A 57,671-nucleotide genomic window follows, 5' to 3' on the forward strand; every position below is an offset into this window, starting at 1 on the left:
AAACCCTGACGCTCGCCGACGGCAGCCAGAAACGGGTGGTTAGCGTTTACGATCTGGTGCTGGCTAACTACGGTCTCGATCGCGGTCTGGAAGACAGCAACGCCGCAGACAGCTATGACCAGATCAAAGCCTACACGCCCGCCTGGGGCGAGCAGATCACCGGCGTGCCCGCGTACCTGATTGAAAAGATCGCCCGCGAGTTCGCCGACACGGCGCACAAAACGCACGGTCGTTCGATGATCATTCTGGGTGCCGGGGTGAACCACTGGTACCACATGGACATGAACTACCGTGGGATGATCAACATGCTGGTCTTCTGCGGCTGCGTCGGACAAAGCGGCGGCGGCTGGTCGCACTATGTCGGCCAGGAGAAGCTGCGCCCGCAAACCGGCTGGCTGCCGCTGGCCTTCGCGCTGGACTGGAACCGTCCGCCGCGCCAGATGAACAGCACCTCGTTCTTCTACAACCACGCCAGCCAGTGGCGCTACGAGAAGCTCACCGCGCAGGAGTTGCTCTCCCCGCTGGCGGATGCCTCGAAATTCACCGGACACCTGATCGATTTCAACGTCCGCGCAGAGCGCATGGGCTGGCTGCCGTCGGCCCCTCAGCTTAACCTTAACCCGCTGCACGTGAAGGCGCGTGCGGATGCGGCGGGCATGACGCCGCAGGAGTATACCGTTGAGGCATTGAAAGCGGGTGATATTCGCTTCGCCTGCGAACAGCCGGACAACGGTAAAAACCACCCGCGTAACCTGTTCGTCTGGCGCTCTAACCTGCTCGGTTCGTCCGGGAAAGGCCATGAATACATGCTGAAATACCTGCTTGGCACCGAGAGCGGTATTCAGGGTGAGGATTTAGGCTCAACGGACGACGTGAAACCTGAAGAGGTGGAATGGCAAACCGCCGCCATTGAGGGCAAACTCGACCTGCTGGTGACGCTCGATTTCCGTATGTCCAGCACCTGCCTGTTCTCGGATATCGTCCTGCCCACCGCCACCTGGTATGAGAAAGACGACATGAATACCTCGGACATGCATCCGTTTATTCACCCGCTTTCCGCCGCCGTGGACCCGGCGTGGGAATCGCGCAGCGACTGGGAGATCTACAAAGGCATCGCCAAAGTCTTCTCCGAGGTCTGCGTCGGCCATCTGGGCACCGAAACCGACGTGGTGCTACAGCCGCTGCAGCATGACTCTCCGGCGGAGCTGTCGCAGCCGTTTGATGTCCAGGACTGGCGCAAAGGCGAATGCGATCTGATCCCCGGTAAAACGGCGCCGAACATCGCCGTGGTCGAACGTCATTACCCGGAAACTTACGAACGCTTCACCTCCCTCGGACCGCTGATGGACAAGCTCGGCAACGGCGGAAAAGGCATTTCGTGGAACACGCAGAATGAGGTCGATTTCCTCGGCAAGCTCAACTACGTCAAGCTCGACGGCCCGGCGAAAGGTCGTCCGCGTATTGAAACCGCCATTGACGCTTCAGAGGTGATCCTCGCCCTCGCGCCCGAAACTAACGGTCAGGTAGCGGTCAAAGCCTGGGAAGCGCTCGGCGAACTGACCGGGCGCGATCACACCCATCTGGCGCTGAATAAAGAAGACGAGAAGATCCGCTTCCACGACATTCAGGCGCAGCCGCGCAAAATCATCTCCAGCCCGACCTGGTCCGGTCTTGAGAGCGAGCACGTCTCCTACAACGCGGGCTATACCAACGTTCACGAGCTGATCCCGTGGCGCACGATTTCGGGCCGCCAGCAGTTGTATCAGGATCACCCGTGGATGCGCGCCTTTGGTGAAAGCCTGGTGGCCTACCGTCCGCCAATTGACACCCGCAGCGTCAGCCATATGCGCGAGATCCCACCCAACGGCTTCCCGGAAAAAGCGCTTAACTTCCTGACGCCGCACCAGAAATGGGGGATTCACTCCACCTACAGCGAAAACCTGCTGATGCAGACCCTGTCGCGCGGTGGTCCGATTGTCTGGATAAGCGAAACCGACGCGCGCGAGCTGGGCATTGAGGACAACGACTGGATCGAAGCCTTTAACGCCAACGGCGCCCTCACCGCCCGCGCGGTGGTCAGCCAGCGCGTGCCGCCGGGCATGACCATGATGTATCACGCTCAGGAGCGCATCCTGAACATTCCCGGCTCGGAAGTGACCGGACGGCGCGGCGGGATCCACAACTCGGTCACGCGCGTCTGCCCGAAACCGACGCACATGATCGGCGGCTACGCTCAGCTGGCGTACAGCTTTAACTACTACGGCACCGTCGGCTCTAACCGCGACGAGTTCATCATGATCCGCAAAATGAAAAACATTAACTGGCTGGACGGCGAAGGTCGGGATCAGGTACAGGAGGCGAAAAAATGAAAATACGCTCACAGGTTGGCATGGTTCTGAATCTCGATAAATGCATTGGCTGCCACACCTGCTCGGTCACCTGTAAGAACGTCTGGACCGGGCGCGAAGGGATGGAATATGCTTGGTTTAACAACGTCGAAACCAAACCGGGGATTGGTTACCCGAAAAACTGGGAAGATCAGGAGGAGTGGCAAGGCGGCTGGATCCGCGGTATTCACGGCAAGCTGACGCCGCGCCTCGGCGGTAAAATGGGCGTGCTGTCGAAGATTTTCGCCAACCCCGTGCTGCCGCAGATTGATGATTATTACGAGCCCTTCACCTTTGACTATCAGGATCTGCACCGTGCCCCGGAGGGCGATCACCTCCCTACCGCGCGCCCGCGCTCGCTGATTGACGGCAAGCGGATGGACAAAATCGTCTGGGGTCCCAACTGGGAAGAGCTGCTGGGCGGCGAGTTCGAAAAGCGCGCCCGCGACCGCAACTTCCAGAAGATCCAGAAAGAGATGTACGGCCAGTTTGAAAACACCTTCATGATGTATCTGCCGCGTCTGTGCGAACACTGTCTGAACCCCAGCTGCGTCGCCACCTGCCCGAGCGGCGCGATTTACAAGCGCGAAGAGGACGGCATTGTGCTGATTGACCAGGACAAATGCCGCGGCTGGCGTCTGTGCATCAGCGGCTGCCCGTACAAGAAAATCTACTTCAACTGGAAAAGCGGCAAGTCAGAGAAGTGCATCTTCTGCTACCCGCGCATAGAGTCCGGCCAGCCGACCGTCTGCTCGGAAACCTGCGTCGGGCGCATCCGCTACCTCGGCGTGCTGCTGTATGACGCGGACCGTATCGAGGAGGCCGCCAGCACCGAGCATGAAACCGATCTGTACGAGCGCCAGTGCGACGTGTTCCTCAACCCGAACGATCCGGCGGTGATTGAGGAAGCGCTGAAACAGGGTATTCCGCAGAACGTGATTGACGCCGCCCAGCGTTCGCCGGTCTACAAAATGGCGATGGACTGGAAGCTCGCCCTGCCGCTACACCCGGAATACCGCACCCTTCCGATGGTCTGGTACGTGCCGCCGCTGTCGCCGATCCAGTCCTACGCGGATGCGGGTGGTCTGCCGCAGAGCGACGGCGTTTTGCCGGCGGTTGAAAGCCTGCGCATTCCGGTGCAGTACCTGGCAAACATGCTCAGCGCGGGCGATACCGGCCCGGTGCTGCGCGCCCTGAAGCGCATGATGGCGATGCGCCACTACAAGCGTTCCCAGACCGTTGAAGGCGTGACCGACACCCGCGCCATCGAAGAGGTCGGCCTGACCGAAGCGCAGGTTGAAGAGATGTACCGTTATCTCGCCATCGCGAACTACGAAGACCGCTTCGTGATCCCGACCAGCCACCGCGAAATGGCACGCGACGCCTTCCCGGAGAAAAACGGCTGCGGCTTCACCTTTGGCGACGGCTGCCACGGCTCCGACACCAAATTCAACCTCTTTAACAGCAGCCGCATCGACGCAATCAACATCACCGAGGTGCGCGAACACGGGGAGGGAGAATAATGCAGATCCTCAAAATCATCGCGCTGCTGATCGAATATCCCGATGAGACCCTGTGGGAAAGCCGTGATGAAGCGTTTTCGTTGATTGAGCAGGACGCGCCCACGCTGCTGCCGTTTACCCGGCAGCATCTGAACGCCCCGCTGCTGGATAAGCAGGCCGAGTGGTGCGAGGTTTTTGAGCGCGGTCGCGCAACGTCGCTGCTGCTGTTCGAGCACGTTCACGCTGAGTCCCGCGATCGCGGTCAGGCGATGGTCGATTTGATGAGCCAGTATGAGAAAGCCGGTCTTCAGCTTGACTGCCGCGAGCTGCCGGACTATCTGCCGCTCTACCTGGAGTACCTTAGCATCGTTACCGACGACGAAGCGCGCGAAGGGTTGCAAAACGTCGCGCCTATTCTGGCGCTGATTGGTGGCCGCCTGAAACAGCGCGGCGTGGCGCATTACCAGTTGTTTGACGCCCTGCTGACGCTGGCGGAAACGCGACTTTCCAGCGACAGCGTGGCAAAACAGGTGTCCGGTGAAAAACGGGACGATACCCGTCAGGCGCTGGACGCCGTCTGGGAAGAGGAACAGGTGAAGTTTATCGAAGACAACGCCACATCGTGCGACAGTTCGCCGATGCAGCAATATCAACGACGCTTTAGCCAGGACGTCGCGCCGCAGTACGTGGACGTCAGCGCCGGAGGCCCAAAATGATCCATTACCTGAACGTGTTTTTCTATGACATTTACCCCTACATCTGCGCCACCGTGTTTTTCCTCGGCAGCTGGTTGCGCTACGACTACGGGCAGTACACCTGGCGCGCCTCGTCAAGCCAGATGCTCAGCAAGCGCGGGATGAACTGGGCTTCGAACCTGTTTCATATCGGCATTCTGGGGATCTTCTTCGGGCACCTGTTCGGCATGTTAACCCCGCACTGGATGTACGCCTGGTTTTTACCCGTCGCGGTTAAACAGCAGTTAGCCATGATTGCGGGCGGGATTTGCGGCGTATTGACGCTGATTGGCGGTTCAATGCTGCTGATCCGCCGCCTCTTCAACCAGCGGGTGCGCGCCACGTCCACCACGCCGGATATCATCATCATGAGTATCCTGCTGATCCAGTGCATTCTGGGGCTGTCGACCATTCCTTTCTCCGCTCAGTACCCTGACGGAAGCGAGATGATGAAGCTGGTCGGCTGGGCGCAGGGGATCGTGACGTTCAGGGGGGGCTCGTCGGAGATGTTGAGCGGCGTCGCGCCGATCTTCCGCGTGCATCTGGTGCTGGGGATGACGATCTTCCTTATATTCCCATTCACCCGCCTGGTGCATGTGTGGAGCGCGCCGTTTGAGTATTTCACTCGTCGGTATCAGGTGGTGAGATCGCGCCGTTGATGTTGTCGGGTGGCGGCTACGCCTTATCTGACCTACGTTCAGGTTCCTCCTGGCCCGGTAAGGCGTAGCCGCCACCGGGCTATAATCAACCTACGGTTACCAGAGAGAGAATAAATAACAGCAACAACACTGCGACGATCAGCCCGAACGCAAGCAGCACAGCATGAAAGGTCAGCGTTAGCCCTGAGAAAAGAAGTGCCCCAGAGATACCCCAACGGCTCTCCTTGCACATTCCTCCGATGAACGAAAGTCCCAGTGCCACAACAGCGAGTATAATCCCGGCGTTAAGAATAATGCTGTCGATATCAACCGTCGTTTTTTCGGTTCGGGCAGCAGGACGCTCTCCCTTTAACCCCGCAATTACCCCTTGTTTTACAGCCGAAACTTTCTCAGCAACAATAACCTCAAGCGCTGGCGGCTTTGGAGAAAACGGTCCGAATAAAAACTGAACGATTGAGAGAATGAGTGCAATTCCCCCCAAAAACATTCCCAATGAACTGAATTTATTTCGTAATACGATTTCCATATCAACATGCCTTCGAGTAATGCCGCCGCGTGGGCTGTAGGCCCGGTAAGGCGTAGCCGCCACCGGGCGATTAAGACTGAAGCATGCCGTTTTGCAGAAGAAAATTCCACCACTGAATGCCACAAACCATATGAATCAGAAACGTGCACAGCGCCACGATGGTGCCAATTGCCCACCATGATTTAATGTCGTTATACCCTGCGGCGAAAATAATGGGCCCGGCTGCGCCGCCATAGTGCGTGATACACCCGCCGTAGGAGTTGGAAAACAGAATAGCAAGCGCCAGCAGGACCGGTGCCGTTCCTGTGACCAGGCCTACGGTGGCAAACACCGGCACCATGGCCGCGACGTATGCCCCGCCGGAGGCAAAGAAATAGCGAACCAGGACGCTGAGAAACACGATAATCACGATTGTCATATTACCGGCGCTGAGAAAATCGAGGTGCGCTGACAGGAAATCTGCCAGCCAGCGGAAAAATCCCTCCTTGCTCAGGGTGGCGCTCAGACCGATGATGCCCCCGTACCACATCAGGGTATTCCAGCCACCTTTGTTTTTCTGTACGTCGCTCCAGCCGATAATATTAAACAGCAGCGCCGCCCCCATCGCGATAATGGCGACGGCGGATTCATTAAGCCCAAGGTGACGAGAGAAGATCCAGCCTAATAACGCGGCGATAAAAATCACCACCAGCCCTTTCTCTTTGATACTCATTGCCCCAAGGCTTTGCAGGCCGTTGGTCGCAATTGCCACATTATCAATATGTTTAATTTCCGGGGAGGCAACCCGGTAGCAAATATAGGGGATAATACACAGCATCAATAATCCCAACGGTGCTCCCGCCAGCATCCAGCCGATCCAGCTAATATGAATATGGAAGATATCGGAAATGAGCTGTAGCGCTAACGCGTTTCCGGCAAAGCCCGTTAAAAACATATAGCTGGTCGTTTTAGTGACCATATAGACATTGACCATTAAATAACGCCCAGCCTTGCACGGCGTCTCTTTTGGCGTCGAGCCTAATACCGTCGCGATGCTGTTAATTATAGGAAAAACCACCCCACCTGCCCGCGCGGTATTTGAGGGCGTAGCCGGTGCCAGCACCAAATCCAGCAAGGCGGTCACATACCCTAGCCTCAGCGTCGTGCTGCCAAACTTGAGGATAAACCAGTAGGCAAGCCGTTTCCCCAGACCGGTAGTAACGAACGCCGCGCTCAGCGTAAAGGCGCTAAACACCAGCCAGGTCGTGCCTGAGGCGTATCCACTCAGCACATCCATTGATTTAACCGGAGAATCCGGGAATTTTGTTACGGTAAAACAGGTTAATGCCACCGCGACCAGCATGATGACGGGTTCGGGATACGGTTTAATGACCAGCCCAACGATAGCGGAAAGATATATGCCTGCCAGTATCCACGCCTCTTTGGTTAATCCATCAGGCGGAGGAATAAATATTGATAATAATATTATTACGGCAAGTAAGATTGTTTTTAAAACATTGGATTTAAGCATATCTCACCCATGAGAAAAGGGTCCCTGAATGGCAGAGACGGCTCCAGAGAGACGCCTCTGCCGGATAAATACATTTGCTAAATAAATAATAAGAAACTACACGCTAACAACCGGGATATTATCACCTTCTGTAATTTGATATTCGGCCAGGGTGTCAAAACTGAGATAGCGATAGATATTTTCACGCGCACCATGAAGTTTATCGGTATAGCGTAAATATTCTTCCACGGTTGGCATTTTACCCAGTATGGCAGCGACGGAACTTAATTCTGCCGAGGCAAGGAACACGCTGGCATTCGTTCCCAGACGATGCGGGAAATTTCGGGTGGACGTTGATACCACGCGGCTTCCTTCACGCACCCTCGCCTGGTTCCCCATGCACAGGGAGCAGCCCGCGGGCTCGATTCTCGCCCCTGCTTTAATAAACTGATTAAAATAGCCCTCGCGGGAGAGCTGTTGGGCATCCATTTTTGTCGGCGGTGCGAGCCACAAGCGCGCCTGGTTTTCGCTGGCACCAGCCATGATTTCACCCGCAGCGCGGAAGTGACCGATGTTTGTCATGCAGGAACCAATGAACACCTCTTCAACAGGAGTGCTGGCAACCTCAGAAAGTAACCGGGCATCGTCCGGATCGTTCGGGGCACAAACCACCGGCTCGGTGATTTCATTGAGATCGATATCAATGACTGCCGCATATTCCGCGTCAGGATCGGCGCGGAGCAGCGACGGGTTAGCCAGCCACGCCTCGATTTCAGCAATGCGTCGTTCAAGCGTGGCGGCGTTCTCATACCCTTGCTTAACCATCCAGCGCAGAAGGGCCGCATTGGAGCGAAGATATTGCGCGACATTCTCTTCCGCCAGGCGCATAACGCACGCGGCGGCAGACCGTTCGGCGGAGGCGTCAGCCAGTTCAAACGCCTGCTCTGCGCTTAATGCTTCCAGGCCTTCAATTTCGAGGATCCGGCCCGAGAAAACGTTGCGCTTATTCTTTTTCTCGACCGTCAGCAGCCCCTGCTTTCTGGCGTAGAGCGGAATGGCATGCACCAGGTCGCGCAGGGTGATCCCTTTCTGCATCTCGCCCGTAAAGCGCACCAGCACCGATTCAGGCATATCCAGCGGCATGATGCCGGTTGCGGCGGCGAACGCCACCAGCCCGGAGCCGCCCGGGAAGGAGATCCCCAGCGGGAAGCGGGTATGGGAGTCGGCACCCGTGCCTACCGTATCCGGCAATAGCATGCGGTTAAGCCATGAGTGGATAATGCCGTCGCCCGGCTTAAGCGCCACCCCATTCCGGCGGGTGATAAACTGCGGCAGGGTTTCATGCAGCTGGACATCTACCGGCTTAGGGTACGCAGAGGTGTGGCAGAAAGACTGCATCACCAGGTCGGCTGAAAACGTGAGGCAGGCAAGGTCGGTCAGCTCGTCGCGCGTCATTCCGCCGGTGGTGTCCTGAGAACCGACGGTAGTGATTTTGGGCTCGCAATACTGTCCCGGGCGGATCCCCGTCACGCCGCAGGCTTTACCCACTATTTTCTGCGCCAGCGTAAAGCCGGTTGCGGATGGCGCAGGTGAAGCGGACGTGCGGAATACCGCTGAAGGCTCAAGCTTCAGTGATTCCCGCGCTTTCGCCGTCAGGCTGCGTCCGATGATCAACGGGATCCGCCCGCCGGCGCGCACTTCGCCCAGCAGCACCTCGGTTTTAAGGGTAAAGGTCGTCACCAGCCGCTGGCTTTCTGTCTCACGAATTTCGCCCTTGTACGGGTAAAGATCGATTAGCATCCCGGTCGTCAGCGCGGAGACATCCATCTCTACCGGCAGCGCGCCGGAATCTTCCAGGGTGTTGAAGAAAATGGGCGCGATTTTGCCGCCAAACACAAACCCGCCGTTACGTTTATTCGGCACGTACGGAATATCGTTCCCGATGTGCCACAGGATGGAGTTGGTGGCGGATTTACGTGAGGATCCGGTCCCCACGACGTCACCGACGTACACCAGCGGCCAGCCCAACGCTTTCAGTTCTGCCAGCTGGCGCAAAGGGCCGCGCGCGCCGGGCTCATCAGGCGCTATCCCTTCCCTGACGTTACTGAGCATGGAGAGCGCGTGCAGCGGAATATCCGGACGTGACCACGCCTCCGGTGCCGGAGACAAATCGTCAGTATTGGTCTCACCGGGAACCTTAAATACCTTCAGGGTAATTTTTTCAGGCATGGCCGGACGGCGCGTGAACCATTCGGCATTTGCCCAGGAGTGAAGCACCTCTTTTGCCCGGATGTTGCCGCTCTTCGCTTTGGCTTCCACCTGGCTGAATTTTTCAAAGATCAGGATGGTAGAAGAAAGCTGCCCGGCGGCCAGCGGTGCGAGGTTCGAATGGTCAAGAAGCTCAATCAGCGGCTGGACGTTATAGCCGCCCTGCATGGACCCCAGCAGCGTTGTGGCCGCGTCGGGAGAAAGCCCGTTTACACGGTATTCCTGCAATGCCACTTTAAATAAAAAATCGGCTTTTAGCTTAGCCGCGGGATCAACACCCGGCGGAACGCTGTGGGTTAATAAAGACAATAATTGTGGATGATGTGCGGGTGCATCATGTATTAAACGATGAATAAGTGCTTCGGTTTGTTCCGCCGTTAACGGTTTCGCCGGAATACCCGACTCAGCGCGCGCTTTCTGGTGCTGATGATAATCATCTAACATAGGTTCTCCTGTTAAAGCTAAAGTTGTTCGCAAAATTCAGTTAATCGTTCGAGCCCATACGGCCATTCGCCAAAACCGGACTCAGAATTAATATGTCCGGCCTCACCGATATCGATGAGATGGCCGCGCCAGCGCGTAGCCCAATAGTGAGCGCGCGTAAAAGGCATCAGAGGATCGTTTCGGCTGGCAAATATCATGCAGGGGACGGGTAATGGCGTTGGCTGAATGGCCTCTTCAAGTCCGAAAAAAGCAGGCTCTGCCGGTGCGACCATCACCACCCCGGCTACGTTTACCCGCCGCGTTTGCAGCAGCCGACATGACGCCAGCGCGCCAAAGCTGTGGCCGACGAGAATAGCGGGCAGCGGGCACATTGCCAGCTCGCGGGTAATGGCGGAGACCCAGTTTTCGATATCGGGCTCTAACCAGTTTTTCTGCTGGATCCGTTTCCAGAAGGGAAAACGCCGCCCCCAGCAGCTTTGCCAGTGATGTTCATCGCTGTCTCTGAGACCCGGGACCAGAATAAGGGTGTACACCTTACTGAGCTGCTGCTGGAGTTGTTCAATCATGACGTTTTCCTGTTACGCTATTCGCGATTATTCGGGTGGAAACTGCGACAATAGCCAGCCAACGGAAATAAGATCGGCGCTACCGCCGGGGCTTAAATTGCGTTTGATAAATTCCGCGTCCATTCTGAGCAGCGCGTTAACCAATTTATCCGCCGGGAGACGTCTTATTTTTAATAACCGCCTCGCATAGCGTCTGGCGTAGTTCAGACCTTTTATTCCCCCACGGGAAACCAAATTGGTATCCGGATTCGCGGCCATCAAACCCAGCAGCATCCTTAAGAGCGCCACGTCTTCAAATTCGCCCTGACCCAACGCGGCGTGCAGGTGCGGGAGACCCGCCTGGCGGACGGTCATAAAACCACTGGCCGCTTCCCCTCTCGCCCCGGTAAAGCCGTATGCCTGGAACTGCTGCTCGCCCTTCGTTCTGGCGATGCCGGTCGTTTTCAACTCCTGCTCAACGATGCCGGTACAGATAATGCGGGTCTCACGGCATAAACTGCGCTGCGTGAGCGCTTCATCCCTTTGCGTCAGACGTCCCGCCGCGGCGCACAGCAGCCCCAGCGAGAAGATCCCGCCTTTATGGGTATTCACCCCACCGGTGGCGTTAAACATCGCCTGCTCGCAGGCCAGGCCGGTCGGTCTTATGGCCCGCAGCGTTTGCGGGCCAGCAAGGCGAGCCGTCTCTCTGCCAACGTGAAAGAACGTTGAGAACCAGGGCGCAATCGCCGCGATGCTGGCCATGAACAACGCAAAATCCATGTCCCTATGCGCCCCGCTGTTTACGCGATCCACCAGACCCGGCTTCGGGGTTAAGCGAATTTCCCGATACATGGCCTCGGCAGCCAGCTCAGCGAAGGTGCGCTGAGCGTCTGACGCATTACATCTGGCAAGCGAAGTAGTCATCGGTTAACTCCTCGATTACGTGCGCGAGTTCGGCCTGCGAATGACGCCGCGCGCGCGAGCAAACGTGGGCCGGTTCATGACAGATAAAGCATCTGCGCATCGGCTGCTGGATGGCATTTCTTTTCAGCAGCCCCGTCTTCGGACAAAACACGTCGATGTCCCACAGGCGTCCCAGAGGATGGTTATCCTCCAGATGCGCCGTGACGTGTTTTACCATCCACGCGGGTGCCGACACCGACCAGAGCGCTTCGGGGCCGGTGACCGGCTGCAGGATCTGATGCCGACAGACCGTCCACTGATGGGTGCGGAATACCTCGCCGAGCGCCTGATTCGCGACGGTCATCACCCGTTTGGCCAGGTCGGTATCCTTCACCTCTCCCGGCCAGACCAGCGTGACGGATACAACCGTATGCTCCGACTGAAACAGCCACGCCTGCTGCCGACGGGCTCGCTGTTCTCTGGCGCTCAACACCTTTTCCAGAGAGACTTTCGCGTTCGAGGCTTTATCCGTCATGACGATGTCTCCTTCACCTGACGAACCACGTCAATCACGCTGCCGTCGCGGTAGCGCACCACGCCGACGATACGGTCAGTGAACTCAACAGGCTTAGGTTCACCCGAGATGAGCAGCGCCTTTTGATACAACGCGTCGATGTCGACAACGGCCAGCCCGGCGTTAATCAGGCGTTCGCGAATTTCCGGGCGCGCCGGGTTAACGGCAATACCGTGATCGGTAACCAAAACGTCAATACTTTCGCCCGGCGTCACCAGGGTGGTGACCTGCCTGACGACGGTAGGAATGCGGCTGCGGATCAGCGGGGCAACCACGATGGTGAGATTTGCCGCCGCGGCGACGTCGCAGTGTCCGCCCGACGCGCCGCGCATCACGCCGTCGGAGCCGGTCAGGACGTTGACGTTGAACTGGGTATCCACCTCTAGCGCGCTGAGGATCACCACGTCCACCCTGTCGCAGCAGGCGGCTTTTGCGGCCGGGTTCGCATACACGTTGGTGGAGATCTCCACGTGGTCGGGATTGACCGCCATGGAGGCCGCAGCCGCGCCGTCAAAGCTTTGCGTATCGAGGATCTTTTCAATTAACCCTTTCTGATGCAGATCGACAATGCTACCGGTGATCCCGCCGAGCGCGAAGCGGGCGACAATATTGTGCTTGCGCATACGGGTTTCCATAAACCGCGTGCAGGCGGTTGACGCCGCCCCTGAACCGGTCTGAATGGAAAAGCCGTTGCGGAAATAGCCGGAGTGTTCGATAACGTCAGCGGCAGAGCGGGCAATCATTAGCTCGCGTGGATTGCTGGTCACCCTGGCGGCGCCGACGCTGATTTTTGCCGGGTCGCCGACGCTCTCAATCTGCACAACATAGTCAACCTGATCCTGAACGATACTGGCTGGCAGGTTGGGGAACGGCTTCAGGGTTTCGGTGAGCAAAACCACCTTTTTGGCATACTTCGCGTCGACCATCGCATAGCCGAGCGAGCCGCACTGCGAGGTGCCGCCGTTGCCGCTGGCATTGCCGTATTCGTCGCTGCAGGAGACCGCCAGAAACGCGACATCAATGGCAATTTCGCCCTTCTGAATCAAATTCACCCGCCCGCCGTGGGAGTGGATCTGCACCGGCGCGTCCATCAGCCCGTGCGAAATCGCATCCGCCAGTTCGCCGCGCATCCCTGAGGTGTAGATTTTGCCGATCACGCCGTTGCGAATGTGATCTATAAGCGGCGTATTGCAGGACATTAATGAGCTTGACGCGAGCGTGATGCCTTTCAGGCCGCGCTGGGCCAGCTTATCCATCACGTAATTGATGACCTTATCCCCTTCACGAAAGGCGTGATGAAAAGAGACGGTCATACCGTCATGCAGATCGCAGCGGGCCAGCACATCGTCTACGCTGGCAAAGAGTTTGCGCTGAGTCTTTTGCTGGCTGTCAGCAAGATAAGGCGTCGTCGCGTTAGCGCCGCTGAAGGCGACGTACTCACGGCGAGAGCCAGGAATGTAGTGCAGGGTTTCAGTTTGGTTTTTCATTTTTCATCCTGTCGCTTGCGGTAAAGGGGATTACTGACGAATGCCGGAGGCATTTTTGCGTTCAATCACGACGCGGGCATGGTTGATGATTGGCGCATCGATCATTTTGCCGTTCAGCGAAATCACCCCCAGTCCGTTGCGCTCACCCTCCTCTGCGGCGGCAAGCACGCGCTCTGCGTAATCCACCTCTTCCTGCGTCGGCGCGTAGGCGTTATGAAGAATTTCAATTTGTCGCGGGTTAATCAGCGATTTTCCGTTGAAGCCCATCCGGCGGATGAGATCCACTTCTTTCAGGAAACCGGCCTCGTCGTTCACATCGGCGTACACCACGTCAAAGGCGTCAATACCGGCTCCGCGCGCGGCATGCAATACGGCGCACCGGGCATAGAACAGCTCCGTCCCGTCGCCCCGCTCGGTTTGCATATCCATCACGTAGTCAAAGGCGGCCAGCGCAATACCCATCAGGCGGTCGGAGGATTTCGCAATAGCGACAGCGTTAATCACGCCAACGGCAGATTCTATCGCCGCCATTAATTTCGTTGAGCCAACGGGACGTCCGCAGGTTTCTTCAATGCGGACGATTTCGCGTTCGAGCTGATGAATATCTTCCGGGGAATCGGTTTTGGGTAAACGAATGACATCGACACCCGCCCTGACGGCGGCTTCCAGATCTTTTAATCCAAAAGGCGTATTCAGCGGATTAATTCTGACAACGGTTTCAATATCGTTGTACATCGGATGTTGCAGGGCATGGAATACCAGAAGACGGGCGCTGTCTTTTTCTTTTAGCGCGACGGCATCTTCCAGATCAAACATTATGGAATCAGGTTTATAGATAAATGCCATTGAAAGCATGGCGGCACTTGAACCGGGAATAAATAACATACTGCGGCGTAACTTTTTCATTATAACGTTTCCCATGCAATGTCTTCCCGGGCCATTCCTCTGAGCAGAGCAGCCTGCACGCGGGCGCGGATCACGCAGTCCAGCGCGCCTTTATCATCAATGACGACAAGCCCCTGCTCGATGTTGAACGCGGCCAGGGTTTCATTGACCACCTCAGTAATTCGGTCGCCGAATTGCTTATACACTTCACTCTGGATGACCACATCCAGCCCGCTCTCGACGGGACTGACCTTGACCATCAGGTCGCTGGACTCCAGCGTTCCCGCCATTGCGGCTTGCACAATTTTCATATCATTTTTCCTGTGATAATGCGGTTAAACCGCTGCCGACATCGGTTCGGATAAACAGGGCTGATGCTGGACCTCTTTATTCAGAAACGCGCGCGTGGTGGCTGGCACCATGCGGCTGGCGGCAGAGAATTTGTTTTCATTTAATAAACGACGAACGGCTGAAGCCGACACCGGCACATTATTGCCATCCGTTCTTCTTTCTATTTCGTGCACGCTGATTCGCGCCACTGAAGACGTTTCGTCTTCCAGCCAGCGGTGCATCGCCCAGTTATATTCCGCAGTTAACGGGCAGAAAGGTTCGGTACCGACAAAACGATGATTAATATTCAGCGCGGGGGCGATGTAATTTCTGAACAGCATCAGGTCAATGGCGGCGTAGGCTTTATCGATGACCTGCTTATTTTTTAAGAAATAGCCCGGGAATGTGCCGCGAGAAATAATGTATGCCGACCCGGGATGCACAGTGACATTTTGCAGATGCCGCGATCCGTCTCTGACCATCGCAAACCGTTCTTTAAACGAAAAAGCGGAGACATCTTCCTGCACCACGAAAACATGCAGCCAATCGCACCGGCTGGCCGCATGCTCGATAAGATATTGATGGCCCAGGGTGAACGGATTCGCGTTCATCACAATCGCGCCAATGTTTTGCCCGGGTACGAAATGATGGCGACGCAGCTGGCTGCAGTAACGATGAATACCGACCGGGGTATTCTCCATTAACGCCGCACAGTTCTCGATCGTCACCAGCGGATAAAACCCGCATCCGCGAAATGACTTTACGTTATCCGGACAGGTAAAAAGAAAGAGCTGATGTTCGCCGTTTTGTGCCGCCAGCAGCTCGGCTTCATGAATTAACGTCAGGCTTAACGACGTGCCCCGCCATCCGGCATCCACGGCGATGCATTTCAGCGTGTTACCCGCAATGCCGGTGCAGCCGACAAGCTGACGCTCATAGCGCGCAACGATAAATAGCTCAATATCGTTATCAATGCCTAAACCGTTGCGGGCCAGGAAGCGGGCTATCTCCTCTCTGGCCTGAGCGTTACCGGCTTTAATCACCTCAAATTCTGGCGTGGTGGCGGTGTACATCGTCTCTCTCCTGAGCGTCTAGACGGTTAATTCTTGCTGCTGGGGTTGCGCTTCCACGATGGTGTTCATCAGGCGGCCAATGTTTTCAATTTCGACTTCGACGCGATCGCCATCGCGCATAAACAGAGGCGGATTACGTTTTTTCCCGACGCCGCCGGGCGAGCCGGTAATGATGACGTCCCCGGCGCTGAGGGAGGTGAACGTGCTGATATAGGCAATAAGATCCGCCACTTTGTGGATCATGCTGCCGGTGGAGTCATTCTGAACCAGCATGCCGTTCAGCCAGGTGTGAATGGTCAACGCGTGAGGATCGGGGATCTCATCCGCCGTGGTCATGTACGGGCCGAAGGCACCGGTTTGCTTCCAGTTTTTACCGGCGGTGAACCAGGCGTGCTGCCAGTCGCGGACGGAACCATCCATGTAGCAGCTGTAGCCTGCGACGTGGCTAAGTGCGTTTTCGACGTCAATTCGGGTGCCGGGTTTACCGATGATCACGGCCAGCTCGCCTTCGTAATCAAACTCGCTGGAGAGAACCGGTTTTAAAACCGGCCGCGCATGTCCGGTTTGGGAATCAGGAAAGCGGATAAACAGCGTGGGGGCATCATTCGTCTCGGCAAATTCTTTTCTTTTTTCAGCGTAATTCATCCCAACGCAGAAAATCTTTCCAGGCTCTTCGATAACGGGCAAGAATGTGATGTCTTTATGCATAATATCCGCAGGGCAGTCGCTATACTGCCTGGCGATATCAATCGCATCCCAGTGAAGGAGATCTTTCAAGGTTGCATATTGATGGCCGATTTTATTACCCAGGTCGATAAAGCCCTCCTCGGTATAAATCCCGTAGCTTTTACGGCCCTGATGAATATAGCTTGCTAATTTCATAATAATACCCGATTGATATACGTACTCATTCTGTGTTCACGCCCCGAGGCGTGAACACATTGCCATGCTATTTATTCAGCTGACTGCGCTGGAACCAGTACCTGTTTATTGCCGGATGCCAGATACGTTGCCACCACAACGCCTACGCCAAGTAATGCCAGAATAAACCCGGTCATTCCCTGCCAGCCCATTGAATGGAAGACGAAACCGTTGATAAACCCAATAACCGAACCGCCCATGTAGTAGAAGAATAAATAGAGCGCGACGGCCTGGCCTCTTGCATGCGTTGCGTTTTTACTGACCCAGCTTAAACCGATAGAGTGGCAGCCGAAGAAACAGCCGGTAAAAATCACAGCGCCGACAATAAAGGTGACGACATTTGACGTCAGCGTCAGCAGCATCCCTAAGGCCATTACCAGGAACAGCACGCGCAGGACTTTCATTGCGCCATATTTCGCCGATAAGCGACCTGCCTGCGGAGCCGTAAAGAAGCTCAGGGCGAAGCTAAAGGAGAGCAGACCCGCATTTGCCGGTGAAATATGGAACGGCTCGCCTTTCAGGAAGAAGGCCAGATAGTTATACAGTGAGGTAAACGCGCCGAAAATAATGAAGCTGATAACAAACGCCAGCGCCAGATTTTTGTTTTTGAAATGCGATGCCGCCCCTTTCACCATGCGCATCACGTTCAGACTTTGCGTAGGCGTGAAGTTCTTCGATTCTGGCAGCAGGAACTTCACCAGAATGGCAACCACAATCAGGCTGACCGCAAACCCGTAAAAGATGACATTGATGGAAACGTGATCGATCAGCTGGCTGGCTACAATACGCCCGGACATGCCGCCCATCGAGTTACCAAAGACAAAATATCCCGTTACGATGCCTGCCGCCACCGGGGCGACCTCTTCACTGATATAGGCGGTTGCCGCCGCCGCGATGCCGCTCAGCGCCAGACCAATCACCGCCCGCAGCGCCACCAGCATCGCCCAGGATTCCACCAGCGGGCAGAGCAGCGTCAGAATGCCGCCCAGCAGGAGGGAGACGATAATCAACCGCTTCCTGCCATAGCGATCGGATAACGTCCCGGTAAACAGCAGCCCAATTGCCAGCAACGCCGTTTCTGCGGATAAGATAATACTCACCTGACTGACTGGAACATTATATTCCACAGCAAGCGTCGGGAGCAGCGGCTGAATAAAAAACAACGAAGCAAGTTCCGCAAGCCCGGATAATGCCAGCGCCAGAATCACGCGAATATGCGCGCTGGCTTTTACCGGATCGGGGGCTTTCAGGGTATTGTTAGCATGCGTTAACGCCATAATAACCTCAGTATTATAGTTAAGGTACAGAATGTATTTTTGTAAGATGGATAGCTTTTTAGTTAAGACTTTACTTAATCAACTTCAGAGAGCATTTTTTCTGGCACGCAAACAACGCCTTCAAATAATTTGCGTGACGTGCGAATAACCGCAGCTCGGGTTTTTTCGATATTATTTCCGTCCCTCAGCAACGATACGGATATTTTTCCACTGGGGTGTTCAATATCAATAATGTTGGTAAAGCGTTCCTTTGGACGGTCGGCAACAATTTTAGCGGCGACGGAGCCTTCAATAAGCGTCGCGGTTGAGATACCAATCGAGCCGGTAATCGCCAGTGATTTATGGCAGGTATGCGGCATGAAATAGCGCACCTGAAGCGTTCCGCCGTTTCGCGCGCGGCTGAGAAGAACCGGTTTAGGGATCACTTTGTTGGACACGTCCCCCAAGCCCATCGCCGCGCCAGCCTGACGGCGCAGGTTCTCAAGCCTTTCCTTAAACGCCCTGTCGCCATCTAATTCTGCCGGTGACTCCCCGCCTGTTTTGCCCAGCGCCGAGGCGTCAATCAGGACCATCGGCATTGCCATATCAATACAGGTAACTTCGATACCGTCGAACACGTTTGTCACGCTGTCCGTTGGCAGCAGTTTCCCGGTCTTCGACCCCGCAGAATTCAGGAAGGTTAAGCCAATCGGTGCCGCTGTACCCGGCACACCGTCTATCTGGGTATCGCCTTCATACACGACGCGATGCTCAGGCGTTTGCACTTCAGCGTCGACCAGAGTTCCGGTGTTGAGATTGCGAATACGCACCGTCGTCACCGGGCTTTGCGCCTTCACCAGCCCTTTTTCAATGGCAAAGGGGCCCACGGCACAGAGCATATTGCCGCAGTTAGGCGTCGTATCGACGCGACGTTCGTTCACCATCACCTGGGCGAATAAATAATCTACATCCGCGTCCGGGCTGTCGGACGGACTGACGATCGCCACCTTACTGGTTTGCGGACTTCCACCGCCAATACCGTCAATTTCGAGTTCGTGGCCTGCGCCCATCAGGCTGAGTAAAACCGCGTCACGCGCTTCGGTTTCCGCAGGCAGATCGCTGGCCAGAATGACCGGGCCTTTTGAGGTACCGCCACGCATTAATACGCAAGGGATCTTTAACATGTCTTTTTCTCATTTCGCGTTTATCAGGAACGCAATAAGGTTTTCACACTCCCGTTGATAACTCTAATGTCAAAAAAAGCATGATTAATACGCTTTACGTATTAATAGCCCTTGCGTTATCGTGGTTATAGGAAAGCAATAATCAGGTGCGGATATGCAGCATGAATTACAGGGAATACAAGCGTTTGTAAAAATTGCAGAAATCGGATGCTTTACAAAAGCGTCGCAATTTTTTCATATTTCACAACCGGCTTTAACACGCAGAATTCAAAAACTCGAAGAAAGCCTGGGGACCACGCTGTTTGAACGGTCCACGCGCAGCGTCAAGCTCACGACCGTGGGAAGGGAATTTTTACCTAAGGCAAAGAATTTAATCGATTTTTATGAAAGCGCGATCTTGAGTATTAAAGAGATGGCGACGCATCAGGCAGGGGTTATTACCGTTTCCTGTATCCCTACCGCCGCGTTCTATTTTCTGCCTTCAGTGATACGAGATTATAACAATGACTACCCAAACATCCGTATCCGCATACTTGAGCACAGTGCCAGCGATTGTCTCGAAGCGGTGTTAAATGGCGACGCAGATTTCGGCATAAATATGATAAACGTCACACATCCAAATATTGATTTTGCGCCGCTGGTGAATGAACCCTTTGTTCTGGCATGCCGACGGGACAACGATCTGGCGAAAAAACCGCTGGTGACATGGGACGATCTGGCTGGCATGAAGCTGATTGGCGTAAGACGTTCCAGCGGGAACCGATCGCTTATCGATCAGGCGTTCGAGAAAATGGCCTGGAAACCGAACTGGTTTTATGAAGTGCGTCATCTGTCAACGTCACTGGGGATGGTGGAAGCGGGTCTTGGCGTGTCTGTCGTTCCCAGCCTGGCGATGCCGACCGACGAACATCATGTCCTTGTCAGCCGTCCGCTGATTGAGCCCGTCATACGGCGTACGCTGGGCCTCGTGCAGCGCCGCGAAACGACCCTGAGTCCGGCGGCGGAAAAATTCCGGGAGCTGATTCTACATCTGTGGTCAGGCGAAAAAAGCAGCCCCTGGATCGGCAAGTTTACTCAGCTATAAACCCTGGAACGGTAAAGGGGCCTGTGCCCCTTTGCGTATTATTTTCCGGCCTGAGGATGCGTATCAAAGCCCGCCATCACGGCCGTGAGCTCAGCCAGTGAAAATCCGTGTTTTACATCGTCAACGCCCAGTCCAAAGCGTTCCTGCATCAGTCGGTAAAGCGCTTCAGCGTCCGGCAAATGGATCTGCTCCTCCACATGACCATTTTGCCAGTGGGTAAAGTTGAAGTTAGTTAGCGTCAGCTTGCCGCCGTCAGGCAGATGGCGACACATCAGCAGATGATGGCGGAAATGCGACTGCGGCCAGTGCGCCGACCAGAAGTTACCCATCACGTAATCGTTGAAGTACTGGGTCGCAAGGTCAAAATGGTACATTGACTGCCAGTGCTCGTGGTGACGGAACTGCAGCACCCAGTCATTACCCTCGTTCAGCAGACGATACAGCCCGTGCGGCGTCTTTTGTTCTTCAATGGCAAGCAGACGAATCGGCGCCGTCAGCGTTTGTCCGCCAAATCCGACATCGGCGATCCAGCGCTCGCCGTTCAGCTCGACCAGCAGCAGGCGGTGCGTGCGCGGCGGCATTTGCGACGGATTAGCCAGCACAACCCGCCCCAGCACGCTGCGCACCGTAAACCCGACTTCGCGCAACACCCGCTCAAACAGGCCGTTTTGCTCAAAGCAATATCCTCCTCGACGTGCGGTGACCAGTTTATCCACCAGACACGCGTCATCCAGATGGATTTCACGCGGCAAAACAACATCGATATTCTCGAAAGGGATGGCGCAGTTATGGTGTAAATGCAGCCCCCGCAGGGTATCGATATTAACCTGTACGGGCTGCTGCCAGCCCGTGCGGGCAAAATAAGCACTCAGAAATGGGGACATGATTTGCTCCAGGATGTGATATCCCCTGTTTATAAACTATTTTCCCTTATGCATATGCGTAAAAGTGCTTTTTCGCCATACTCATCGTGTACATGAGGAGATCCTATGAGCCACTTTCGCCCTGTTGAATTACGTCACGCCAGCCGCCTTCTGAATCACGGTCCAACCGTGCTCATCACCAGCCGGGATGAGATCATCGATCGTCGCAACGTCATGGCCGCCGCATGGTCAATGCCCGTTGAGTTTGAGCCGCCGCGCATCGCGATTGTGGTTGACAAAAGCGCGTGGTCACGGGAGTTGATCGAACGCAGCGGGAAATTCGGCATTGTGATCCCCGGCGTGGCGGCAGCCAACTGGACCTGGGCGGTCGGCAGCGTCAGCGGGCGCGACGAGGATAAATTTAACTGCTACGGGATCCCGGTCGTGAACGGGCCTGAGCTTGGCCTGCCGGTGATTGAAGAGAAATGTCTGGCGTGGATGGAGTGTCGGTTATTACCCGTCACCTCCGCGGCAGAAAAATACGATACGCTGTTTGGTGAAGTGGTTTCCGCAGCAGCGGATGAACGCGCGTTTGTCTCCGGACGCTGGCAGTTTGACGGGGATAAGCTGAATACCCTGCATCATCTTGGGGCCGGTACGTTTGTGACGAGCGGGAAGATGGTGAAGGCGCTGGATTGATTTACTTAATCATATCCTGCTGAATTATAAAAAATTTCTATGGCATTTTATGTTTATCATGGCGATGTAAAACGGAGGATATTTCAGAAGTTGTTGCATAAACAATCTTTCATTAAGGAAATATCAATGTCATGGAAGAAAGATGGTGCAATATTATATGCGAAACCCTACGCCCAACCTAAGAGCACGGGTTATTGTGCTCGCTACGTAACCGAAGCGATCAGAACGGGTGGCAGATTGAAAATCCCCAATACGCATCTGGCAAAAGATATGGGTCGCACATTACGCAGGCTTCCGCCTGGTATACGATCAACCCCATGCAGGCGACGTCGCAGTTATTCAAAATATTGTTGGTCAAGATAGCGGTCACGTTTGCATATACGATGGTCAACAGTGGATCAGCGATTTTGTTCAACGCACCATGTACCCAGGGCAGGCTTACCGCAACATACAACCACATTACGAACTGTTCAGGCATGATTAATGAAAACACTCTGCTTTTTACTTTTAGCCCTTTCTCCGCTCGCGGCCGCAGAAAACGTTTATGCACCGGGCCAGGCTGCGCTTAAATTCAATCAATGGTATATCGCGCAGTTAGAACAGAACAAACCGCCCGTACTTAACCCAGATATTATGAATGATTACGTTGCCTCGGGGACAATTGCAGCAGTTAAAGAATTGTATTCAGGTGACAGTAATGAAAAAGATATGCCCGACGCGGATATGTTTATCAAAGCACAGGACTGGGATGATGACTGGAATCAGATAACCGTCTTACATTCTGATTTTGACGCCGTTTGCACAAACGTCTATATCGCGTTTGGTAAGAAGCAAGATCATGTTGTTGCGGATTGTCTCGTTGAAGAACAAGGAAAATGGAAAGTTCGATCGGCGACGCTAATTAAGTAACAGGCATAAGCTCCCAGTCGTAATAATAAAAACACATGGTAGCCTAACGACTACCATGTGCAATTAATTAACTACTTAGCTCGCCGTGAAATAATCTCATCCGCAACATTCCGCGGTGCTTCCGCAAAATGATGGAACTCCATCGTATACGTCGCGCGTCCCTGGGACATCGATCGCAGCGTGGTGGCGTAACCAAACATCTCTGCCAGCGGCACGTCAGCGCGAATAATCTGGCTGCCGTACTGTTCCGCCATCCCCTGCACCATGCCGCGACGGGAAGAGAGATCGCCCATAATGTTCCCGGCGTACTCTTCCGGCGTTTCAACCTCAACGTGCATCACAGGCTCCAGGATGACCGGATCCGCCTTGCGAGCCCCCTCCTTGAAGCCGAGGATCGCCGCCATGCGGAACGCCATCTCGGAGGAGTCGACGTCGTGGTACGAGCCAAACGTCAGCGTCGCTTTGACGTCGACAACCGGATAGCCCGCCAGCACGCCGCTGTTCATGGCTTCACGCAGCCCTTTTTCAACAGACGGAATATACTCGCGCGGCACCACGCCGCCCTTGGTGGCATCTTCAAATTTAAAGCCACTTCCGGGCTCCAGCGGTTCCAGGCTCAGGACTACATGGCCGTACTGCCCTTTACCACCGGACTGACGGACAAATTTACCCTCGATATCCTTCACCGCCTTGCGCAGGGTTTCGCGGTACGTTACCTGAGGACGACCGATATTCGCCTCAACGCCGAACTCACGTTTCATGCGGTCGACGATGATCTCAAGGTGTAACTCGCCCATCCCGGAAATAATCGTCTGGCCGGACTCCTCGTCGGTATGCAGACGGAACGACGGATCCTCCGCTGCCAGCCGTTGCAGGGCAATGCCCATCTTCTCCTGATCGCCCTTGGTTTTCGGCTCAATTGCCAGCGAGATAACCGGGTCCGGGAACTCCATGCGCTCAAGCGTGATAACGGCGTTCGGATCGGTGAGCGTGTCACCGGTGGTTACGTCTTTCAGCCCCACGCAGGCTGCGATATCCCCGGCGCGCAGTTCGTCCACCTCGTGGCGATCGTTGGCATGCATCAGCACGATACGCCCGATACGCTCTTTTTTCCCTTTCACCGGGTTGTACACCGCGTCGCCTTTGCGCAGCACACCAGAATAAACGCGGATAAAGGTCAGTTGCCCGACGTACGGGTCGCTCATCAGCTTGAACGCCAGCGCCGAGAACGGCTCATCATCGCTCGGATGACGCTCCGCGTGGTGCCCTTTTTCATCCACGCCGTCAATGGCCGGCACGTCCAGCGGCGACGGCATCAGTTCGATCACGGCATCCAGCATGCGCTGCACACCTTTGTTTTTGAAGGCGCTGCCGCACAGCATCGGCTGGATTTCACCCGAGATGGTGCGAATGCGCAGCCCCCTGATGATTTCCGCTTCCGACAGATCGCCCGTCTCCAGGTATTTGTCCATCAGTTCTTCGCTGGCTTCCGCCGCCGCAGAGACCATTTTTTCCCGCCACTCCTGGGCGGTAGAAACTAAATCATCAGGTACCGGCGCATAGGTAAACACCATGCCCTGCGTCGCATCGTCCCACAAAATGGTACGCATCTTGATGAGATCCACCACGCCGGTGAAATGATCTTCTGCACCCACCGGAATGACAATCGGCACCGGATTGGCTTTCAGACGCTCCTGCATCATCCGTACGACGCGGAAGAAATCAGCCCCCGGGCGGTCCATTTTGTTGACGAAGGCCAGCCGCGGAACATGATATTTGTTGGCCTGACGCCAGACGGTTTCCGACTGCGGCTGCACGCCGCCCACGGAGTCATACACCATCACGGCGCCGTCGAGCACGCGCATGGAACGTTCCACCTCTATGGTGAAATCCACGTGCCCCGGAGTGTCGATGATGTTGATCCGGTGCGGCTCAAATCCCCGGTCCATACCCGGCCAGAAGCAGCTGACCGCCGCGGAAGTAATGGTGATCCCGCGCTCTTGCTCCTGCGCCATCCAGTCGGTGGTTGCCGCGCCATCGTGTACTTCACCCAGCTTGTGACTCATCCCGGTATAAAACAGGATGCGCTCAGTGGTGGTTGTTTTACCGGCATCGATATGCGCGGAGATACCGATGTTACGATAACGTTCGAGAGGGATGGGTCGGGGCATGATATTTCCTTAAGTCTCATGACTTGTCTGTGACGACCGGGATGGTCGTGCATTCGTTCGTTTGCTATAATAGTCCTATTGTACGAGTATTATCGAACTATTTTTTAACGGTTGACCTATTGTTGATATAGCTCAATCTGACGCCATACGCAGGAAAACGATGATCCCTAACCACCCTGAAACTGAACAAATACTGCTGGAAAATGTGCTGTTTGCCCTCGGCAACCCGCTTCGCCTTTCGATTATTCGCCGGCTGGCCGATGGCAGCGAACTCAGCTGCAACGCGCTGCGTCCGGAGGATGTGGTGAAGTCCACGATGACCCATCACTGGCGCGTGTTGCGCGACAGTGGGGTCATCTGGCAGCGTCCGCAGGGACGAGAAAATATGATTTCACTGCGTCGGGAGGATCTGGATGCCCGTTTTCCCGGGCTGATGGAAATACTGCTAAAGGCCAAAAGCGCTGCCGGAAACTAGCTCCAGCAGCCTTTTGCGTGGCGTTTTAGTGCTGCATGCCCGACTGCTGCGAGAATTCATCGTCGGTTAAGCCAGCCCGAGGGGGCGCGGAGATTTTTTTACGGGTATATCTGTCCGGCACGCCCTCAGGACGCGTCTTGAAGCGTCGATGCAGCCACATATACTGTTCGGGTGCCATCAGCACCGCGCGCTCGATCGCCCGGTTCATCTGGGTTGCGACAGACTCTTTATCCGCACCCTGCAATGACGCGCTGATATCTTCAAGAATAATCAGCTCATACCCTGTACCGTCCTCTCTGCGGCGCGGCACAAACGGAATGACGGCAGGCTTTGCGCTTTTTACCAGCATATAGCTGCCCGCCGTCGTGGCGGCATCCGGGACCGCGAAGAAAGGGGCAAACACGCTGTTGGCTTTGCCATAGTCATGATCCGGTGCGTACCAGAGAATTTCATTCTGTTTCAGGGCGCGGATCATGCCCTTTAAGTCATGGCGATCCAGCATGGTCTTATTTGAACGCAGACGCCCGCGCGTTTGTAGCCAGTCCAGCAGCGCATTATTGTTGGGACGATAAACCCCAATTCCAGGGTTAAGCATGCCAAATATTCGCGCGCCCAGCTCAAGGGTCAGAAAATGCATGCCGATCAGCACCACGCCCTTTCCCTGCGCCCTGGCCTGCTCCATATGTTCATAGCCGCTCACGGTAAAGCATTTACGCACGCGCCACTCGGGCCAGAACCACGCCATACCGGTTTCGATTACCCCCATCCCCACGGATTCAAAATTACGCTGCAGCAAGGCTTCACGCTCCTCCGCTTTCATCTCCGGGAAGCAGAGCTCAAGGTTGCGGCGGGCTATGTCGACGCGGCGAGGCAGCAAACGCATGGCTAACCGCCCCAGGCGATGCCCAATTCTGTACAGCACCGGGTAAGGAAGCAGCATGATGAGCCAAAGCGCCGCGATGCCCGTCCAGCTTAGCCAGTAACGAGGGTGAAAAAAGGCGGGTGAAAACCGGGGTAATTTTGTCATGAGAAAATTATCCTTTAACGTTGCTGTCCTTAACGTGATTCTGTGCCAGATCTTTCCTAAGGATGTATAAAATGTCAGTCAGAAACGTAAAGTGTAACGGATAAGATAAAACTCATTTTTATCGTTTTTTGCGAAAGTAGGTTTTATGCAGGTGAAGCCGGGGACGACGGAGCCCTTCCCCGGCAAACGGGCTTACATTGAATAGCCTGGCTTTTTAATTAACGCGTCCAGATTCGGTCCAATTTCGGTATCCCAGACCTGCGCTTTCCAGTCTTCCGGGCTTACCTGATTCAACGCCACCGACACTGAACTGTCTTTGCTGTTGAAATGGCGAATAATCACCTCGGCAATATCCGCTGCCAGCGCGGTTTTTTGTTCGTCATTCAGATCGCGGGGAAAACACTTAATATCAACATGTGGCATGTGCAGGCTTCCTGTTATGTGTGAGCGTTCCACGTTATCAGATAATGTTGTTTGCCTTTAACACCTTGTGCAGTTCCGGCAGCGCGCAAACGGAATCGGCGATGGCCGTAATATTGGGCGTGTTTGCCGCAAACCATTTATGACGCGGCCCCCAGGTACGTGCCACTGCAATGTAAACGTCCAGCAGCGTCAGCCGTTCACCCAATGCGAAAGGCGAGGCTTTCAGCTGGCTGTCAAACCACAGATAAAGTGATTTCCGGTACTCGATGCAGTTTTTCTGCAGCTGTTCCGGCGCATCGGGCACCCAACGTTCCGGATAATCGGCGTAAGTAAAGGTGGGATAGACGTTGGCCACAAACCAGATAAGCAAACGCTGAAACTGCTGGCGCTCGGCCTGCCCCACGGGCGGAGCGAGATCGGGACATCTGTCGAGCACCATCAGGGCAATCGCTGCCGTTTCGGTCATGATCGCGCCATTTTCCAGCGCCAGCGTGGGCACCTGACACAGCGGATTGAGTTTTTGCAGCAACTCGCGCTGCGGGCCGGGCTGGTCAAACCCGTCCACGTTCACAAACTGATAAGGGATATCTGCCAGGGTTAGCATCACTTCAGCGATGGCCGAGCCCCAGCCGGGTACGCCATAGAGTTTCATCACATTGCCCCCTCAGGGATAAAAACCCTAAGTGTAGAGCACCATGAACAGGTTATCCCAGGCGGGCTGACCGCCTGTTAATTTCATCTGCGATCCTTACAGGACTTTAGAGAGGAACTGGCGCGTTCGTGGGTGCGACGGACGGTTTAAAACCTCGTCGCTGCTTCCCTGCTCAACGATTTTCCCGTCAACCATAAACACCACCTGATCCGCCACCTCGCGGGCAAAACCGATCTCATGGGTGACCACCACCAACGTGGTGCCGGACCGGGCGAGCTTTTTGATCACGTCCAGCACTTCGCCAACCAGTTCAGGGTCGAGCGCCGAGGTGGGCTCATCAAACAGCATCACGCGGGGGCGCAGCGCCAGCGCCCGGGCAATGGCGATACGCTGCTGCTGTCCGCCGGAAAGATGGCGCGACCAGGCATCGGCTTTATCCCGCAGCCCAACCACGTCCAGCAGGCTGTACGCCCTTTCCAGCGCCTCTTTTTTGTTGAGCTTTTTGTGCGCTATGGGGGCTTCAATCAGGTTTTCCAGCACCGTCAGATGCGGGAAGAGATTAAAGTTCTGGAACACGTAACCTACGTTGACGCGCTGTTTGAGGATCTCCTTCTCCTTCAGCTCGTAAAGCTTGTCGCCCTGACGGCGATAGCCGATGTAATCCCCGTCAATCTGGATAAATCCTTCGTCAACGCGCTCCAGGTGGTTAATGGTGCGCAGCAGGGTTGATTTGCCGGAGCCGGACGGCCCGAGGATCACCGTCACGGAACCCGGCGGGATCTCAAGCGAAACGTTGTCGAGCGCCTTATGGCGGCCAAAAAACTTGCTGACCCCGGTAATCGAAATATGTCCTTCAGGAGAGGCTTGCATGAACGGGCTCCTGTGCGGGCGTGGTGGTAACGGAACGGACACGTCGGGTGTCGCGGTTCTGATTGACGGCAGAGCGACGCTCACTGCGGGCGAGGCCGCGCTCAACAACATACTGAATGGCCGACAAAACGGTGGTAATCACCAGGTACCAGGCGGCTCCGACCATCAGCAGCGGGATCACCTCCTGGGTGCGGTTGTAGATCATCTGGATGGTATAAAACAGCTCCGGCATCGCCAGGACATAGACCATCGCCGTCCCCTTGGCGAGGCTGATAATTTCATTAAACCCGGACGGCAGAATGGTGCGCAGCGCCTGCGGCAGGATGATCCGCACCGTACGTCGCCAGGCCGGCAGGCCAAGCGCGGCGGCCGCTTCATACTGGCCGTGATCCACCCCGAGGAAGCCCCCGCGAATAATCTCGGCGGTGTAGGCGCTCTGCACCAGCGTCAGCCCCACCACGGCGGTGGAGAACTGCCCGAGCACGTTAATGGTCTCAAAGCTGCCCCAGCTAATGCCGGTGAACGGCACGCCGAGAGAAAGCGTGTCGTAGAGATAGGAAAAATTGTAGAGAATGATCAGCACCACGATCAGCGGCAGCGACCGAAACAGCCAGATGTAGCCCCACGCCAGGCTGCTCAGCAACCATGACGAGGAGAGTCTCGCCAGCGCCAGCATGCCGCCCAACACCACACTCAGCGCGGTACCGATCAGGGTGAGTAGTAAGGTCTGCCCTACGCCTTCGAGGATAACCGGGTCGAAAAACCAGCGGGCGAACACCGCCCACTCCCAGCGCGGGTTGAAGGCAACGGACTGGATCACCACCGCCAGCACAAACAGCGCCACCGCGGCGCCGACGGTCCGCAGCGGATAACGCGCCGGGACCACCTTAATGGTTTCAACGTTGCTCATCGTCGCTCCTTATGCGGTTTTGCTGAACGCTTCGCGTACCAGCGTCTTAGTGAAGCGCAGCCGACCGTCAAACGGCGGCTGGCTGTACTCTTCCGGATCGCGGTTAAGATCGAACTGCGCCTGGTAGCCCTGGCTGAGATACAGCCGCACCGCTTCGGGCTGGCGAAAACCGGTGGTCAGGTAGATCTGGCTGTAACCCGCCAGCACCGCCCTGCGCTCCAGCTCCTGCACCACGCGCCCGGCGAGCCCCTGCTGACGCAGGTTTTTGTCCGTCCAGATGCGTTTGATCTCCGCGGTGCGTTCGTCGAAGGGTTTATACGCACCGGTGGCAATGATTTTTCCGTCGCGCTCCAGCACGATAAACAGCCCCTGTGGCGCTAAATACCACTCGGTGAGTTCAACTTCCGCGTCTTTAGAGAAGTAATCCCCGTAGCGGGCGGCATATTCACCGAACAGCCCTTCAATAATGGGCTGGAGTTCAGCATCTTCCGGCGAAACGTCACGAAATTGTTCACGCATAACGCCTCCTTAATCACCCAGGCCCGCCGGGTTCACTTCTGACTGGGGAATGCGCTCAACGCCTTCCCCCCAGCGGTTGAGCACTTTGTCGTAATCGCCGTTTTTGATTACGCCGTTCAGCGCAGTTTGCACCGGCTCAACCAGCCCGCTGCCTTTTTTCAGCGTCACCGCAATGTGCGCCGCCTTCGGCCAGCCGCCGTCGACGCTGCCTACCAGTTTGGTTTTCCCGGTCAGCGCCGCTTTCCATGCGCCGATCACGTTCGGACCAAAGTAGGCATCCGCGCGCCCGGACTGCAGCGCCAGCGTTTGTGCCGCATCGTCTTTGGTGTAGATCGGGGTAAAGGGCTTCAGCCCCTTCTTCAGGTTTTCGGCATTCCATGCCAGCAGGATGGCCTCCTGATTGGTCCCGGAACCCACGATAATCCGCAGCCCGGCGATGTCCTCAGCCTTCTGAAGCGATTCGATCGGGCTGGTCGATTTCACGTAGAAACCGAGGGAGTCCTTACGGTAGGTGGCAAAATCAAACTTCTCTTTGCGTTCTTTGGTCACGGTGATGTTGCTGATGGCCGCATCGTATTTTCCGGAAGCCACGCCCAGCGGCCAGTCTTCCCACGACGTTGGCACCACGTTCAGTTCAAGCCCGAGGCTGTCGGCGACCAGACGGGCGACGTCAACTTCACTCCCGAGCAGCGTTTTGTTGTCATCGGAAAACACCGTCAGCGGCGGTTGATTCAGGCCCGCCACTGCCACGGTAAATTTCCCCGGCACGGCGAAGCGATAATCTTTCGGCAACTGCGCCACCGCCTCGCTGTTTTTGGCGGTATTGATCGGCGTTTTATTGGCCTCAATGCTCACGCCGGTGCCGTTAATATTTACATTCTCTGCCCAGACGGCAGGGGTAAAGGCCAGCGCGAGCGCCAGAATAAGCGTTGTTTTTTGCATAGCGAAGTTCTCTTTTATTGTTGTGTGAACTGGTTTTTCGGTTGGTCTAAGCCAAGGCTTTCGCGCAGCGTGGTTCCAGGGTAGTCGGTGCGGAACAGGCCGCGGGCCTGTAATACGGGCACCACCTGGTCAACAAAGCGCGGGAAGGTGTCCGGCGTGCCGCCCTGGATAATAAAACCGTCTGCGGCATAGCCTTCAAACCAGGCCTGCAGGCCGTCGGCGACCTCTTCCGGCGTACCGGAAAAACGCGGACGCGGCGATGCGGCCTCAAGCGCCACCTGACGCAGGGTTAAGTTGCGCTCGGCGGCATTGCGCTTGATTTCATCGGTGGTGCTGCGGAAGCTGTTTTTGCCTAAGTCGCCGATATCCGGGAACGGCTCGTCGAGCGGGTACTGGCTGAAATCGTGATGTTCAAAATAGCGCCCGAGGTAATTGAGGGCATCGTTAATCGATACCAGCGCCGCCGTGGTTTGGTACTGCTTTTCCACGTCCTCGGCATCTTTACCCACGATAACGCTGACGCCCTGGAAAATATGTAAATCTGACGCACGACGGCCGTTTGTTTCCAGCTGCTGTTTCACATCGCGGTAAAAGGCTTTTGCCTCGTCGAGCGTTTCGTGATGCGTAAATATGGCGTCGGCATGTTTCGCCGCCAGCTTTTTCCCGTCGTCCGACGCGCCCGCCTGAAAAATAATCGGACGCCCCTGCGGGGTGCGACCAATATTCAGCGGTCCGGCAACCTGGAAGAAATCACCGTGGTGATCCAGGGTGTGCAGTTTGGCCGGGTCAAAAAACTGACCGCTCTCTTTATTACGTACGAACGCATCGCCTTCCCAGGAATCCCACAGCCCTTTCACCACGTCGAGGTACTCATCGGCAATGCGATAGCGCAGAGCATGTTCCGGGTGTTTTTCACGGGAAAAGTTTTTCGCCGAGCCCTCCAGCGGCGAGGTCACCACGTTCCAGCCCGCACGGCCGTTGCTCAGGTGATCGAGGCTGGCAAACTGGCGCGCCGTGGTAAAGGGCTCGCTGTAGGAGGTGGATAAGGTTCCCACCAGCCCCAGCCGCGAGGTGATGCTCGCCAGCGCAGATAACACCGTTAACGGTTCAAAGCGGTTTAAAAAATGGGGGATCGATTTCTCATTGATATAGAGGCCGTCAGCAACGAACAGAAAGTCGAGTTTGCCCTCCTCCGCTTTTAACGCCGTCTCTTTAACAAAATTAAAGTTGATGCTGGCGTCAGCGGTGGCCGCAGGATGACGCCAGGCGGACATATTTCCGGATGCACCATGCAAAATGGTCCCCAGCCGCAGTTGACGATGTGCAGACATATTTACCTCTCCAGAATTAAACGTGTTGCAGGGCTTTTTCTGCCAGCTGTGCAAAATAGCGGGCTGCGGGCTCAATCAGGGCTTCGTCAGGATTAAACGCCGGATGGTGTAAACCATACGGGCTATTACTGCCGATGCTGACAAACGCGCCGGGAACAGACTGCAGGTAGACCGCAAAATCTTCTCCGCCCATATGCAGCTCCGCATGCCGGGTTTCGTAGCCTGCCTCTCTGGCGACCGAGGTCGCGAAGTCAGCCCAGCGCTCGTCGTTCACCAGCGCGGTGGGCCCGGCATACCATGTGATGTCGATCTGCGCGCTAAAGGCACTGGCAAACCCGGCGGCGATTTCGCCCACGCGGGCCTTCACGTTCTGCTGCACCTCCGTGCGGTGGGTGCGCAGCGTGCCCTCCAGCTCGACGCTTTCCGGCAGCACGTTCCATGTATTGCCCCCGGCGATGCGCGTTACGCTCAGCACCACCGAATCCAGCGTGTTGACGTTACGGCTGGCGACGCTTTGCAGCGCCGTTATCAGCTGGCTCGCCAGCACAATGGCGTCGTTGCCTTCATGCGGACGGGCCGCATGTGCGCCTTTGCCGGTAATGCGAATCACGAAGCGATCGACGTTGGCATAGAACGGCCCGCCGCGCGTGGCGAACTCGCCCACGGGCAGGCCGGGCTCGTTATGCATGCCGAAGATGGCGCTGACGTCACGCAGGGCACCGGCGCGCACCATGCTCTTCGCACCGCCAAAATTCTCTTCAGCAGGCTGGAACAGGATACGCACCCGGCCGTTGAGCGAGGCTTCCCGCTCTTTGAGCTTTAACGCGGCGCCGAGGATCACACTGGTGTGAATATCGTGTCCGCAGGCATGCATCACGCCCGCTTGCTGAGAGCTAAACGGCACGCCGCTGCGCTCTTCAATTGGCAAGGCATCAATGTCTGCCCGCAGCGCAATCAGCTTGTTACCGGTTCCAATTTCCGCCACCAGTCCGGTCGGCAGGTCGTATGGCTGTAGGGTAATACCGGCATTCGTCAGCCACTGGCGCAGGCGAGCGGTGGTCTCTACTTCCTGGCCGGATAGCTCCGGGTTCTGGTGCAGTTCGCGGCGCCAGGCAATCAGTTGTTCACCGAAGCTCATACGGTGGCCTCCCTGTTAAGACGCGCCCCTGCCAGCAGACGCAGCGACGCAACGCGCGTTGCCCCCTCCGCGATCGGCGTGTCGATGATAAATTCATCAATACCCCACTGCGCATGCAGCGCGTTAAGCTGTTCAAGCACCGACTCCGCAGTACCCGCCAGTAGCGACTGCGCCCGACGGGCAATGCGCACCGGTTCGCTGCCTGCCTGACGGGCAAAGGCGTAGGCCTGCTCCTCGCTGGCGACGGTCACGCGCTGGCCGTTTGCCAGCTCAACGCCCCACACTTCGACCTTCTGCGCCAGCGCGTCCGCTTCAGCCTGGGTCGGCGCGACAATCGCCTGCACCGCCACAATCACTTCCCGCGCGCTGTTCTTACGCCAGATCGATACCACCTCGCGCAGCAACTCCGGGTCGCCGTTCAGGTGCGCGGCAAAGACGAAGTGCCAGTCGAGTGAGGCGGCGAGCAGCGCGCTTTCGGTACTGGCGCCCAGCAGAAAGCCCTGGGCAGGGACCGGCGGCAGCGGTGTGGCGCGAACGGCCTCTTCCGCCGACGGGTTTTCAGGACGTATCCAGCCGTCCAGTTGCGTCAGCTGTTCGGCAAAGCTGCCTTTTTCCTGAGGATGCAAGCCAAGCTGCAGCGCGCGGGTCGAGAGCGGCAGGCCGCCAGGGGCTTTCCCGATGCCCAGATCCACGCGGCCCGGGGCCAGCGCAGCCAGAAGATTAAAGTTTTCAGCGACTTTATAGGGGCTGTAGTGTTGAAGCATGACGCCGCCAGAGCCCACGCGGATGCGCTTTGTCTGCCCGAGGATCCAGGCAATCAGCAGCTCCGGCGAGGGGCTGGCGAGTTGTGGAGTATTGTGATGCTCGGCAATCCAGAAGCGATGATAGCCCAGACTTTCCGCCTGTTGCGCCAGCGCTAACGTCCTCGCCAGCGCATCGGCAGCCGTTTCATTTTCAGCGATGGGGCTTTTGTCCAGAATGCTGATTCGCCATGACATGTTGCGTTCTCGTTTGACTTAACATGTCGACATTATTAAAGGCGGATTTCACCACTGAGAAACAATTAATTTACATTTAGTTTGCCGGAAATCAGATATGTAAAACCCTGCTAGCGGTGTGATTTCAGGGATGAAATCAGCGCCTCCGCCTCCTGACGTCGGGTGATGCGGACAAAGTGAATGTGGGCATATCGCGGGTTTTGCATATCGGCTTCATAACGTTTGCGATTGCTGCGCCAGGTTTTGAGGGTCCATATGATGATGGACTCCCTGCTAAAAAATGATCGGCGGAAGCTTTCACGGTTTCCGGTGCCGGGCCACAGCTCCTGCTGGTGCCATGCGCGTTTAAACGCGCGCGTCACCGCCTGCCGGAGCGTGCGGATGAACCCGTAGTCTACCCACACCACCAGATCCACCTCGCGCCACTTCACATGACGAGTACGGTTGTAATTGCCGTCAAGCACCCAGCCGGGCGTGGAAGCGAGCGTATCCGCCAGCGTATTTAGCAGCACTTCATCCGGTGTGCCCTGCCAGTCAGGGCGCCAGTACAGCCTGTCCATCTCAATATACGGGAGCGACAGCTCCGTCGCGATGCGTCTGGCAAGCGTGCTTTTACCACTCCCGCTGGTGCCGATAATATTGATTTTCACCGTTCCGCCTGACTATGCTGAAAAAAAGGATCGCATCATATCCCTTTCTTTTTGTCACCGACACGCTCAATAGCTAATCATTCGGGTACTGCAGGTCACTCACTTTCTCCAGCCACTCAACCGGACTGCCGTTTACCGCTTCGGCGATGGCAATATGAGTCATCGCCGTTTGCGCACACGCGCCGTGCCAGTGCTTGACGCCCGGCGGTATCCACGCGATGTCGCCCTGGTTAAGCGGCTCCGCCTCTTTACCCCACTCCTGCAGCCAGCCGCGCCCCTGGGTGACAATCAGCGTTTGCCCAAGCGGATGAGTGTGCCAGGCGGTACGCGCGCCCGGCTCGAAGGTCACCGTGGCCCCGCCTACTTTTGCCGGTTCTGTCGCCTGGAACGGTGCATCAATGCGCACGGTGCCGGTGAACCAGGCGTCTGGCCCCTTTACTGACGGTAATGAACCGCTGCGGATAATTTTCATCATGTACTCCTCGTTGACTGTTGCGTTAACAGTAGCGCAAAGCCATCCGCAGCATTAGAGTGCATAATCAGAACGGAAACATGAACTGAATTCATAAATGAGGACTAGCCGCCATGTTAAAAGACAATTTCAACGATCTGCTCTCGTTTATGGTCGTCACCCGCGAGCGCAGCTTTACACGAGCCGCGGCACAGCTGGGCGTCTCGCAGTCGGCACTGAGCCATGCGATGCGCAATCTTGAAGCCCGACTCGGCGTTCGCCTGTTGACCCGAACCACCCGTAGCGTGGCACCTACCGAGGCCGGCGAGCAGCTTTTTATCCGCTTACGTCCCCACCTGATGGAGATCGAACAGGAGCTAACGGCGCTGCGCGATACGCGCGACAGGCCTGCGGGGAATATCCGTATTACCGCGGGAGAACATGCCATGGAGAGTGTACTTTGGCCGGTGTTGAAACCCTTTATGGCGCAATACCCGGATATTAACGTTGAAGTGACGGTGGATAACGCCCTGACCGATATTGTTGATGGGCGTTTCGACGCGGGCGTGCGCCTGGGTGAACAGGTGGCGAAAGATATGGTGGCGGTGAGGATCGCGCCGGACATGCGCATGGCCGTCGTCGCGTCCGAAGATTATCTGGAGCGCTTTGGCGTGCCGGAAACCCCGGAGCAGCTTGCGACGCACCGCTGCATCAATATGCGCCTGCCCACTCTTGGGGGATTATATGCCTGGGAATTTGAAGGCGACGGGCGCGGTTTTAGCGTGCGAGTTGAAGGACAGCTTACGTTGAACAGCCTGCCGCAGCGTATCGATGCCGCCGAGAACGGTCTCGGTTTGGCCTACGTGCCGGAAACGTCGATCAGTAAGGCCGTGTCAGAAGGACGGTTAGTTCAGGTCCTCGATGCCTGGTGTCCGACCTTTGAAGGATATCACCTTTATTATCCCAGTCGTCGCCAGCATGCGCACGCTTTCAAGCTGCTGCTGGATGCCCTGCGTCAGCCGTCATCGATACCCACAGGTAATTATTAAGCAAACCTGATGATTAAAGCACCGCTTCAACGCGCGTTTTGTCTAAAAACTCGCCACGTTTCAGCGCGTTGTGATCCCCGTCTGCTCTGACCACACGATTTCCTTCGACGTGCATCACTTTCGGCACGGTTATATTTTGCGTCGCTTATGAATTGCAGGTAGGATGCCTCGCCATGTTTCGCCTTATCCATACGCAGAATGACTGGGAAGGCGGCATGTGTTTGCGCAGAAGCAATCGTTTGTATTGCGCTCTGCCAGGCAGGACTATCACGATAATGGTTCAGACAGGCAAACAGGTAACTCAATGAAAACAAGCAATAAAAGCGCAGCCGATCATCATGCTGCTAAACGTCGCTGGTTGAACTCCCACGAAGAGGGCTACCACAAGGCGATGGGCAACCGTCAGGTTCAAATGATCGCCATCGGCGGCGCTATCGGAACGGGTCTGTTTTTAGGTGCTGGCGCACGTCTGCAAATGGCTGGCCCGGCTCTCGCGCTGGTCTATCTGGTGTGCGGGATTTTCTCTTTCTTCATTCTTCGTGCGCTGGGCGAACTGGTACTGCATCGCCCGTCCAGCGGAAGCTTCGTCTCTTACGCCCGCGAATTCCTCGGTGAAAAAGCCGCCTACGTGGCAGGCTGGATGTACTTTGTTAACTGGGCGATGACCGGTATCGTCGACATCACCGCTGTTGCGCTATACATGCATTACTGGGGCGCGTTCGGTGATGTGCCGCAGTGGGTCTTTGCCCTTGGCGCGCTGGCGATCGTCGGCACCATGAACATGATCGGCGTGAAGTGGTTCGCCGAGATGGAGTTCTGGTTTGCGCTGGTCAAAGTGCTGGCCATTGTGATCTTCCTGGTCGTCGGTACCGTCTTCCTCGGCAGCGGCAAGCCGCTGGATGGCAATGCCACCGGCTTCCACCTGATAACCGATAACGGCGGTTTCTTCCCGCACGGTCTGCTGCCCGCCCTGGTGCTGGTGCAGGGCGTCGTGTTCGCCTTTGCTTCTATCGAACTGGTGGGTACCGCTGCGGGTGAATGTAAAGACCCGCAGACGATGGTGCCAAAAGCGATTAACAGCGTGATCTGGCGTATCGGTCTGTTCTACGTCGGCTCCGTGGTGCTGCTGGTTCTGCTGCTGCCGTGGAATGCCTATCAGGCCGGACAGAGCCCGTTTGTCACCTTCTTCTCTAAGCTCGGCGTGCCTTACGTTGGCAGCATCATGAACATCGTGGTACTGACCGCGGCGCTCTCGAGCCTGAATTCCGGTCTTTACTCCACTGGCCGTATCCTGCGCTCCATGTCGATGGGCGGCTCGGCGCCGAAGTTCATGTCGAAGATGAGCAAACAGCACGTGCCGTACGCCGGTATTCTGGCCACGCTGGTGGTATACGTCTTTGGCGTGTTCCTGAACTATCTGGTGCCGTCTCAGGTCTTCGAGATCGTTCTGAACGTGGCCGCACTCGGCATTATCGCCTCCTGGGCCTTTATCGTGGTCTGCCAGATGCGTTTGCGCAAAGCCATTAAAGAAGGCAAAGCCGCTGACGTCAGCTTTAAGCTGCCGGGCGCGCCGGTGACCTCCTGGCTCACCCTGCTCTTCCTGTTTAGCGTGCTGGTACTGATGGCGTTCGACTACCCGAACGGCACCTATACTATCGCCACCATTCCGCTGCTGGCCGTGCTGCTGATTGCTGGCTGGTTCGGCGTGCGTAAGCGCGTTCACGAAATCCACAGCACCGCGCCGGTTCATCCTGACGATGAAAAACACGACGCACCGCTGGTGGAAGAAACGTCACGTTAAGCATCCAGTAAAGATCAAAAAGGGAAGGCAAATGCCTTCCCTTTTTTTATATTACAGCGCGATACGAATCACGTCGTCAGGCAGGGTCGCTTCCTGCTGGCGGGTCGATTTCTGTTTCACCGTCACGTACAGCGTTTTGCCATCCGCGGAGAGCGCCAGGCTGTTCGGGTAGACCGGCGTATCGAACGTTTTCGTCACTTTGTAGGTTTTCGCGTCAATCACGCTCACCTTACCGGCCTCACGGTGCGTCACGTAGGCTTCATTGCGGGCCGGGTTAAACAGGACGGCCAGCGATTCAGGCGCGGCGATTTTCTCCATCACGCTGCCGTCTTTCAGGCTCACCACCAGCACTTCCGGCTGTTTTGAATCGGTCAGGAACGCACGCTGACCGGCGGTGTCCAGACTCAGGTTCAGGTAGAAGTGCTCTTTACCGTCGTCCTGCACTTTTTTGCGGCTCAGGATTTTGTTGGTGGCAGTATCAATGGTGACCAGCTCGCCGTCAGCATTGGTGGTATACAGGCGTTTTGCCTTAGCATCAAGCGCCAGACCGGTGCTGTATGTGCCGGTGCTGGCGATGGTCTCTTTCAGCTTCAGCGTTGCCCCATCCACGACCCAAATCACGCTCTCTTTACCAACACCGGTGATGTAAATCGTGTTGCTCGCATCATCCGCCACCAGCTGGCGCGGCTGCAGCGGTTTGACAGTTTCACTGCGCTGGCGGTTATCGAGCACCAGGCGCCCTTTCACGTCGCCCGTTTTCGCATCAATAGCTGTCACCGCGCCGTTGATGGTGTTGCCAAACCACAGGGTTTGCGTCGCACCGTCGAGTGTGGCGCCAAACGGTTTGAGATCGCTATGAATGGCCTGCGTCACGTCCAGCGTCGTCGGATCAAGACGATAGATAATGCCGCCCTTGTCGGTTTTACGGCTTTGTGACGTGGCAACCCACAGCGCGTTCTCCTGCTGGCTGATCGCCATTTCATAGGCCCCTTTCCCCACCGCTTTACGCAGCATCTCCCCGGCGGCGTGCGCCTGGAAGGTTCCGGCAAACAGTAAAGCGGCAGACAGCAGAGACGTGCTCAGTCGCGGCGAGCGCGGATGGCGTAAAGACATAACAATTCCTTTTTTAACAATGGGTGTACTACTGACATCGCTTCCGGCTGGCAACGTCATGGCATTGCCGTTCTGATAATGAGAATAGTAATCATTAATAGATTAAAAGTGGAGTATTTCTTTCTCTTGCTGCCTTTCATTAACGCAATGTGCGGTTATAGTTTTCAAAACATTTACAAAACCTTTAACATGTATGGACATGTTCCATTTGGTTCGTTTATACACCACAACCGGTTTTACTCATGAAAATCATTTCTGCCCGTAAGGCATCACTCCCGCTGCTGCTGGTTCCCGTTGTTTTTGCGCCTCTTGATGCGATGAGCGCAGAGGAACAAACCATGATCGTCAGCGCCACGCCGCAGACCGTATCAGAGCTTGATACCCCGGCGGCGGTCAGCGTCGTAAATGGCGAGGATATGCGTCATGCCGCGCCGCGCATTAATCTCTCTGAATCGCTCGGCAGCGTGCCGGGACTGCAAATTCAGAACCGTCAGAACTATGCCCAGGATCTTCAGCTTTCGATGCGCGGGTTCGGTGCCCGCTCAACGTTTGGCGTGCGCGGTATCCGCATGTACGTCGACGGTATTCCGGCCACCATGCCGGACGGACAGGGCCAGACCTCCAACATCGATCTCTCCAGCATTGACAGTGTTGAAGTGCTGCGCGGCCCCTTCTCCGCCCTCTACGGTAACGCCTCTGGCGGCGTGATTAACATCAACACCCAGACCGGTCAGCAGCCGCCGACCATTGAGGCCAGCAGCTATTACGGCAGCTACGGGACATGGCGCTATGGCATGAAAGCCACCGGCGCAATGGGTGACGGAACGCACGCGGGGGATGTGGATTACACGGTTTCGACAACCCGCTTTACCACCAAAGGCTACCGCGACCACAGCGGCGCGCGGAAAAACCTCGCGAACGCCAAACTGGGCGTACGCATCGACGACGCGAGCAAGCTGACGCTGGTTTTCAACAGCGTGGACATGAAGGCCAACGATCCGGGCGGCCTGAGCTATCAGGAGTGGCAGAATAACCCGCGCCAGTCTCCGCGCGGCGATCAGTACAACACGCGCAAGACCATCAAGCAGACCCAGGCCGGACTGCGCTATGACCGCCAGCTCAGCGCGCAGGACGATCTCAGCGTGATGATGTACGCCGGCGAGCGTGAGATGACGCAGTACCAGTCGATCCCTTATCAGCCGCAGCTGAGACCTTCTCACTCTGGCGGCGTAATTGATATGCAGCGTCATTATCAGGGCGTTGATACCCGCTGGACGCACCGCGGCGAGCTGCTGGTGCCGGTCACCTTCACCACCGGTCTGAACTATGAAAACATGAGTGAAGATCGTCGCGGGTACGAGAACTTCGTGATGAACAACGGCGTACCTGACTACGGCGTGAAGGGTGATAAACGACGGAACGAACGTAACCTGATGTGGAACGTTGACCCTTACCTGCAAACCAGCTGGCAGCTGACGCAGAAACTCTCCGTCGATGCGGGCGTACGTTACAGCTCTGTCTGGTTTGATTCCAACGATCATTACGTAACGCCGGGCAACGGCGATGACAGCGGTGAGGCGAGCTATCACAAGTGGCTCCCGGCGGGCTCCGTGAAGTATGCGGTGACGGACGCGTGGAACCTCTATGCGGCCGCAGGACGTGGATTCGAAACGCCAACCATCAACGAACTCTCTTATCGCGCCGATAACCAGGGCGGCCTGAATATTGGCCTGCAGCCCTCCACGAACAACACGTATGAAGTGGGGAGTAAAACCCGCGTGGGCAATGGCCTGCTGACGGCAGCACTGTTCCGCACGGACACGGATGACGAGATCGTGGTGGATGCCAGCGCAGGCGGACGTACCAGCTATAAAAATGCCGGTAAAACCCGCCGTCAGGGTGTGGAAGTTTCCCTCGATCAGCAGTTCGCTGAGAACTGGAAGCTGAAAATGGCGTGGACCTATCTGGATGCCACCTACCGAACCAACGTCTGTGGCGACGCCGACTGTAACGGCAACCGCATGCCGGGTATTGCCCGCAATATGGGCTATGCGTCATTTGGCTGGCAGCCTGAAGAAGGCTGGTACGCGGGCTCAGACGTGCGCTATATGAGCGATATCATGGCCGACGACGAAAACACGGCAAAAGCACCTTCGTACACGGTGGTTGGGCTGAATACCGGCTATAAATTCAACTATGGCAACTGGGGAATGGATCTCTTCGGCCGCGTAGATAACCTGTTCGACAAAGAGTATGTCGGCTCAGTGATTGTCAACGAATCCAACGGGCGCTATTACGAGCCTGCACCAGGCCGTAACTACGGCGTGGGGCTGTCGGTCTCTTATCGCTTCGAGTAAGAAAACAGTAAAGTTTATTTTATAAATGAAATAACCCCTGATGGCTTATTGCCATCGGGTGTTATTCATCAGATAAATAATTGGATGACGTATATAGTCGCTCTGTTAAATAATCTCTCAGTTAAAATATTGTCGCTGTAAAAGCGTATTCGATTCATCAATCAACTTTTCAATCGCCTTCTGGCTGGCGTCAACATCCCGGCGTTCCAGGGCAGAAAGCAGTTCATCATAGTGATACGTCGCCTCCTTAATGTCGTTAAGCTCCTGGTGCAGATAGTTAATGCAGGGTCCGATGCGCACCCATAGCTGCTCAATTAATGCGCTGAGCGTCGGCATTTCCGCAAACTGATAAAGCGTAAACCGAAAGACGCGATTCGCATGCAATGCCTGCTGGACGTTGCCGTTGCGCATGGCGTCATGAAACGCATCTGACAATTTGCGCAACGTCTCCAGTTTGCTATCAGACATATTCTGACAGGCCGCAGCGACCGCCATGGGCTCAAGCTGCTTGCGGATGGCGTTAATCTCGTTATAGCGCTCCAGCGTGACTTCTGGCACCAGAAATGCCTGGGCTGGTGTGGCCTGTAACGCCCCTGCCGACACCAGACGCAACAGCGCCTCGCGAACGGGGGTAATGCTGGTTCCTAATTTATCGGCGATCTCTTTTGTAATCAGTCGTGCGCCAGGTTTGAGTGAGCCTGTAATTAATGCGCCCTTCAAACTCAGTTCAACTTGCATGGTAAGACTGATCCTTTGCGCTTTTTCTAAATGATCCAAATCAAGCATGTTCAATTCCTGTAGCTAAAACTTAATGCTATTTTTAAACGTCAGTTTAAATAAAACGACGCTGGTCCGATATATCCTGTATCGTCATGCCTGGTGGTGGGAAGTACGTAAAAACAGCAAAAAATGCAAAATGATTTTTTTATCAGTTTCGGGCGCATCCGGGATGATGGCGCGAAAAGCTATGTCCATTTATTAAAGACAATATATCGTATCTTCACAAATAAATATGACGGGAAACCCCGCCATATTGCTGTTTATTTATTGTCAGGCGCGACGCGAATCACGACTTTGCCGAAGTTTCGTCCTTCCAGCAGGCCAATCAGCGCCTCGGGGGCGTTCTCCAGCCCGTCGGTGATCTCTTCACGGTAGTGGATTTTGCCCTCCTGCACCCAGCGCCCCATCTCCTCCTGGAACTCATGAATGCGGTGACCGTAGTCCTGGGCAATGATAAAGCCCTGCATCCGGATGCGTTTCTTCAGAATGGTGCCCATCAGAAGCGGCAAACGATCCGGCCCGTCAGGCAGCCCCGTTGCATTGTAGCCGCTCACCAGGCCGCAAACCGGCACGCGCGCGGAGGTGTTCAGCAGCGGCAGCACGGCGTCAAACACTTTCCCGCCGACGTTTTCATAATAGACATCAATGCCTTTCGGACAGGCCTGTTTCAGCTGCTCAGCGAAATCCGCCGCGTGATGATCCAGACACGCGTCAAACCCGAGAACCTCAACGGCGTGGCGGCATTTTTCTGCCCCACCGGCTACGCCGACCACGCGGCAACCTTTGATTTTACCTATCTGCCCGACTGTCGCGCCAACCGGGCCCGTCGCTGCGGCGACCACCAGGGTTTCACCCGCTTTCGGTTGTCCAATATCCAGCAGACCCATGTAGGCGGTAAAGCCTGGCATACCCAGAATGCCGAGCGCCCAGGAGGGATGGGAGGGATTATCGCCCAGTTTAACCAGGCCGCTGCCGTCCGAAAGCGCATACTCCTGCCAGCCGCTGTAGCTCAGCACCCATTCACCCGCTTTATAGTCGGGATGGTTTGACTCTTCTACGCGGCTAACCGTTCCCCCTACCATCACCGCACCAATTTCAACCGGCGGTGAATAGGATGGCGCATCGCTCATGCGGCCCCGCATGTACGGGTCCAGCGACAGCCAGACGGTACGCAGCAACAGCTGCCCCGCCTGAGGTGCAGGAACGGCCTGCTCTTCCAGACGAAAATTCTCCGCCACCGGCGCGCCCTGTGGACGAGAGGCCAGTACCCAGCGGCGGTTTTGCGAAACAGAGTGATTCATCGGGTTCTCCTTCTGGTACAAATGTTATTACAGCCTGGCTCACGATCGGCGTTATCGCCTTAACATTACGCGCCAGACTGGTTAAGCCGTACAACCAGATAGATACAGGTTTCGTTCGTTTCGTTAATGAACCGGCAGTCATTTGGTGGCCCCAGTTCCAGGCAATCCCCGGCACGCATCTCGTGGCGAGTGTCGCCCTCCTGAAAGACCAGTTCACCGGACTGCAGCCAGATAAGCTGACGCGCCAGGGCATAGGACGATGCCGGCATCGGGACGTCGCTCCCCGCGGGCAGCTCAATCTGAACGAGGTCGATAGGCAGATCGGTACGGGGAGAAACATGGCGGCGGAGATAGTGCGTCTGCGGGTCGCGCCAGACGGGCTGATTCGCCAGACGCAGAAGTTTTCCCTCCTGCATCTCGGCTCTGGCAATCAGGGTCGACATGCTGATCCCAAACGCGCCTGACAGGCGAGCAAGTAAAGTCGCCGTCGGGCTGCTGTCGCCGCGTTCTATTTTGTGGATCATGGCGCGTGAAACGCCAGCCCGCTCCGCCAGCTCGCTCAGAGACCAACCGCGTGATTCGCGTTCAAGGCGAATTCTGGCGCTAATACGCTGATTCATTGTGTCTGTTATTGTATTCATGACGTCATACTATAGTGTATGAATGGCTTTTCAATGGGGTTCTGATAACAAAAAATGAGGGCTTATAACGTAGCGCACATGCGGTACACTTGTGTAATATCGTAGCAATACCGTAATACTATAGTGAACAACTCATTGAGGTTTAATCATGATCGTTCGTCATGCCTGCAAAGAAGACTGCGCTGCAATAGGAGAGATTTACAACCACGCGGTGCTGCATACTGCCGCGATCTGGAACGATAAGACCGTCGATACCGATAACCGAATCGCCTGGTTTGAGGCGCGCACGCTCGCGGGCTATCCGGTTCTGGTGAGTGAGGAAGACGGTGCGATCACCGGGTACGCCTCTTTCGGTGACTGGCGCGCCTTCGACGGTTTCCGTCATACGGTCGAGCATTCGGTTTACGTCCACCCCGATCACCAGGGCAAGGGCATTGGCCGCACGTTAATGAACGCGCTGATTAACGAAGCCCGCGCCATCGGCAAACACGTGATGGTCGCCGGTATTGAAGCGCAAAATCAGGCCTCCATTCACCTCCACGAAACGCTCGGCTTTGTGACCACCGGCCAAATGCCACAGGTGGGAACCAAGTTTGGCCGCTGGCTGGACTTAACCTTTATGCAGCTGCAGCTGGATGAGCGCAGCGACCCGGACGCGATCCCATGAATCAGTCGCTAACGCTGGCGTTCCTCGTGGCGGCGGGAATCGGTCTGGTGGTGCAAAACACTCTCATGGTGCGTATCACCCAGTCCTCCTCCACGATACTTATCGCGATGCTGCTGAATTCGCTGGTCGGCATTGTGCTGTTTGTCAGCATTCTGCTGCTGAAACAGGGCTTCGCCGGGTTCAGTGAACTGGCCGCAACGGTGCGCTGGTGGATGCTGATCCCGGGGCTGCTGGGGTCGTTTTTTGTTTTTGCCAGCATCAGCGGGTATCAGAACGTTGGCGCGGCAACGACCATCGCCGTACTGGTGGCAAGCCAGCTGATTGGCGGGCTGGTCATGGACGTGCTGAGAAGCAACGGCATTCCTCTGCGCGCCCTGATCGGCCCGGTATGCGGCGCGGTGATGCTGGTCGTCGGCGCGTGGCTGGTGGCACGACGTCAGTTTTGAGCGCTACAGAATGGTGCCGCCTTTAGTCAGCTGATCGAGGCGCGCGTCCATCTCCTCTTTATGCTGCTTACCGTGATGCGAAATCGCGGTACGCAGACGCTGCTGCTGGGTGTAGCGATCTTCACGGCTGAGATCGGCATCATCGCTCAGTTCAATCAGCAGCTCGTTCATGTGGGCGATGACGCTCTCTTCGATGGCAGCATCCACACGGGCGATAACTTCGTTTAAATGTGACATTGTCACTCCTTGTGAATTGCCGGGTGGCGGCTTCGCCTTACCCGGCAATAAATGCTTAGTTCAGCTTCGCTTTAGAGAAATCGCTGCCCATCAGGCTCACGCTGTATCCGGTCACGTTACTGCGGGTCGCGTAGAACGTTTTGCCATTTGCCAGCGCGATCCACGGTGCCTGCTGGTAGAAAATCTCCTGCGCCTGGCTATACAGTTTCGCACGCTCGGCCGGATCGCTGGTCAGCTTCGCTTTTTGCACCAGGGAATCATACCCCTTATCGCACCAGCGCGCGGCGTTTGACCCGGTTTTGATGCTGTTGCAGCCCAGCAGCACATCGGCAAAGTTGTCCGGGTCGCCGTTATCGGACATCCAGCCGAACAGCGCCGAGTCGTGCTCACCTTTGCGCATCCCGGAGAGGTATTCGCCCCACTCGTAAGAGACGATTTTGGCCTTCACGCCGACTTTCGCCCAGTCGCTCTGGATCATCTCCGCGATACGACGCGAGTTAGGGTTATATGGACGCTGAACCGGCATTGACCACAGCGTGACCTCGGCGCCCTTCTCCAGCCCGGCCTGCTTCAGCAGCGCTTTTGCTTTTTCAGGATCGTAGCTGTAATCCGGCAGATCTTTATTAAAGCCCAGCATATTTGGCGGGATCGGCGATTTTGCCACCGTACCGGAGCCCATAAAGACCGCATTGACGATAGCCTTCTTGTCGGTCGCGTAGTTCAGCGCCTGCCGCACCAGCACGTTATCAAACGGCTTTTTCTCAGTGTTAAACGCCAGATAACCCACGTTCAGCGCGTCGACGGAGTGCAGGGTCAGATTTTTGTTCTTTTTAATGACGTCAAACTGGACCGGAGACGGCGCAGGGATAATCTGACACTCGTTGGTCTGCAGCTTCGCCAGACGGGTTTCCACGTTTGGTGTGATGGAGAAAATAAGATGTTTGGTCGGCACCTCGCCATCCCAGTAGTTCGGGTTAGCGACGTAGCGGATCAGCGAATCCACCTTGTACTGCTGGAGCACATACGGCCCGGTACCGATCGGCCAGGTGTCCACATTCTCCGGCGTGCCTTTTTTCAGCATCGCATCGGCGTATTCGGCGGAGAGGATCGAGGCGAAATCCATCCCCCAGTCGGCCAGGAACGCGGCGTTCGGTTCACTCAGGGTGAACTGGACGTGGTAATCATCAACCTTTTTAACGTCCTGAATCAGCTTGTCGAGCCCAACGTCGTTAAAGTATTCGTAGTTGCCCTGTGAGACATTGTGGTACGGATGCTTAGGGTCTTTCTGACGCATTACCGAGAAAATAACGTCATCGGCGTTAAAGTCGCGGGTCGGCTTGAAGTATTTATTGCTGTTGAACTTCACTCCTTTACGCAGAGTAAACGTATAGGTCTTTCCGTCCGGCGAAATCGTCCAGGATTCCGCCAGTGACGGTACCGGGGTGTTTTTCACCGGGTCGAAATTGATCAGGCGATTGTACAGCACCTGTGAGCTGGCCACGAACGACGGGCCGGAGCTGGCAATTTGCGGGTTGAACGACTCGGGGGATGCCTCGGAGCAGTAAATAATGGTGTCGTTGTTTGCCGCCCATGCGGCACCGGCTGGTAAAAGAGCGCTCAGCGCAAGGGCAAGCAGCGTTTTCCCTGTAGACATGGTTATAACCCTTTCGGTTTTATTATAGTGGACAGTAATAACAGCACAGCCGTTATGACCTGGCAAATAACGAAACACTATCAGGTTATTCTAAAGCCGCATTTTTTGCTGGTTTTCCCGCCAGTGCAGAAAAAGGCGATTTGCCTTAAGGCCCGTTATTCGTCAAGCACAACCGTCACGATCTATGCCGCAAGAAATCGGCGCTTTTAGCGTCTCTTCCTCCGTTTGTTTGCTTCTTGGTTTGGTTAAAGTAAGGGAGTGAAGAAGTATATGGGATCAAATCGTGGCAAAAACTCTTTTACGCAGCGGTAATCTGGATGATTTTCAGGCCGTTGGCGGCGGCGGACAGGCCGTTTTTGAATCAGCGTTACAAATCCGGGAAGCGCTCCGGTTGCGCAAACAGCAGGCCATCGTCGACTGTCTGGCTATTCCTCAGGTCAACGACAGCGGCGACCGCGTAGACTGGTATTCTCCGGTGGAGGGAAGCGTCACCAGCTGGAAGGCAGCCAGTGAAGACGACCGCTATCGCGCCCTGCGCTACCTGGAAAGTACGCTTGCCAGCGTTGAGTCATTAAGCAAGAAATGCCTCCAGTCGCCCAAAACGGCACAACAGCTTTTCGGCTCGCTGCTGACGAAGGCGTTTCAGTTTCCCGGCGAGAATTTCGTTTATCTGGTCGATGGAAAGCCGGTCCTGTGCTTCTGGGGCTTTGTAAACCTGAATGAAAACGCACGGGACGATGCGCTCGACTGTTTGCGTGAATCGCTGATCCCTGAGCCTGCCCCGGTTGTCATTGAAGAGCCCGAGCCCGAGCCTGAGCCCGAGCCGGAAGCGCCCCCGGTCATTACCTTCGAGCAAGCGGACGAGCCTCTGGTCGCCCCGACCCCGACGGTGCGCATTACTGCGGAAGAACTGTATGAGCCAGAGCCTGCTCCCGTCATTGCTCCTTCGGCGGCTGAGCCAGTCCCCGCAATTTTAGCGAAAAAGCGCCGCGTACCGCTGTGGACCCTGCCGGTTGCCGCCGTCATCGTTGCCGCCGTTGCCGCACCGCTGCTATGGCCAAAACAGGCCCCTTCCGCAGAGCCAGCGCCTGCACCGGCACCTGAGCCCGTGGCTATCGCACCAAAACCGATCAAAGCGGTGGAGCCGCTGGCTATGACTTTACCCCTGCACCAGGCTGAGGTCGTGGCGAACAAAGAAAAAGACCCAGCGCCTGTACCTGAAGCTGCGCCGGTGGTGATTGTCGCCATCCCGAAAGATGCCATGGTGATGGAAGCCAGCCAGGTGAAAGCCGGTTCAACGCGCTTCCTCAACGGCACCTGGCGCGCCATCCTTGACGTGAAAGATCCGATAACCGGCAAACCGCCGTCAATGCGCTATCAAATCCAGAAGAATAAGGGCTTCGCCCGCGTCGTGCACGGCGACAACATCGTCTGCCGCGCGGAGATCTTCTCCGGGCTGCACAGCAATGGCGAGCTGATGATTAAGAGTCGCGGTCATGCCCGCTGCACCGATGGTTCCCGCTACCCGATGCCGGAAGTCGCCTGTAAAGCAGGTGCCAGCGATATCGCAGAATGTCGCGCTCGCTATGATGCCAACACCGTCGTTCCACTGACGTTCAAGAAAGCAGGTGCCTGATCTTATGCTGGTAAATCTTTGCGACTATAAACAAAGCGTCACGCTTATTGCCAATAGCGGCGTGCAGTTCCTTGATTTCGGCCTGACGCCGCAGGACACCGCCAGCAACGGGCGCTTCGTACGTAAAACCGCGAACGGCCCCCTTTTGCGACTCGATTTTGACCTGGTGAACGGGCGCTATACCCTGCCGGGGATGAACGGCGGGCAGCCTGAAGTGGTTAAGCCGGAAACCACCATACCGCTGAATCAGTCCCTTGCGGTGCTGGACGGCGTCTGGCTTCCTGTGCCGTTCCTGCGCTTCAACCCGCCGCGGACCTTTGTCGATGGCCCGGATAACTGGGCGCGCGTGCAGGTGCGTAAACTGGAGAAACCCGATGCGGCTGGCAACACCCACCGCGTCACCCTCGCGCTCGACAGCCAGATCGCGGAGCATGCCACCTCCGCCCTGTCGCCGGTTGAAAACGATATCCTGAACGGAACCCGCTTTGCGCTGGCCTGGCGCGATACTGAAGTAGAAAGCTTCCTCGACCAGACCTGGATTGACGGCTGGCTGCGCGAGGCATTTACCCAGTATGCCGACGGCGTTGAAAACCGCTCTGAACGTGACCTGCATCAGGCGATGCGCAGTTTTGAATATCAGGCCCACTGGCTTAACCTGCTCACTATGCTCGGTGAACAGCTTACCGTGCCGGAGGTGAAATTTGTCACCCATACGCTGAGTACCCCAGCCATTCCGGTCGACCTGATCCTTGACGTGGGGAATACTCACACCTGTGGCGTCATCATCGAAGACCACGGTGATGCAAACGACGGGCTGCGGCAGACCGCCGAGCTGCAGGTCCGTTCGTTAAGCGAACCACAGTTCCTCAACGAACCGCTGTTCACCAGCCGTCTCGAATTCTCCGAAGCGCGTTTCGGCAAGCAGCACTTCTCGGTGGAAAGCGGCCGCGAAGATGCGTTTGTCTGGCCGTCGATTGTTCGCGTGGGTGATGAAGCCCGCAAGCTGGCGATGCAGCGTCTGGGAACTGAAGGCAACAGCGGTATCTCCAGCCCGCGTCGCTACCTGTGGGATGAAACGCCGGTTGTGCAGGACTGGCGCTTTAGCCAGATGAATGGCAAAACCCAGCGTGAGCCGCTTGCCACGGCGTTCCCGCTGATGAACCTGATGAACGATGACGGTGAGCCGCTGTTTACGCTGCCGCAGGATGAACGCCTGCCGGTCTTTTCGCCGCAGTACAGCCGCAGCACGCTGATGACGCACATGCTGTGCGAACTGCTGGCGCAGGCGCTGGGTCAGATCAACAGCGTTGCCACGCGCCTGCGTCTGGGCTTCCCGGCCTCGCCGCGCCAGCTGCGCACCCTGATCCTGACCCTGCCCTCGGCCATGCCGAAGCAGGAGCGCGAGATTTTCCGTCGCCGTATGTTTGAAGCCATTGCCATCGTCTGGAAAGCGATGGGCTGGCACCCGCAGGACGAGGATTTTGCCACCCGCAAACAGCAGGAAAAAAGCGTGGTGCCGGTACCTGAAATTCAGATGGAATGGGATGAAGCCAGCTGCGGCCAGTTGGTCTGGCTGTATAACGAAGCCATCTCCCGCTTTGGCGGCCAGACGGAAGCCTTTTTCGCCTCCCTCGCCCGCACGGACCGTGAACCAGAGCCGGGCGTGCAGCCGGGCCGCGCATTACGCGTCGCCTCTATCGACATTGGCGGTGGCACCACGGATATGGCGATTACCCACTATCAGCTTGATGACGGTTCCGGTAATAACGTCAAAATCACGCCGCAGTTGTTGTTCCGCGAAGGGTTTAAGGTGGCGGGCGACGATACTCTGCTGGACGTGATTCAGCGCTATGTCCTGCCCGCCCTGCAAACGCAACTGCAGAAATCCGGCATTGCGGACGCCTCGTTGCTGATGGCGTCGCTGTTCGGCGATTCCGGGCGTATTGATACCCAGGCGGTACTGCGCCAGCAAACGGCGCTTCAGCTCTTTATGCCGATTGGTCATGCCATTCTTGCCGCCTGGGAAGCCAGCGACATTGACGATCCGCTGGCCGGTCTGCATGCCACCTTCGGCGAGCTCCTGCTGCAGAAGCCGACCCGCAACGTGATGAATTATTTGCAACAGGCGATCGATCACGCCCTGCCGACGGGCTCAGACGCTTTCGACCTGTTCGCCGTGCCGCTGCACGTGAATTTCCGCGAAATGCAGGATGCGATGCTGGCTGGCCAGTTTACGCTCACCTCTCCGCTTCATGCGGTGTGCGAGGCGATTTCCCACTACAGCTGCGATGTTCTGCTGATCACAGGGCGCCCGGGCTGCCTGCCTGGCGTTCAGGCGCTGATTCGACACCTGCAGCCGGTGCCGGTCAATCGCATCGTCTGGCTGGACAAATATCAGGTTCATGAATGGTACCCGTTCAGCCAGCAGGGACGCATTGGCAACCCGAAATCGACGGCTGCCGTGGGGGCCATGCTCTGCAGCCTGGCACTCGACCTGCGTCTGCCGCGTTTTAACTTTAAAGCCGCAGACATTGGCGCATATTCCACCGTGCGTTATCTGGGCGTGCTGGATAACACCGTCAATACCCTGCGCGAGGAGAACGTCTGGTATCAGGATATCGACCTGGATAAGCCGGGCGCGAAGCTCGACGCGAGGCTGCACTTCCCCCTGCGCGGTAACGTCACCCTCGGCTTCCGCCAGCTGGCGAACGCGCGCTGGCCCGCCACGCCGCTCTATACCCTCAGCATCAACTCGGCTGAGCTGGCAAAAGCGATTGCCGGAGACGGCGTGCTCAACGTGCGTCTTAAGCTCTGCGGCGGCGGCAAACAGGAGGGCCCTGAGTCCTTCGAGCTGAGCGATGCCTGGCTGCAGGACGGCACGCCGGTTGCGCCTGACGCGCTAACCTTCAAACTGAATACTCTGGCCGATCGCCGACACAGCGGCAGCCACTACTGGATCGACAGCGGGAGCGTATACCTGAAATGACAGCGACGACGACCACCACTCAGGCCTTAATCGGGTGGATTAATGAGACGCGCCTGAACGCCCCTGTGCTGGATAACGATGCTGACGCCCTGCTTGCTCGCATCAACGCGGTGCAGGCGCGGGAGCAGGCCATTGAACGCGCCCTGACCCGCAGGAGCAGCATTGGGCTTTACGGTCATTCGCAAAGTGCCAAAGCGCACCTGCTGCAGTCGCTGTGCGGCAGCGGCAACGGTCGCCTGAACGTGACGCCGGGCCAGCGCACCTTTGACTATTTCTCGCATATCAATCCGGGACACGCCCTGACCAACATGGCTATCCGCTTCACCCGGGAAAACGCAGAAGTAACGGATGAGGCGTTCCCGCTGCGTCTGAGCCTGGTCACCGAGGCCGAGCTGGTACAGCTGTTTATTGCCCGCACGACGCTGCACCCGCAGATGCGCGCGGTGGATAAGGCGGTGATTGAGACGCGGCTGGAGAAATGGCGCGGCCTGCGCCAGCCCCAGAGCGTACCCGGTATTACGGCGCAGGAAGTGGGTGCGATTGCGCGTTTCTGGCAAAGCACGGTACCTGCCGCGAAACAGCAAATTGATGATGCCCTGTGGCATCAGTTTGCCCAGCTGATCCCATCGCTCGATCTTAGCACCCGAGCCAGCGTCTGGTCGCTGCTGTGGGGGGAGCAACAGGAGTTAACCCAGCAGTGGCTTAAGCTTGCTCATGTTCTGCATCAGACCAGCCATGCGCGAGAGCTTGCCGCGCCGCTAAGTCTGCTGGTAGACAGCTTTGGCCTGCCCGGCGAAGGGTTCCTGACGCACGGCACCTTAACCCAGCAGGAGGCCCAGGAGACGCTGCTGCATCCGCTGAACGACGGCGAATTGCTCAACGCTATCAGCATCCCCGTCGACGTGCTTGCCTTCCTGACCCGCGAGCTGGTTTTGCCCGTTGAGAACTGCGCGCTGGATAATGTGGACATTATTGATATTCCGGTCTTTGAAGACAGCAGTGCCGATCCGTTGCTGCAGGCCAAATATCCGTGGCTGCTTGAGCATTACCGCCAGCAGCTGCAGCCCGATGTCCTGGTTATCTGCAATGCAACTGCGCAGCACCAGCAGACGGCCAAAAAAGCAAAAGCGTTAACGAACTGGGTTAAAGAGACCCAGCTTTCCGAAGAGTCTGCCCTGCCGGGTCTGGTGTGGGCGATCACCCCTCATGACGCCCGCTTTACCACCCGACAGAATCTTGATGAGGCCGTACAGCATCTGCTGGGTAAGCCTGGCCTGCGCTGGGGGACACTGCAGGCGCTGGACAGCCACAGCCTGTTGCGCGTTGTCGAGTGGCTGTCGCAGGCGACGCTCCCCGCCCAGCGGCAGAAGCGTCTCAGCACGCTGAAAGGCCTGTTGCGCCAGGAGCTCCCGGCGCTGATGCAGGGTTATCTGGCCCCGCTGGTTGAGGAGCCGGGTACCCGGCGTGCTCAGGCCGAAAACATGGTGCGCACGCTGCAAAGCAGCGCCGCCCGCCACGGCGAGCTGCTGGAAGGTCTACTTCCGCCGCTGAAGGCGTTTGAGGCGCTGCTGGCCGTACAGCAGCCTCGCGAGGAGCAGGTCAACGGACTGTTTACGGATGCGATTGACCTGTTCGCCGATACCCCTCAGGAAAATCCTGGCCTGCACCAGACAAAAGACAAAGCGCGTCTGGCACACAGAGTCTGGATAAATCATCTGCGACAGTGGAGCCGCAACGAGGCCGCTGCCGCGCGCCTTGGGCTTGAGACCACAATGTTGCAGCACATCGCGGATGTACTGGTGGTGACCAGCTACCGGCTGGATCTGCCTCAGCAGCTTCGGCGGATTGTAGACGCGGATAAAAGCAGCGCTGCGCAACTGCATGCCGTGATGGGCAATTTCGTTGGCTGGCTGGGTTACGACCAGACGCCGTCAGCAGAGCGTCCGGCAAGCCGCATCCGCAAGGGACAGGCAATTTTTGTTACGCCCGTGGTTAGCAGTGCCGCGCCGCGCCTGACGCGCCTGGGAGAGCAGCCTGTCCATGCGGCCACCGCGTACGTTTACGACTGGCTGGTCGCCCTCTATAGCCGCGCGATAGAGAACATTGATTATCAGCATCCGCATGATGTTCAGCCTGACGCACGCAGGGCTCTGCAGTCATTATTACGCTGAGATTTCGGCCCGCAGGAGTGCGGGCCATTTTCACCGCGCCATACACTCCGCTAACGTCTGCGCCAGTGCCGATGGGTTTTCCCACGACATGGAGTGCCCCGCAGCAGGGATGATTTTGACCTCAACGCCCTTCTGCTTCAGACGATCCACATCGTCATCCGGCAGAGAGAGCTCGCCAAAAATCAACGTCACCGGGCAAGGCAACGACAGAAATTGCGTCTCCCAGTCCGGCTCAACGCCCGCCACCAGGCTCGATGCGCCGCGCCAGACTGCATAAGGCGCATTACTTTGCAGGCACCCGGCCCACGCCGTTTTTTCTGCACGGAGCATGTCACCGTAACCCTGCGCCACAAATTGTTGTTCGGTTTGCGCCGCAATAGACCGGCTGAACATGCCACCGCCAGCGTGAAAATTGGGCTCCGACACGATCAGGCCTTTAACCCGCGCTGCCACCAGCCCTGCTGTTTCAATCGCGATGCTGCCGCCCATGCTGTGGCCGTATAACCAGAAGGCATCCAGTTTCAGATGGTCAATCAGCTCCGCCACAACGCGCGCTTGATCGGTGGTTTTGTAGCTGTAGTGCTCGGGCTTATCGCTGTAACCGCTGCCGGGTAAATCGATGAGAATCGTTCTGCGCCCGCCAAACTGAGGGTCACGAACGACGCGGGGATATTCATAGGAAGAGGCGCAGCCCAGCCCATGAATAAACACCACGGGATCGCCGGTGCCGGGCAAGTCATGCCAGCGCACGGTGCAACGGGCCTGCTGCGAGTAAAAACTGTTCATAAGCACTCCTTTTACGATGCACTGTGTATTTATACAGTCATCATATCCGGAATGCCATAATCATCTTTTAAAAATGGAAGCGTGCTTCAGAAAAGCGAGATCAGGAGCGCTACGGGGAAGCTCATCGGCCAGGTTGATCCCACCAGAAACGCGCTGAGCAGACGGATACGTTTGCGGTCTTTAGAGAGGAACCAGGTAATTAATGCGCAGATGGAAGCCATGATTGCGTAAAAAACCAACATCTTTTGATACAACGTCATTCTGAATACCAGAGCCGAAAAAATAACCGCACGCAATATGCGTCATATGTTGATACAGATCAAGTTTTTTAATTACATAATAACCACTTAAAAATTAAGGCTAATAACAACTGAGTATTTTGTATAACAAACAGGGGGAGCCACCCATTATCTTTATTGATAACATGCATGTTAAATGCACTTTTTGATAAATATTCTCTTCCGCAACGGCGTCTAATAAAGGCAGACATCCATGGGAGGCCATATGCTACGCATTCCGCAGAGTTGTATTCATACCCGCTCCACCCCTTTCTGGAATAAAGAAACCGCCCCTGCCGGGATCTTTCAGCGTCATCTCGACACGGGTACCCGTCCGGGCGTTTATCCCCGTCTGTCCGTTATGCAGGGCGCCGTCCGCTACCTGGGTTATGCTGATGAACATGCCCCTGAGCCTGACAGGACATTGATTATCAGGGCTGGCCACTTCGGTGTTTTTCCCCCTGAGAAATGGCATCACATCGAGGTGATGAGCGACGACACGCTGTTCAATATTGAATTTTTCGTCGAACCAGAGGTATTGAAGTCGCTTTAAGCGGCTTTTATTTAGGAGGAAACCCTTATGCTACGTATCCCTGAGAATTTTGTTCATACCCGCTCCACTCCATTCTGGAACAAAGACACCGCGCCAAAAGCCCTTTTCACCCACCATAATACGAAAGCCAGCGTATATGGCCGTTTGTCGGTGATGCAGGGGGCGGTGCGCTATTTTGGCTTCCCTGACGCGACCGCGACCGAACCGGATCTGGAGCTGGTGATTGAAGCCGGATCGTTTGGCATCTCACCGCCGGAAAAATGGCATCGCATTGAGCTACTGACCGACAATACCTGGTTCAATATCGACTTTTTTGCCGATCCTGACGTTACGCTTCAGGGCGCGGGCATCGGCAAAGTGGTCAATACACATAAGGAGTAACCGCGTGGGTAAAGCAACGTACACAGTGACCGTGACCAACAACAGCAACGGCGTCTCGGTGGATTATGAAACAGAGGCTCCGATGGAGTTGCTCATCCCCGATGTCGCCGCAGATGTGGTGAAAGATCTGGTGAATACCGTCCGCGCTTACGATACGGAAAATGAGCACGAGGTGTGTGGCTGGTAAAACAAACGCCCGGCGATGCTGACCGCCGGGCATGATTTTCTAGTGTTTAATCATTACGTGCCGGACAACCGTATAATCCTCAAGCCCGTACACCGACATATCCTTTCCATAGCCGGACAATTTCATGCCGCCGTGCGGCATTTCGCTCACCAGCATAAAATGGGTATTCACCCAGGTGCAGCCGTACTGCAGGCGTGCGCTCAGCCGATGGGCACGGCCCACGTCCTGAGTCCAGACCGACGACGCCAGACCGTACTGCGAATCGTTCGCCCAGGCCAGCACCTGCGCTTCATCGTCGAATTCGGTGACGCTCACTACCGGGCCAAACACCTCGCGCTGAACGATGGCATCCTCCTGCTTCGCCCCGGCCAGCAGGGTTGGCTGGAAATAGTAGCCCGCCCCCTCTTTTTTGCTTCCGCCCGTCACTACGCGAATATGACCGAGCGCTTTCGCCTCCTCAACCGCCTGACAGACGCGTGAAAGATGCGCAGCCGAGCTCAGCGGACCGAGCTCAGTAGACTCATCTTCCGGCGCCCCCATTTTGAGGCTGGCGACGGCGGCACCGAGCTTTTCCACCAGTTGGGCAGAGATCCCCTTCTGGGCATAAATACGGCAGGCCGCCGTACAGTCCTGCCCTGCATTGTAGAAACCAAACGTCCGCACGCCCTCCACAACCGCGTCCAGATCAGCATCGTCGAACACGATAACCGGCGCTTTACCGCCCAGTTCCATGTGGGTGCGCTTAATGGAGGACGCCGTGTGGCCGATGATATGCTCCCCGGTAGCAATCGAACCGGTCAGCGACACCATGCGCACTTTTTCATGCCTGGTCAGCGGATCGCCCACCGTTTTACCGCGACCAAACAGCACGTTGAGAACGCCTGCCGGGAAGATATCCTTTGCCAGCTCCGCCAGCTTTAACGCCGTCAGCGGCGTGATTTCAGAAGGTTTGATGACCACACAGTTACCGGCCGCCAGCGCAGGCGCCAGCTTCCATGCCGCCATCATCAGCGGGTAGTTCCACGGCGCGATAGAGGCTACCACGCCCACCGGGTCGCGGCGGATCATCGACGTGTGGCCCTCAAGATACTCTCCGGCGGCCAGCCCGTTCAGGCAGCGCGCGGCCCCGGCAAAGAAACGAAATACGTCGACCACCGCCGGAATCTCATCGCCCAGAGCACAGTGCAGCGGCTTGCCGCAGTTAAGGGATTCGAGCCGGGCAAACTCTTCACCATGCGCTTCAATCGCATCCGCCAGCTTCAGCAGGCACTCGGCGCGCGTTTTCGGTGTCGTTTGCCCCCACACCACAAAAGCCCGGTCGGCGGCCTGAACCGCCGCGTCGACCTGAGCCGCTGAGGCCTCAGCAAT

The 57,671-nt window shown here is 56.4% G+C and carries 53 protein-coding genes and 1 pseudogene (2 of these 54 running past the window's edge); 19 read left to right on the forward strand and 35 right to left on the reverse strand.

The window, feature by feature from the left end; all coding sequences use genetic code 11:
• The 4 genes in view from ACWKXT_RS04460 to narI are tightly spaced (each overlapping or abutting the next) and all read left to right on the forward strand, a layout consistent with a single transcriptional unit that may run on beyond the window.
• Positions 1–2,369, forward strand: partial view of a nitrate reductase subunit alpha gene (locus ACWKXT_RS04460; RefSeq protein WP_454531780.1) — the 3' portion only. Its footprint begins 1,372 nt before the window's first position; only the last 2,369 of its 3,741 coding nucleotides appear in the window; the start codon falls outside the window, past its left edge; it ends in the stop codon at positions 2,367–2,369.
• Entirely contained in the window at positions 2,366–3,910 is a 1,545-nt protein-coding gene (gene narH / locus ACWKXT_RS04465) for a nitrate reductase subunit beta (RefSeq protein WP_008501747.1), read from the forward strand. Before ACWKXT_RS04460 ends, narH begins: the two co-directional genes overlap by 4 nt.
• Positions 3,910–4,605 (forward strand): nitrate reductase molybdenum cofactor assembly chaperone, encoded by a 696-nt coding sequence (gene narW / locus ACWKXT_RS04470; protein WP_454531781.1) that lies wholly within the window; start codon positions 3,910–3,912, stop codon positions 4,603–4,605. The genes narH and narW overlap by 1 nt, the downstream gene beginning before the upstream one ends.
• On the forward strand, positions 4,602–5,282 hold the full coding sequence (narI, locus tag ACWKXT_RS04475) for a respiratory nitrate reductase subunit gamma (RefSeq protein WP_454526732.1): 681 nt from the start codon (positions 4,602–4,604) through the stop codon (positions 5,280–5,282). The genes narW and narI overlap by 4 nt, the downstream gene beginning before the upstream one ends.
• An 85-nt stretch (positions 5,283–5,367) precedes the next feature.
• Here narI and ACWKXT_RS04480 read toward each other — a convergent pair whose 3' ends face one another.
• The 13 genes from ACWKXT_RS04480 to ACWKXT_RS04540 form a co-directional block, all read right to left on the reverse strand.
• The gene (locus ACWKXT_RS04480) at positions 5,368–5,808 is read right to left on the reverse strand and encodes a hypothetical protein (RefSeq protein WP_454531782.1); all 441 of its coding nucleotides are present in this window, start codon (positions 5,806–5,808) and stop codon (positions 5,368–5,370) included.
• Positions 5,809–5,878: 70 nt separating this feature from the next.
• Entirely contained in the window at positions 5,879–7,318 is a 1,440-nt protein-coding gene (locus ACWKXT_RS04485) for an anion permease (protein WP_454531783.1), read from the reverse strand.
• Positions 7,319–7,414: 96 nt separating this feature from the next.
• A complete protein-coding gene (gene acnB / locus ACWKXT_RS04490; RefSeq protein WP_454531784.1) occupies positions 7,415–10,009 on the reverse strand; it encodes a bifunctional aconitate hydratase 2/2-methylisocitrate dehydratase in 2,595 nt (864 codons plus the stop codon).
• Between the two features lie 17 nt (positions 10,010–10,026).
• A complete protein-coding gene (locus ACWKXT_RS04495; RefSeq protein WP_454531785.1) occupies positions 10,027–10,575 on the reverse strand; it encodes an RBBP9/YdeN family alpha/beta hydrolase in 549 nt (182 codons plus the stop codon).
• Between the two features lie 27 nt (positions 10,576–10,602).
• Positions 10,603–11,478 carry a triphosphoribosyl-dephospho-CoA synthase CitG gene (gene citG, locus ACWKXT_RS04500; protein WP_454531786.1) on the reverse strand — a complete coding sequence of 292 codons (876 nt, stop codon included), beginning with the start codon at positions 11,476–11,478 and terminating at the stop codon, positions 10,603–10,605.
• Positions 11,453–11,992 (reverse strand): citrate lyase holo-[acyl-carrier protein] synthase, encoded by a 540-nt coding sequence (citX, locus tag ACWKXT_RS04505; protein WP_454531787.1) that lies wholly within the window; start codon positions 11,990–11,992, stop codon positions 11,453–11,455. Before citX ends, citG begins: the two co-directional genes overlap by 26 nt.
• Positions 11,989–13,518 (reverse strand): citrate lyase subunit alpha, encoded by a 1,530-nt coding sequence (gene citF / locus ACWKXT_RS04510; RefSeq protein WP_454531788.1) that lies wholly within the window; start codon positions 13,516–13,518, stop codon positions 11,989–11,991. The genes citX and citF overlap by 4 nt, the downstream gene beginning before the upstream one ends.
• A gap of 30 nt (positions 13,519–13,548) precedes the next feature.
• Positions 13,549–14,424, reverse strand: a complete 876-nt coding sequence (gene citE / locus ACWKXT_RS04515) for a citrate (pro-3S)-lyase subunit beta (protein WP_454531789.1) — start codon at positions 14,422–14,424, stop codon at positions 13,549–13,551.
• Positions 14,424–14,714 carry a citrate lyase acyl carrier protein gene (gene citD, locus ACWKXT_RS04520; RefSeq protein WP_023335831.1) on the reverse strand — a complete coding sequence of 97 codons (291 nt, stop codon included), beginning with the start codon at positions 14,712–14,714 and terminating at the stop codon, positions 14,424–14,426. Before citD ends, citE begins: the two co-directional genes overlap by 1 nt.
• Positions 14,715–14,738: 24 nt before the next feature.
• Positions 14,739–15,806 carry a [citrate (pro-3S)-lyase] ligase gene (citC, locus tag ACWKXT_RS04525; protein ID WP_454531790.1) on the reverse strand — a complete coding sequence of 356 codons (1,068 nt, stop codon included), beginning with the start codon at positions 15,804–15,806 and terminating at the stop codon, positions 14,739–14,741.
• An 18-nt stretch (positions 15,807–15,824) separates the two neighbouring features.
• The gene (locus tag ACWKXT_RS04530) at positions 15,825–16,688 is read right to left on the reverse strand and encodes a fumarylacetoacetate hydrolase family protein (RefSeq protein WP_454531791.1); all 864 of its coding nucleotides are present in this window, start codon (positions 16,686–16,688) and stop codon (positions 15,825–15,827) included.
• 71 nt (positions 16,689–16,759) lie between these two features.
• The gene (locus ACWKXT_RS04535) at positions 16,760–18,004 is read right to left on the reverse strand and encodes an MFS transporter (protein ID WP_454531792.1); all 1,245 of its coding nucleotides are present in this window, start codon (positions 18,002–18,004) and stop codon (positions 16,760–16,762) included.
• Between the two features lie 74 nt (positions 18,005–18,078).
• Positions 18,079–19,167 carry a 4-oxalomesaconate tautomerase gene (locus ACWKXT_RS04540; RefSeq protein WP_454531793.1) on the reverse strand — a complete coding sequence of 363 codons (1,089 nt, stop codon included), beginning with the start codon at positions 19,165–19,167 and terminating at the stop codon, positions 18,079–18,081.
• A 154-nt stretch (positions 19,168–19,321) separates the two neighbouring features.
• Between ACWKXT_RS04540 and ACWKXT_RS04545 the strand changes: the two genes are divergently transcribed.
• Positions 19,322–20,251 carry a LysR family transcriptional regulator gene (locus ACWKXT_RS04545; protein ID WP_454531794.1) on the forward strand — a complete coding sequence of 310 codons (930 nt, stop codon included), beginning with the start codon at positions 19,322–19,324 and terminating at the stop codon, positions 20,249–20,251.
• A 38-nt stretch (positions 20,252–20,289) separates the two neighbouring features.
• Here the strand turns inward: ACWKXT_RS04545 and nhoA are convergent, their stop codons facing one another.
• A complete protein-coding gene (gene nhoA / locus ACWKXT_RS04550; RefSeq protein WP_454531795.1) occupies positions 20,290–21,135 on the reverse strand; it encodes an N-hydroxyarylamine O-acetyltransferase in 846 nt (281 codons plus the stop codon).
• Between the two features lie 105 nt (positions 21,136–21,240).
• On the opposite strand from nhoA, the gene ACWKXT_RS04555 reads away from it, so the two are divergent.
• Entirely contained in the window at positions 21,241–21,813 is a 573-nt protein-coding gene (locus tag ACWKXT_RS04555) for a flavin reductase family protein (protein WP_454531796.1), read from the forward strand.
• 483 nt (positions 21,814–22,296) lie between these two features.
• A complete protein-coding gene (locus ACWKXT_RS04560; protein WP_454531797.1) occupies positions 22,297–22,722 on the forward strand; it encodes a DUF3828 domain-containing protein in 426 nt (141 codons plus the stop codon).
• A 71-nt stretch (positions 22,723–22,793) separates the two neighbouring features.
• On the opposite strand, the gene fusA is transcribed toward ACWKXT_RS04560, so the two are convergent.
• The gene (fusA, locus tag ACWKXT_RS04565) at positions 22,794–24,893 is read right to left on the reverse strand and encodes an elongation factor G (RefSeq protein WP_454531798.1); all 2,100 of its coding nucleotides are present in this window, start codon (positions 24,891–24,893) and stop codon (positions 22,794–22,796) included.
• Between the two features lie 160 nt (positions 24,894–25,053).
• On the opposite strand from fusA, the gene ACWKXT_RS04570 reads away from it, so the two are divergent.
• Entirely contained in the window at positions 25,054–25,368 is a 315-nt protein-coding gene (locus ACWKXT_RS04570; protein WP_041909805.1) for an ArsR/SmtB family transcription factor, read from the forward strand.
• Between the two features lie 25 nt (positions 25,369–25,393).
• On the opposite strand, the gene ACWKXT_RS04575 is transcribed toward ACWKXT_RS04570, so the two are convergent.
• The 11 genes and pseudogenes from ACWKXT_RS04575 to ACWKXT_RS04625 all read right to left on the reverse strand — a co-directional run bounded on the left by ACWKXT_RS04575 (position 25,394) and on the right by ACWKXT_RS04625 (position 35,300).
• Positions 25,394–26,395, reverse strand: a complete 1,002-nt coding sequence (locus tag ACWKXT_RS04575; RefSeq protein WP_454531799.1) for a Kdo(2)-lipid IV(A) acyltransferase — start codon at positions 26,393–26,395, stop codon at positions 25,394–25,396.
• Between the two features lie 192 nt (positions 26,396–26,587).
• Positions 26,588–26,818: a tautomerase PptA gene (pptA, locus tag ACWKXT_RS04580; protein WP_454526725.1), complete on the reverse strand. Its 231-nt coding sequence runs from the start codon at positions 26,816–26,818 to the stop codon at positions 26,588–26,590.
• Positions 26,819–26,855: 37 nt separating this feature from the next.
• Positions 26,856–27,473 carry a glutathione S-transferase family protein gene (locus tag ACWKXT_RS04585; RefSeq protein WP_454531800.1) on the reverse strand — a complete coding sequence of 206 codons (618 nt, stop codon included), beginning with the start codon at positions 27,471–27,473 and terminating at the stop codon, positions 26,856–26,858.
• Between the two features lie 93 nt (positions 27,474–27,566).
• Positions 27,567–28,340, reverse strand: coding sequence for an amino acid ABC transporter ATP-binding protein (locus ACWKXT_RS04590; protein WP_454531801.1), 774 nt, complete (start codon positions 28,338–28,340; stop codon positions 27,567–27,569).
• Positions 28,324–29,250, reverse strand: coding sequence for an amino acid ABC transporter permease (locus ACWKXT_RS04595; RefSeq protein ID WP_454531802.1), 927 nt, complete (start codon positions 29,248–29,250; stop codon positions 28,324–28,326). The genes ACWKXT_RS04590 and ACWKXT_RS04595 overlap by 17 nt, the downstream gene beginning before the upstream one ends.
• A 9-nt stretch (positions 29,251–29,259) precedes the next feature.
• Positions 29,260–29,769, reverse strand: a complete 510-nt coding sequence (locus tag ACWKXT_RS04600) for a GNAT family N-acetyltransferase (protein WP_454531803.1) — start codon at positions 29,767–29,769, stop codon at positions 29,260–29,262.
• Positions 29,770–29,778: 9 nt separating this feature from the next.
• Positions 29,779–32,042 (reverse strand): annotated as a pseudogene (locus tag ACWKXT_RS04605) (NtaA/DmoA family FMN-dependent monooxygenase).
• 16 nt (positions 32,043–32,058) lie between these two features.
• Positions 32,059–33,180, reverse strand: a complete 1,122-nt coding sequence (locus ACWKXT_RS04610; protein ID WP_454531804.1) for an amidohydrolase — start codon at positions 33,178–33,180, stop codon at positions 32,059–32,061.
• Positions 33,177–34,178 (reverse strand): LLM class flavin-dependent oxidoreductase, encoded by a 1,002-nt coding sequence (locus ACWKXT_RS04615; protein WP_454531805.1) that lies wholly within the window; start codon positions 34,176–34,178, stop codon positions 33,177–33,179. Before ACWKXT_RS04615 ends, ACWKXT_RS04610 begins: the two co-directional genes overlap by 4 nt.
• Before the next feature lie 110 nt (positions 34,179–34,288).
• Positions 34,289–34,828, reverse strand: a complete 540-nt coding sequence (locus ACWKXT_RS04620) for an AAA family ATPase (RefSeq protein WP_454526718.1) — start codon at positions 34,826–34,828, stop codon at positions 34,289–34,291.
• A 73-nt stretch (positions 34,829–34,901) separates the two neighbouring features.
• Positions 34,902–35,300 (reverse strand): (R)-mandelonitrile lyase, encoded by a 399-nt coding sequence (locus ACWKXT_RS04625; RefSeq protein WP_126544786.1) that lies wholly within the window; start codon positions 35,298–35,300, stop codon positions 34,902–34,904.
• Positions 35,301–35,413: 113 nt separating this feature from the next.
• On the opposite strand from ACWKXT_RS04625, the gene ACWKXT_RS04630 reads away from it, so the two are divergent.
• Both ACWKXT_RS04630 and ansP read left to right on the forward strand, forming a co-directional pair.
• The gene (locus ACWKXT_RS04630; protein WP_454531806.1) at positions 35,414–36,328 is read left to right on the forward strand and encodes a LysR family transcriptional regulator; all 915 of its coding nucleotides are present in this window, start codon (positions 35,414–35,416) and stop codon (positions 36,326–36,328) included.
• Positions 36,329–36,632: 304 nt separating this feature from the next.
• Positions 36,633–38,129 (forward strand): L-asparagine permease, encoded by a 1,497-nt coding sequence (ansP, locus tag ACWKXT_RS04635; RefSeq protein WP_014883943.1) that lies wholly within the window; start codon positions 36,633–36,635, stop codon positions 38,127–38,129.
• Between the two features lie 51 nt (positions 38,130–38,180).
• On the opposite strand, the gene yncE is transcribed toward ansP, so the two are convergent.
• Complete coding sequence (yncE, locus tag ACWKXT_RS04640) at positions 38,181–39,242, reverse strand: 7-bladed beta-propeller protein YncE (protein ID WP_454526717.1); 1,062 nt, start codon at positions 39,240–39,242, stop codon at positions 38,181–38,183.
• Positions 39,243–39,484: 242 nt separating this feature from the next.
• On the opposite strand from yncE, the gene pqqU reads away from it, so the two are divergent.
• Positions 39,485–41,599, forward strand: coding sequence for a TonB-dependent receptor PqqU (gene pqqU / locus ACWKXT_RS04645; protein WP_454531807.1), 2,115 nt, complete (start codon positions 39,485–39,487; stop codon positions 41,597–41,599).
• Positions 41,600–41,716: 117 nt separating this feature from the next.
• Here pqqU and ACWKXT_RS04650 read toward each other — a convergent pair whose 3' ends face one another.
• The 3 genes from ACWKXT_RS04650 to ACWKXT_RS04660 all read right to left on the reverse strand — a co-directional run bounded on the left by ACWKXT_RS04650 (position 41,717) and on the right by ACWKXT_RS04660 (position 44,321).
• Positions 41,717–42,385: a GntR family transcriptional regulator gene (locus ACWKXT_RS04650; protein WP_454531808.1), complete on the reverse strand. Its 669-nt coding sequence runs from the start codon at positions 42,383–42,385 to the stop codon at positions 41,717–41,719.
• A 254-nt stretch (positions 42,386–42,639) separates the two neighbouring features.
• Positions 42,640–43,680 (reverse strand): NADP-dependent oxidoreductase, encoded by a 1,041-nt coding sequence (locus ACWKXT_RS04655; RefSeq protein WP_454526714.1) that lies wholly within the window; start codon positions 43,678–43,680, stop codon positions 42,640–42,642.
• A 65-nt stretch (positions 43,681–43,745) separates the two neighbouring features.
• Positions 43,746–44,321 carry a helix-turn-helix domain-containing protein gene (locus ACWKXT_RS04660; RefSeq protein ID WP_454526713.1) on the reverse strand — a complete coding sequence of 192 codons (576 nt, stop codon included), beginning with the start codon at positions 44,319–44,321 and terminating at the stop codon, positions 43,746–43,748.
• 148 nt (positions 44,322–44,469) lie between these two features.
• Between ACWKXT_RS04660 and ACWKXT_RS04665 the strand changes: the two genes are divergently transcribed.
• Positions 44,470–44,988 (forward strand): N-acetyltransferase family protein, encoded by a 519-nt coding sequence (locus ACWKXT_RS04665; RefSeq protein ID WP_454526712.1) that lies wholly within the window; start codon positions 44,470–44,472, stop codon positions 44,986–44,988.
• Positions 44,985–45,434 carry a DMT family transporter gene (locus ACWKXT_RS04670; RefSeq protein WP_454531809.1) on the forward strand — a complete coding sequence of 150 codons (450 nt, stop codon included), beginning with the start codon at positions 44,985–44,987 and terminating at the stop codon, positions 45,432–45,434. The genes ACWKXT_RS04665 and ACWKXT_RS04670 overlap by 4 nt, the downstream gene beginning before the upstream one ends.
• A 3-nt stretch (positions 45,435–45,437) precedes the next feature.
• On the opposite strand, the gene ACWKXT_RS04675 is transcribed toward ACWKXT_RS04670, so the two are convergent.
• A complete protein-coding gene (locus tag ACWKXT_RS04675) occupies positions 45,438–45,671 on the reverse strand; it encodes a YdcY family protein (protein ID WP_454531810.1) in 234 nt (77 codons plus the stop codon).
• 55 nt (positions 45,672–45,726) lie between these two features.
• Positions 45,727–47,325: an ABC transporter substrate-binding protein gene (locus ACWKXT_RS04680; protein ID WP_454531811.1), complete on the reverse strand. Its 1,599-nt coding sequence runs from the start codon at positions 47,323–47,325 to the stop codon at positions 45,727–45,729.
• 283 nt (positions 47,326–47,608) lie between these two features.
• Between ACWKXT_RS04680 and ACWKXT_RS04685 the strand changes: the two genes are divergently transcribed.
• From ACWKXT_RS04685 to ACWKXT_RS04695, 3 genes are read left to right on the forward strand one after another with little or no spacing between them, the layout of a single operon-like run.
• Entirely contained in the window at positions 47,609–48,961 is a 1,353-nt protein-coding gene (locus ACWKXT_RS04685; RefSeq protein WP_454531812.1) for an SrfA family protein, read from the forward strand.
• A gap of 4 nt (positions 48,962–48,965) precedes the next feature.
• Positions 48,966–51,947, forward strand: a complete 2,982-nt coding sequence (locus ACWKXT_RS04690) for a virulence factor SrfB (RefSeq protein ID WP_454526707.1) — start codon at positions 48,966–48,968, stop codon at positions 51,945–51,947.
• On the forward strand, positions 51,944–54,118 hold the full coding sequence (locus tag ACWKXT_RS04695; protein ID WP_454531813.1) for a virulence factor SrfC family protein: 2,175 nt from the start codon (positions 51,944–51,946) through the stop codon (positions 54,116–54,118). The genes ACWKXT_RS04690 and ACWKXT_RS04695 overlap by 4 nt, the downstream gene beginning before the upstream one ends.
• 30 nt (positions 54,119–54,148) lie before the next feature.
• On the opposite strand, the gene ACWKXT_RS04700 is transcribed toward ACWKXT_RS04695, so the two are convergent.
• Both ACWKXT_RS04700 and ACWKXT_RS04705 read right to left on the reverse strand, forming a co-directional pair.
• Complete coding sequence (locus ACWKXT_RS04700; RefSeq protein WP_454531814.1) at positions 54,149–54,904, reverse strand: alpha/beta fold hydrolase; 756 nt, start codon at positions 54,902–54,904, stop codon at positions 54,149–54,151.
• 86 nt (positions 54,905–54,990) lie between these two features.
• Positions 54,991–55,164 (reverse strand): GhoT/OrtT family toxin, encoded by a 174-nt coding sequence (locus ACWKXT_RS04705; RefSeq protein WP_003856960.1) that lies wholly within the window; start codon positions 55,162–55,164, stop codon positions 54,991–54,993.
• Positions 55,165–55,408: 244 nt separating this feature from the next.
• Here ACWKXT_RS04705 and ACWKXT_RS04710 point away from each other — a divergent pair, with 244 nt between their 5' ends.
• From ACWKXT_RS04710 to ACWKXT_RS04720, 3 genes are read left to right on the forward strand one after another with little or no spacing between them, the layout of a single operon-like run.
• Positions 55,409–55,735, forward strand: coding sequence for a DUF1971 domain-containing protein (locus tag ACWKXT_RS04710; RefSeq protein WP_454531815.1), 327 nt, complete (start codon positions 55,409–55,411; stop codon positions 55,733–55,735).
• Positions 55,736–55,762: 27 nt separating this feature from the next.
• A complete protein-coding gene (locus tag ACWKXT_RS04715) occupies positions 55,763–56,116 on the forward strand; it encodes a DUF1971 domain-containing protein (RefSeq protein ID WP_454531816.1) in 354 nt (117 codons plus the stop codon).
• 4 nt (positions 56,117–56,120) lie between these two features.
• Positions 56,121–56,303: a DUF1869 domain-containing protein gene (locus tag ACWKXT_RS04720; RefSeq protein WP_003856955.1), complete on the forward strand. Its 183-nt coding sequence runs from the start codon at positions 56,121–56,123 to the stop codon at positions 56,301–56,303.
• A gap of 39 nt (positions 56,304–56,342) precedes the next feature.
• On the opposite strand, the gene patD is transcribed toward ACWKXT_RS04720, so the two are convergent.
• Positions 56,343–57,671, reverse strand: the 3' portion of a protein-coding gene (gene patD, locus ACWKXT_RS04725; protein ID WP_454531817.1) for an aminobutyraldehyde dehydrogenase. The gene runs 96 nt beyond the window's last position; 1,329 of the gene's 1,425 nt are visible here — the last part of the coding sequence; its start codon lies off the right edge, out of view — the gene reads right to left on this strand; it ends in the stop codon at positions 56,343–56,345.

This window comes from Enterobacter sp. UPMP701 (assembly GCF_053709515.1).

Coding starts and splice junctions, on each gene's coding strand:
- narH (WP_008501747.1), top strand. CDS start 2,366: ATGAAAATACGCTCACAGGTTGGCATGGTTCTGAATCTCGATAAATGC.
- narW (WP_454531781.1), top strand. CDS start 3,910: ATGCAGATCCTCAAAATCATCGCGCTGCTGATCGAATATCCCGATGAG.
- narI (WP_454526732.1), top strand. CDS start 4,602: ATGATCCATTACCTGAACGTGTTTTTCTATGACATTTACCCCTACATC.
- ACWKXT_RS04480 (WP_454531782.1), bottom strand. CDS start 5,808: ATGGAAATCGTATTACGAAATAAATTCAGTTCATTGGGAATGTTTTTG.
- ACWKXT_RS04485 (WP_454531783.1), bottom strand. CDS start 7,318: ATGCTTAAATCCAATGTTTTAAAAACAATCTTACTTGCCGTAATAATA.
- acnB (WP_454531784.1), bottom strand. CDS start 10,009: ATGTTAGATGATTATCATCAGCACCAGAAAGCGCGCGCTGAGTCGGGT.
- ACWKXT_RS04495 (WP_454531785.1), bottom strand. CDS start 10,575: ATGATTGAACAACTCCAGCAGCAGCTCAGTAAGGTGTACACCCTTATT.
- citG (WP_454531786.1), bottom strand. CDS start 11,478: ATGACTACTTCGCTTGCCAGATGTAATGCGTCAGACGCTCAGCGCACC.
- citX (WP_454531787.1), bottom strand. CDS start 11,992: ATGACGGATAAAGCCTCGAACGCGAAAGTCTCTCTGGAAAAGGTGTTG.
- citF (WP_454531788.1), bottom strand. CDS start 13,518: ATGAAAAACCAAACTGAAACCCTGCACTACATTCCTGGCTCTCGCCGT.
- citE (WP_454531789.1), bottom strand. CDS start 14,424: ATGAAAAAGTTACGCCGCAGTATGTTATTTATTCCCGGTTCAAGTGCC.
- citD (WP_023335831.1), bottom strand. CDS start 14,714: ATGAAAATTGTGCAAGCCGCAATGGCGGGAACGCTGGAGTCCAGCGAC.
- citC (WP_454531790.1), bottom strand. CDS start 15,806: ATGTACACCGCCACCACGCCAGAATTTGAGGTGATTAAAGCCGGTAAC.
- ACWKXT_RS04530 (WP_454531791.1), bottom strand. CDS start 16,688: ATGAAATTAGCAAGCTATATTCATCAGGGCCGTAAAAGCTACGGGATT.
- ACWKXT_RS04535 (WP_454531792.1), bottom strand. CDS start 18,004: ATGGCGTTAACGCATGCTAACAATACCCTGAAAGCCCCCGATCCGGTA.
- ACWKXT_RS04540 (WP_454531793.1), bottom strand. CDS start 19,167: ATGTTAAAGATCCCTTGCGTATTAATGCGTGGCGGTACCTCAAAAGGC.
- ACWKXT_RS04545 (WP_454531794.1), top strand. CDS start 19,322: ATGCAGCATGAATTACAGGGAATACAAGCGTTTGTAAAAATTGCAGAA.
- nhoA (WP_454531795.1), bottom strand. CDS start 21,135: ATGTCCCCATTTCTGAGTGCTTATTTTGCCCGCACGGGCTGGCAGCAG.
- ACWKXT_RS04555 (WP_454531796.1), top strand. CDS start 21,241: ATGAGCCACTTTCGCCCTGTTGAATTACGTCACGCCAGCCGCCTTCTG.
- ACWKXT_RS04560 (WP_454531797.1), top strand. CDS start 22,297: ATGAAAACACTCTGCTTTTTACTTTTAGCCCTTTCTCCGCTCGCGGCC.
- fusA (WP_454531798.1), bottom strand. CDS start 24,893: ATGCCCCGACCCATCCCTCTCGAACGTTATCGTAACATCGGTATCTCC.
- ACWKXT_RS04570 (WP_041909805.1), top strand. CDS start 25,054: ATGATCCCTAACCACCCTGAAACTGAACAAATACTGCTGGAAAATGTG.
- ACWKXT_RS04575 (WP_454531799.1), bottom strand. CDS start 26,395: ATGACAAAATTACCCCGGTTTTCACCCGCCTTTTTTCACCCTCGTTAC.
- pptA (WP_454526725.1), bottom strand. CDS start 26,818: ATGCCACATGTTGATATTAAGTGTTTTCCCCGCGATCTGAATGACGAA.
- ACWKXT_RS04590 (WP_454531801.1), bottom strand. CDS start 28,340: ATGCAAGCCTCTCCTGAAGGACATATTTCGATTACCGGGGTCAGCAAG.
- ACWKXT_RS04595 (WP_454531802.1), bottom strand. CDS start 29,250: ATGAGCAACGTTGAAACCATTAAGGTGGTCCCGGCGCGTTATCCGCTG.
- ACWKXT_RS04600 (WP_454531803.1), bottom strand. CDS start 29,769: ATGCGTGAACAATTTCGTGACGTTTCGCCGGAAGATGCTGAACTCCAG.
- ACWKXT_RS04610 (WP_454531804.1), bottom strand. CDS start 33,180: ATGAGCTTCGGTGAACAACTGATTGCCTGGCGCCGCGAACTGCACCAG.
- ACWKXT_RS04615 (WP_454531805.1), bottom strand. CDS start 34,178: ATGTCATGGCGAATCAGCATTCTGGACAAAAGCCCCATCGCTGAAAAT.
- ACWKXT_RS04625 (WP_126544786.1), bottom strand. CDS start 35,300: ATGAAAATTATCCGCAGCGGTTCATTACCGTCAGTAAAGGGGCCAGAC.
- ACWKXT_RS04630 (WP_454531806.1), top strand. CDS start 35,414: ATGTTAAAAGACAATTTCAACGATCTGCTCTCGTTTATGGTCGTCACC.
- ansP (WP_014883943.1), top strand. CDS start 36,633: ATGAAAACAAGCAATAAAAGCGCAGCCGATCATCATGCTGCTAAACGT.
- yncE (WP_454526717.1), bottom strand. CDS start 39,242: ATGTCTTTACGCCATCCGCGCTCGCCGCGACTGAGCACGTCTCTGCTG.
- pqqU (WP_454531807.1), top strand. CDS start 39,485: ATGAAAATCATTTCTGCCCGTAAGGCATCACTCCCGCTGCTGCTGGTT.
- ACWKXT_RS04650 (WP_454531808.1), bottom strand. CDS start 42,385: ATGCTTGATTTGGATCATTTAGAAAAAGCGCAAAGGATCAGTCTTACC.
- ACWKXT_RS04655 (WP_454526714.1), bottom strand. CDS start 43,680: ATGAATCACTCTGTTTCGCAAAACCGCCGCTGGGTACTGGCCTCTCGT.
- ACWKXT_RS04660 (WP_454526713.1), bottom strand. CDS start 44,321: ATGAATACAATAACAGACACAATGAATCAGCGTATTAGCGCCAGAATT.
- ACWKXT_RS04665 (WP_454526712.1), top strand. CDS start 44,470: ATGATCGTTCGTCATGCCTGCAAAGAAGACTGCGCTGCAATAGGAGAG.
- ACWKXT_RS04670 (WP_454531809.1), top strand. CDS start 44,985: ATGAATCAGTCGCTAACGCTGGCGTTCCTCGTGGCGGCGGGAATCGGT.
- ACWKXT_RS04675 (WP_454531810.1), bottom strand. CDS start 45,671: ATGTCACATTTAAACGAAGTTATCGCCCGTGTGGATGCTGCCATCGAA.
- ACWKXT_RS04680 (WP_454531811.1), bottom strand. CDS start 47,325: ATGTCTACAGGGAAAACGCTGCTTGCCCTTGCGCTGAGCGCTCTTTTA.
- ACWKXT_RS04690 (WP_454526707.1), top strand. CDS start 48,966: ATGCTGGTAAATCTTTGCGACTATAAACAAAGCGTCACGCTTATTGCC.
- ACWKXT_RS04695 (WP_454531813.1), top strand. CDS start 51,944: ATGACAGCGACGACGACCACCACTCAGGCCTTAATCGGGTGGATTAAT.
- ACWKXT_RS04700 (WP_454531814.1), bottom strand. CDS start 54,904: ATGAACAGTTTTTACTCGCAGCAGGCCCGTTGCACCGTGCGCTGGCAT.
- ACWKXT_RS04705 (WP_003856960.1), bottom strand. CDS start 55,164: ATGACGTTGTATCAAAAGATGTTGGTTTTTTACGCAATCATGGCTTCC.
- ACWKXT_RS04710 (WP_454531815.1), top strand. CDS start 55,409: ATGCTACGCATTCCGCAGAGTTGTATTCATACCCGCTCCACCCCTTTC.
- ACWKXT_RS04715 (WP_454531816.1), top strand. CDS start 55,763: ATGCTACGTATCCCTGAGAATTTTGTTCATACCCGCTCCACTCCATTC.